The sequence below is a fragment of the Thermoanaerobaculum aquaticum genome, from assembly GCF_000687145.1.
GTDB lineage: Bacteria > Acidobacteriota > Thermoanaerobaculia > Thermoanaerobaculales > Thermoanaerobaculaceae > Thermoanaerobaculum > Thermoanaerobaculum aquaticum.
In genome coordinates this window covers 56716-113864 of sequence record NZ_JMFG01000015.1, presented here as the reverse complement: position 1 = coordinate 113864, position 57149 = coordinate 56716, and the positions used below count along the sequence as shown (strand labels likewise).

The window sequence follows — 57149 nt, the reverse complement described above, 5'->3', positions numbered from 1 at the left end:
CCCTGGGGTTTTTGACCGAGCATCCGGCGGAACGCGTCTGGCAGCTTGTGGACGATCTGCTGGCCGGCAACGTGCAGTGTGAAAAGCGCGACCGCCTGCTGTGCCGGGTGGAAGGCGACGATTCTCCCCAGGAGTTCCTGGTGCTCAACGACGTGGTGATCGCCAAGGCCACCCTCGCCCGCATTCTGACCATCGATGTGGAGGTGGAAGGGGAGTTCCTTTCGCGCTACCGCGCCGATGGCTTAATCCTTGCCAGCCCTACCGGCTCCACCGCCTACAACCTTTCGGCGGGGGGACCCATCGTCCACCCTGAGCTTTCCGCGCTGATCATTACCCCCATCTGCTCCCATACCCTTTCCAACCGGCCCCTGGTGGTGCCGTTGAACTTCCAGGTGGCGGTGCGGGTGCACCCCGGGGACGAGGACGTGTACTTGACCTTGGATGGGCAGTACGGGCTTCCCTTAACCGATCGCCACGTCGTTCGTGTGCTTCCGGAAGGCGACCCGCTCTTGGTTGTGCGTCCACCCAACGCGAGCTTCTTTGCCATTCTCCACGATAAGCTCAAATGGGGTGACTGGGGGAGCTAGCGTGGCTGGGCGGTGGTGGCGTCGGGCCAAAATTGGCGCGGCGGCGGTGGCGATTTTGCTGCTCGCCCTGCAGGCTTTGGTGCTGTGGCTGGAAAGCGCCAAAGGCCGGGCAGCGCTGGCTCGCCTGGTGGCCGAAAAGCTGGCCAATAGCTTGCGTCAGCCGGTGGCGGTGGGGGATGTTCGCCTGCAGCTTTTGCCCTTGCAGCTTTCGGTGCAGAACTTGCGCGTGGGGCCGGAGTCGCATCCCGCGGTGGAGATCGCTGGGGCTCAGGTCAACCTTGGAAGCTTCCAGCTGGCAGACCGGGAAATTGGGCTGAACCTTGTCCAAGTCAAAGGGTTGCGGGTCCGTTCCCAGGCCGCTTTTGGGGTTTCCTCCGGCGGCGGTGGAACCCCACTGCGGGTGAGCGTGCGGCAGCTGGTGGTGCAAGACGCGAGCTTAGACCAGCTACAGCTCGCCCCGGGTTTTCTGCTTTCGGTGAGCGATTTTCAGCTGATGGTCAGCGGCCGGCCGGAGCGGGGCTTCCAGGGAGCTTTCTTACGGGCCGGAGCCTTCAAGCTGGAAGGCACCGGTGGGCAGCCGCTTTCGGGAAGCCTTGAAGCCTGGGGCAGGGTTTTTCCGGGAAAGATCGAGTTGCGGCGCTTGATTTTGCAGGCTTCCGGGGTGAACGCGAACGTGAGCGGCGAGGTTGCCTGGACGCCGGCGGTGGCCGTTCGGCTGGCGGGGCTGGTGATGGGTGACCTGGCCCAGGTGGACGAGTTTTTCGGCATCGGCATCGGGCTTGCCGGGCAGGTCCAGGCCCACAGCACCATCACGGTGAGCGGTGACGGTTTTGCGGTGGATGCCGAGGTGGCAAGCCAAGCGGTGCGGGTGGTGGGCTTTGAGGTCAACGAGCTAGCGGGCAGAGTTCACGTTTCCCCGGATGGGGTGGAAGCCACGCTGGATTCCGGGCGCTTTGCCGGTGGGCAGGTGGAGGGCTCCTACCAGCTTGCGGATTTCGGTCCCACCTTTAACCACCGGGTTGCTTTACGCGGTCACGGGGTGGGTATTGACGATTTCTTGAGCTTTTTGGGGATTGGGCGAGGGGGCCTTGCGGCTAGGGCCAGCGTCAACGCCGAGCTGGCGTGGGAAGGCTCTCAAATTGGGCAGGGGAAGGGTGTAGCCGTGGTACGGCTTTCCCCGGCGGGGGATGGGGTGCCGGCGGAAGGGCAGCTGGTGGTGGCCTTGCGGGGCGACGACGCCCTGCACTTCGAGGCCAGGAACCTGGCCTTGAGCGGCGGCTCCGTTTCCTGGCAGGGAACTTTGGCGCTGGGCAGCTGGATTCCCCAGTGGTCGGTGGCAAGCCCCGGCGTTCCGCTGGAAGCCGTTTCGAGTTTGCTTGCAGGATGGGTGGGGCAACCGCTCCTGCCGGAAAGCTTGTCGGGTACTGCGGTCTTTGACCTTACGATTTCCGGTCCTTTTACGGATTTGACGGTAGCAGGGCCGGTGGCCCTTTCTCCGGTTTGTCTCGGGCCCATAGAAGCTGATGCCCTGGAGGGGGAAATCAACCTCAGCCAGGGGGCGTTGCGCTTTTCCCATGGCAAGCTGGCTTTGGGCAGCGGCACCATTCGCTTTTCGGGCGAGCTGGATCTCAAGCAGGCATCGCCGGGTTTGAGGCTTGACTACGCCGGGCGTTCGCTGCCGCTTTCGCGGTTTGCCCGGTGGGCCGGGTTGAAGTTTCCCCTGGAAGGGACCGGTGCGGTTACCGGCGTGCTCTCGGGCAACCTGGACCGGCCGGAGCTGGACGCCCAGCTGAAGTTCGAGGGGGTGAGCGTGGTGGGGCTGCCCTTGGGGCAAGGGGAGGCTCACGCCACCCTGCAGCATCAGGTGCTGCGCGTGGAGCCGCTCACGCTGGGTGGCGTTTCCGGCTCTCTGGAGGTGGACTTTGCCACCCACAGGGTTTCCGTGATCACCAGGGTGCGGGGTCTGGGGCTTGAGCCGCTGTCGCCGGTGCTGGCCCGGCTCCTGGGTGGCCAGGTGGAAGCGGAGTTCGTGGGCGATTTTCCCTGGGAGGAACCGGCGGGCCGCTTTACCCTTGAGTCAGCCCAGGGGGTGGCGGGGGAGGTGACGCTGGGGTCCCAGGGGCTGGTGGCCTCCCTGCGGCGGCCCAATCGCTGGAGCTTTTCCGCCGAAGTCAAGCAAGAAAAGCGGTCCTACAGCGGTTCGGCAACGCTGCAGGTGGATTCCCTTTCGCTTTTGCTCAAGGACCTTTTGGGCAGCGAGGTGCCGGTGGAAGGGGAGCTGGAAGCGCAGATGAGGTTGGCCCTGGGTCCTTCGGGCCCACCTTCGCTTTTTGGCACCATCACCAAAGCGGTGCTGGTGGCGGAAGGGGAGAAGGTGTCACTCACGAACCCAGCTCCCTTTACCCTCCAGGGCCTGCACTTTGAGCTTCCGGGCTTGGATCTTTCCGGGCCTTCAGCGCAGCTTTTCCTGCGCGGTTCGCGCCAGCTGGATGGGAGCCTTTCGGGGAACATCTCCGCCAGCGTTCCGGCATCGCTGGTGGGAATTCTGTGGCGGGAAGCCGCCCCCCGGGGCCGCCTGGAGGTTGTGGGGGAAATTTCAGGCACGGAGGCAGCCCCCCGCGTGGAGGGCGTCTTGCGCTTGGAAGGGGGAAGCCTGCGCATCCCCGGCTTGCCGGCGCCGGTGACCGGCATTGACGGGGTGGCGGAGTTGGCCGGGGACGTCATGAGCCTCAGAAAGGTGCGCTTTGCCTTTCAAGGGGGAACCGGCACCTGTTCCGGGCAGCTGCGTCTGTGGCCGGCCCTGGAGCTGGACCTGGCCCTAAACGTTTCGGGGGTGCGCTGGCCGCTGACCCAGGGTTTTGAACCCAGCCTGGACGGTGAGCTGCGTTTAGGCGGTGATTTATCGAGCTTGCAGCTTTCCGGCCAGCTCTCGCTTCGCCGGTCGGTGTACCGCCGGGATGTGAGCCTCCAGCGCCTGGTTTTGGAAGAGCTGGCGGCCCCCGAACGGGCGGCCGCGGGCGAGCGCGGGCTGGTGGGCTTTGATGTGCGCATTGCCATTCCTGGCACGCTGGAGGTTCACACCCCCTTGGCGCGGGTGGTGGCGCAAGGGGAGCTGCGTTTGGTGGGAGATTCGTCCCAGCCGGGGCTTTTGGGGCAGGTGGAGCTGCTTCCCGGTGGCGAACTGGAGCTCGCCGGTGTCACCTACGAGGTGGAGAGGGCCTCCATCCGCTTTGTGGACGCCAACCGCATCCGCCCGGTGGTTGACCTGCAGGCCCGGGGGCTGGTGCAGAACTTCACGGTCACGGTGGGCCTTTCGGGTACGCTGGACCGGCTGGTCCCCACGCTTTCCTCGGACCCTCCGCTGCCGGAAAGCGACATCCTGGCGCTGGTGGCATTAGGGGTTTCGCCCACCTCCACCGGAACCGGTGCCGCGTCGGCCTCTGCCATGGCTTCCTCGTTTATCACCGAGCAACTCACCGGCGCGGTGACCAGCCGCACCCGCACGCTTTTAGCCCTGGATCAGCTGCGCATTGATCCTTTCGTGACCACCGAGGCGGGCACCCCCACCGCCCGGGTGACCATGGTGAAGCAGCTTTCCCCTGATTGGTCGGTGACGGTTTCCTCAAACCTCTCGTCCAACCGCGAGGAGGTCATTCAAAGCCGATGGCGGGTGGGTAAGGACCTGTTCCTGGAGGCCACCCGCGATACCGACGGCTCTTACTCCCTGGAGGTCAAGTGGCGCCGGCGGTACTAGTGCTCTTGGCGGCCATCCCCTGGGGGCAAGCGCCGGTCACCGCGGTGCGGGTGGTGGCTCCCGGAGCCCGCGATCCCGCCCGCTTGACCCGCATTTTTGGTGTGCAACCCGGCGACGTCTTGAACCGGCAAGCGCTTCGCCAGGGTGTGCAGGCCCTTCTGGCCTCGCGGGAGGTGGAAGACGCCCAGGTGGAGCTGACCCCCGAGGGCGACGGGCTGGCCCTGGTGATCCACGCCCAGGTGGCTTCCCGGGTTTCCCGCCTGGAGTTTTCCGGGCTTCCCGCCCGCCACAAGGAGCTGGTGGCACAACAGCTGGAAATTAAGGTAGGGGCTCCCCTTCACGTGGCGCACCTGGAGCAAGCCCTGGCGCGGGCCTCCGAGGCACTGAAAGCTGACGGCTACCCTAATGCCAGCCTGGAGCCGGAGCTGGACTTCGATGTGAAACGGGGCACGGTGGACGTTCGCATCGTCGGCCAGCTGGGTCCGCCGCTGGTGCTTTGCCAGCTGGAAGCCACCGGTTTGCCCTGGGAGCAAGCCAAACTCTGGCAGGCCTGCGATGTCAAGCCGGGGCGCCGGCTTACCCTGGGCACCCGGGAGGGCATGCGGCGCAAGCTTCTAAGCGCCTTGCGTCGGGCGGGGTACTGGCAAGCGGAAGCTGAAGGCCCTTTTCTGGAGCCAAAAAGCTGCGGGACGCTGGCGCGCTTTGAGGTCCGCCCGGGGGATCACTTTACCCTGGCCTTAACCGGTGACCCGATTCCCAAAGACGCGTTGTCCGAGGCGCTGCCTTTCGTTTCCGGGGAGGACGGCTTCGGTGAGGGCTCCGAAGAATGGCTGGCAGGTCGCCTGCGCCTGGCGCTTCAGCATCGTGGCTTCCTGTTGGCGCAGGTGAGCGTGACCCAGGAGGTGGCCCCTTCCGGGCGTCGGCTAGTGGTGGGGGTGAAGCGGGGAGGGAAGCTGCCTATTGTGGCCGTGCGTTTCCCCGGCCTCCCCGAGGATGAGAGATTGGCGGCCACGTTGCGGGAACACGTGGCCGCCGCCCCCGGGCAGCTGCGCAGGCTCGCCGGCCACACCGTGGACGAAGACACCTTAGCCGCCGACCGCGACGCCATCCGCCAGGCGCTGCAGGCCCTGGGCTACGCCCAAGCGCGGGTGGACGGGCCGCGGCTGGTACCCGAAGGGCGGGGCGTGATGCTGGAGTTTCCAGTAGAGCTGGGGCCACGTTTCGTGCTTGGAACCGTGAACGTTACGGGATGGCCGGAAGGGGTGCCTTTGCCGCCTCTGCCTTTAGCCACCGGGCAGCCGTGGAGCCAGGGGGCTGAAGGCGATGGCCAGTCCCTGCTGGCCGATCACCTGATCAACGCCGGCTACCCCAACGCTTCGGTGAAAGCCTCCCACCAGTGCCGGGAGAGCACCTGCGATGTCACCTTCGAGGTGCAGCCGGGACCGCGGGTCAACATCGCCCGGGTGGTGGTGGCTGCCCTGGGGCGCACCGACCCGGCGGTGGTGGAGCGGGTGGTGGGTTTGCAGGCGGGGGAGCCGTTTGCTCCCGACAACGTCCTGCAGGCCCAAAGGCGGCTTTTGAGCTTGGGGGTTTTTGAGAAAGTGACGGTTCGGGAAATCTCCGGCCAGGACTTTGGCCTCCAACGGGGGCTGGTGGTGGAGCCGGTGGAAGCCCCCTCGCGTTCGTTGAGCGCCGGCATCGGCTGGGACACCGAGGAGAAGCTGCGGCTTTCCGGAAGCTGGTCCGAGCTCAACCTCTGGGGCAAAGCGCGGACTCTTTCCTTTGAGGGGCGTTTTTCCGCCCGCACCAAGCGCTTTCAAATCAACTACCGGGAGCCTGCCCGCTTAGGCCTTTTGGGCCAGCCCACCTGGGTGGCCATTTACCGCACCCAGGAAACCTTTCCCACCTACTCCTTGCTGCGGCGGGGGATGTGGGTGGAGCTGGGAGATCACCTGGTACGACCCCGGCGTTTTCTGCTGCGGTACGACTACCAGATCATTGCTCCGGATGCACCGGAGGAAGTGCTTTCAAGCCTGGAGCGCGCCAAGCAAAAGCTCCGCATGGCGTCACTTACGCCAATCTTCGAATGGGACACCCGCGATGATGTCCTTTCGCCCACCCGCGGGCTGCTGCTCTCATTGCAGTTGCAACGGGCGTTTCCGGTGTTTTTGGCGGATGCATCGTTTACCAAGCTCACCGCCGGCTTTTCCTGGCTTAAGCCCGCAGGGGACAGCGTGGTAGCGGTGGGGCTTCGCGCCGGCGTGGTCAAGCCGTACCAGGGAAGCGCGGCCACCCCCGACAACCTGCGGGTCCCCATTGCCGTGCGGTTCTTTGCCGGCGGGCGGGTTTCCCACCGGGCCTTTGCCACCGACCGCCTGGGCGTTCCCGGGCAAACCCTCCTCTGCCCCCCCAGCAAGCCCAACTGCACCACTGGCGAGCTGGAGCCAGTGGGGGGAGCCGCGCAGCTTCTGGCGAACCTGGAGTGGAGGGTGCCGCTTTCGGGATCGCTGGGCGCCACGGTTTTCGTGGACTCCGGCAACACCTGGGCTGGGGTATCCCAGGTAGCCCTGGGGGACCTCCGCTGGGGGGCCGGCCTGGGTTTGCGTTTTGAGACGCCCGTGGGGCCGCTGCGGCTGGAGTACGGTTGGAAGCTGGACCGCTTGCCCGGCGAGTCCAAGGGTGAGCTTTTCCTGGCCTTTGGCAATCCGTTTTAAGCGGGTGCGTCGGGAGCGCCAAAAAGGTGTATGATGCTGCCGCCCCGCCGGCAGCGCGGGGCGAGATGAGGAGAACATATCCGATGAGCAAGCGTTTGTTGGTCACACTTTTGGTGGTAGGTCTGGGTGTCTGCGGGTTGCAGGCCGAGACCCTCCCGTTGGTAAAAGACATCCTTAAGAGCCCCACGGGCTACCTCTTCACCAAGGACGAGAAAAAGGCCCTGGAAAAGCTCGGCAGCGAGCCAGAGGTCAACAAGTTCATGGAGTTGTTCTGGGCCAAGAGGGATCCTGACCTTAACACCCAGGTGAACGAGTTCAAAGCTGATTTTGAGGCCCGGGTCAAGGCTGCGGACAAGATGTTTGCCGTGGGTTCCACCCCGGGAAGCCTCACCGATCGCGGAAAGGTGCTTATCCTGCTGGGCCGTCCCACCCGCGCTTCCAACCTCCCGGCAGGAGCGGCGGTGCAGGGTGCCCAGCGGGATACGGGTCCCTACGAAGATCGGGGGGCCACGGAAATCTGGGTTTACACCAAGGACCGCTTGCCCCAGGGGCTGGTGAAGGCCGAGGAAGTGTGGGCGGTGTTTATCGAAACTCGGGTGGGCAGCAACGAGTTCATCCTGGACCGCACTGACCCGCGAAACGTGGCGGTGATGAAGGTTCTGGCGGACATGCCCGAAGCGCTGGTGAAAAACCCAAAGCTTACGGAAGTGCCCCGCCTGGGTCTCTTACCGGGCTCCAAAGCGGCCAAACCTGAAGATCTGGCTTTGCTCGACAAGGGCGAGGTCTGGCCCGAGGGAGCTTTGAGCTTTGTGGCCGAGGGTGTGGTTTCCACCAGCTTGAACCCGGTTTGGCTGTACCTCCAGCTTCCCGATGCGGTAGGTCCGGCCGCCTCTGTGGTAGGGCGCGTGAGCAAGGCAGAAGGTGGCGAGGTGGGTACCTTTGTGAAGGACATCACCCCTTTATCGGTAAGCGGCGGCCGCGGGTACGAGTTCAGCATCCCCTTGGATGCGGGTAACTACCAGCTGCGAATTGCCCTCCTGGATGCTGCTAAAAACCTCCTGGTGGCCAAAACCTTCAGCTTCGAGCTCTCGGGGGTGCCGGAAACCGGCACGGTGATTTCGCCCTTTTACTGGGGCGTGGATGTGCGCCAGGAAGCCACGGCGCACCTGGGGGATCCCTTTAACATCGGCGGCTGGCACGTCATTCCCCGCGCCAGCAACGCCTACACGTCCAAGGAGAACCTGGCCTACTTCTGCTACATCCTGCATCCGACCATGGACGAGAACGGCAAGGCCGACTATCGCGTGAGCCTGGCGGTTTACAAGGACGACAAGAAGCTCAACGAAAACGCCGATCAGCCGGTGAACCTCTCGCAGGTGGCTCCCGACCTTTGGATGTTTGGCAACGGCCTGCCGCTTTCGGTGTTCCGCAAGAGCGGTGACTATGTTTTGGAGGTCCGTTTGCGGGATGCTCGCGCCAACGTCGAGCGCACAGCTCGCATCCCGCTTTCGATCACGGTGCAGTGAGCCGCCAACCCGCAACCGACGTTTTTGCCACGGTGGAAGAGGCCGCGGAGGAGTTCCGCCGCGGCCGCTTCGTCATCATCGTGGATGACGAGGAGAGGGAAAACGAAGGCGATTTAGCCATTGCCGCGGAAAAGGTGACGCCGGAAGCCATCAACTTCATGGCCACCCACGCCCGGGGGCTCATTTGCGTGAGCCTCACCGAGGAACGGTGCAACGAGCTGGACCTCCCGCTCATGGTGGAGCGCAACACCTCCCCTCACGGCACCGCCTTTTGCGTTTCGGTGGAAGCCCGCGGGAAGGTAACCACCGGCATTTCCGCTGCCGATCGCGCAGCCACCGTGCAGGCCCTCATTGACCCCAAGACCAAACCCGAGGACCTCATTCGCCCAGGGCACATGTTCCCGCTGCGGGCCAAACCGGGAGGGGTGTTAAAGCGCGCCGGCCACACCGAAGCTTCGGTGGACCTGGCCCGCATTGCTGGCCTTTATCCGGCGGCGGTTATTTGCGAAATCATGGACGAAGACGGCAGCATGGCGCGGCTTCCCCGCCTGGTCGAGCTGGCCCGAGAGCACGGCCTCAAGATCCTCACCGTTCGCGACCTCATTGCCTACCGCTTGCGTTCCGAAAGGCTGGTGGAGCTGGTGGCTTCTCCCCAGCTTCCCACGCGTTTTGGGGAATTCCGGGTTTACGGTTTTCGCAGCACGGTCACCAACGAGGAGCACCTGGCTTTGGTGATGGGGGAGATCTCGCCGGAAGAGCCGGTGCTGGTACGCGTGCACTCCCAGTGCCTCACCGGCGACGTTTTTGGGTCGGCCCGCTGCGACTGCGGGGCCCAGCTGGAGGCGGCCATGGCCAGAATTGCCGCCGAAGGCAAGGGGGTGCTCCTGTACCTCCTGCAGGAGGGCCGTGGCATTGGGCTTTTCAACAAGCTCAAAGCCTACCAGCTCCAGGATGAAGGTCTGGACACGGTGGAAGCCAACCACCGCCTGGGCTTTGGAGCCGACCAGCGGGACTACGGGGTGGGTGCGCAAATCCTCCGGGAGCTGGGGGTCCGCAGGATGCGGCTCATGACCAACAACCCGTCCAAGTACGTGGCGCTTTCCGGGTATGGCCTGGAAATCGTGGAACGCATCCCGCTGGAAGTGCCGCCCACACCCCATTCCCGCAAGTACCTGCGGGCTAAAAAAGAAAAGCTCGGCCACATTTTGAAGATGGTTTAAGGCTTTTTGGCATCGGGAACAACCGAGGGACGGCGGGAAGGGGGTGAGCTTACGGTTTTCCCCACAGCTTCGGCAGCCCCCTGGCGAACGCGGAACAGGTAAACCCGGCCGAAGTTGCCTGAAGGTTCCACCAACCCTGGGTTTCGCCGGACAAAGGTTTGAGCCTCATCGTTTAAAAGCGCCATGAAAGCCGGCAGACCCAGCAGGTCGCTTTGGCCAAACACCTCGCTCAGCTCCCGGGACGTTATCAAGTCGTGCCGCACGATGGCGCGGGAGCTGTAAAAGTAAAACGCCCCGGAAAGCTGGCTGGCGAAAAGCAGGGATTTTTCCGGGGTTTCGCGGCAAACCCACTGCACCCCTTCGCGGTAGATGGCTTCGTCCTTGGTGAGGGCTAAAACCCGGAGCTTATTCAACCAAAAGAGGTTGGCTCCGAGAGCCAGCAGCACGAAAAGAGTGGGAAGAACAAAAACCCGGCGCAAACGAAGCCTTTCCTTCACATACCGGGAAAGCTCGGGAAAGGCAGCGACGCCGGCCAAAACCAAAGCGGGAAAGGCCGGCAAGACGAAGCGCAGGTACCACCAGGTGTCGTTGGTGTACTTGTAAAAGGCGTAAAAGCCAAAAAACGGTACCCACCAGAGGGCAAGCAGGAGGTGGCGAGTTTCCCGGCGGCGGAGGGCCAGGAGGTGGCTTAAAAAAGGCAACAAAACCAGGGGGGAGAAAAAGCGGGCAAGCCAGAGGCCGTAATGTCGCACCGTGGGGAGAAAGTAGCGCAGCTTGAACTCCCGGGCCATGGAGCCGTAGCCGGTTCGCCAAAAGGCCCCGTATTGAACGTGGTTGTACCAGAAAAACGCGGCCAGAAGCGGAGCTGCACCCAGCACAAAAGCCTTTTGTGCCTTGGGTCGCCGCCATAGGGCGTAAACGATGGCAGGGAGGAGCAAAGCGTTTGTGGGTCTGGTGGCCACACCCAGGGCAAAGAAAAAGCCACCCAGTGCGGCAAAGCTCGGCTTCTTCTGCGCCCGCAACGCGAAATAGACGGCAGCCACCGCCCAGGTAGCGGCGGGCCCGTCGCTCATGTTCCAGGTGAAAAACCGCAGAGAAACCGGGTTTACCGCCAAAATCAGAGCGGCAATCCCGGCTGCCGTGCGGCTCAAAGCCAAAAGCCGCGCCAGGCGGTAGCAAAGCCAGAGGAAGAGGACCCCACAAAACACGTTGACCGCTGCCGCACCCTTCTCCACCGACCCCAAAAACCACGCCCAAACCGCTTGTTGCAGCGGGAGTCCGGGGGGATACACCGGAACCAAACTTTTCCCCGCAGCATCCGGCTGAAAACCCAGCGGTGTAAAAAGCCAGGGGCGCAACTGCCCGGCGGAAAATCCTTCAGGCACTCGCAGCTCATCCCGGATCTTCCCGGCCAGAAAAAGCCGCGCCAGGTTCATGTACCCGCTGTTGTCCGCCCCCGAAGCCACCGCCGGGCCCTGTTGGGCGATCATCCACCCGTAGGTGAGAAGAACGGCGCTACCGATAGCGGCTGCCAGCCCCCGCATGAGAGCATGCTACTGCAGCAGGCGCAAAAAAGAAGGAGCGCACAATCATGCGCTCCTCAAAAGCCGGGAAACCTTCAGGGTTTACAACGCCAAGCAGTCCCTTAGTGACGCCAGCGGTTTTAAGTAGTCTTCTTTCCGGCCTTGGACTGCTCCCCAGGCATGCCGTTGAGGTACTTTTCAGGCTCCGCCTTAAAAGGCTTTTCGCAGGCGGGGCAGCAGAACTTCACGGTGCGGCCCTTGTAGTGGATCACCGAAGGCTCGCCGTGCTCCCCCAGCTCTTCTCCGGAAACCGGGCAGGCCTTTTGGATATTTTCCAGCTCAATGCCTTCCTTTTCGAACTGGGCAAAGTACTTCTCCGGGTCCTTGCGGAACTTGTCGGGGCAGGCGTTGCAGCAGAAATAAACCCGCTGGCCCTGGTAGTCCACGTAGACCTCTTTGTTAATGGGTTTGCCGGAAACCGGACAGGCCGTTTGCGGCTTTCCTGGCTGCTTTTCGGCTGCCTGCGCCAAAACCAAACCAAAAAACCCAACCGCAACCAAACTCAAGACCTTTTTCATGATGCCTCCTTTCATTGTGGGTCCTCCTATCATTTACTTTGCCAGTTGAGGCAACCAGGCTACTCGCCCTCGGTATTCCCGCTTTCACAGTGCGGTCCTTTGCAACCGCAAGGCGTTGCCCACCACCGAAAGCGAGGAAAAGCTCATGGCGGCGGCGGCAATCACCGGGCTCAGAGCCAAGCCAAAAACCGGGTACAGGACGCCGGCCGCAATGGGAACGCCCAGAGTGTTGTAAATGAAAGCCCAAAAGAGGTTTTGCTTGATGTTGGCCATGGTTTTCTTCGCCAGCCTGCGGGCGCGGAGGATGGCGGTGAGATCGCCCTTCACCAGGGTGACCGGTGCGGTTTCCATGGCCACATCGGTGCCGGTCCCCATGGCGATGCCCACGTGAGCGGCGGCAAGGCTGGGGGCATCGTTGATGCCGTCCCCGGCCATGGCCACGATCTTCCCCTCGGCTTTGAGCTTTTCCACCAGTTCGACCTTGCCCTGGGGCGAAACCTCCGCGTAAACCCGGGAAATTCCCAGCTCCCAGGCCACCCGCTGGGCGATTTCCCGACGGTCGCCGGTGGCCATGACCACCGTCACGCCTTCCCTTTGGAGCTCGGCAATGGCTTTGACGGCCGTGGGTTTGATGGGATCGGCGTAGCTGAAGCTTGCCAGGAAAACGCCATTGGCCGCCAAAAACACCGAAGCATCCCCGCTTTTGGCCGCTTCCGGCAGCAAAACGCCGTGTTTTTCCAAAAATGCAGCGGAACCCACCAGGACCTTTTGGCCGTGGACGGTGGCTTCAATGCCCTGGCCGGGGTGGGCCTGGAAACCCTCGCAAGGGAGCAGCTCAAGTCCCCGTTTTTGCGCTTCCGCCACTAGCGCGGAAGCCAGCGGGTGCTCGGAGGGCTTTTCCGCGGACGCCACCAACTGCAACGCTTGTTCCTCACTTACGCCAGGGGAGAAGTGGGAGGCTTTCAAGCTGGGTTTGCCTTCGGTGAGGGTGCCGGTTTTGTCCACCACCAGGGTATCCACCTTGGCCAAAAGCTCGATGGCTTCGGCGTTACGGAACAAAACTCCGGCGCGCGCCCCACGCCCCATGGCCACCATCACGCTCATGGGGGTAGCAAGGCCAAGAGCGCAGGGGCAGGCAATGATGAGCACCGCCACGGCGTTTACCAAAGCGTGGGCGAGGCGTGGTTCCGGGCCTACCCATGCCCAGATCACGAAGGTCACCGCGGCCACCGCTAAGACCACCGGCACAAAAACCGCTGCCACCTTGTCCGCCAGCCGCTGCACCGGCGCCCGGGACCTTTGGGCTTCCGCCACCAGCTGCACGATGTGGGCCAGGAGCGTGTCAGAACCAACCTTCTCCGCGCGGATGACCAGCGCCCCGTGGCTGTTTACGGTACCGGCGAAGACCCGGTCTCCCGCCTTTTTTGGCACCGGCACGCTTTCGCCGGTCATCATGCTTTCGTCCACCTGCGACTGGCCGGAAATCACCACACCGTCCACCGGCACCCGGTCTCCGGGGCGGACCTGCAGGTGGTCGCCTACCTTCACCTCACCCAAAGGGATTTCTTCCAGCGAGCCGTCTTCCTTGAGGCGCCGGGCCGTGGGTGGGGCAAGCTTCAGGAGCGAACGGATAGCCTGGCTGGTCCGGCCGCGAGCCAGAAGCTCCAGAACCTGGCCCAGAAGCACCAGGGTGACGATGCCAGCGGCGGCTTCGAAGTAAACCGGTAGGGATCCGTCCGGCAGGCGTAGAGAAGCAGGAAAAACGCCAGGAAAAACGGTGGCGGCAAGGCTAAAAGCATAGGCCGCCACCACGCCCACGCCAATGAGCGTGAACATGTTGAGGGCCCGCAAAAGGATGGACTGCCAAGCCCGTTGCAGCAGCGGCCAGCCGGCCCACAGCACCACCGGAGTGGCCAGCAGGGCCTGGAGCCAGGTGAGGGCCTCCGGGCTCACCGGCAAATGCCACCCCCAGTGGGAGGGACCCATGGCCAAGGCGAAGAGGGGAAGGGAGCAGGCCAGGGCCACCCAAAAGCGCCGCTTGAAGTCGGCCAGCTCAGGGTTTTCCGGCTCTTCGGCGGCAACTTCTAGAGGCTCCAGGGCCATGCCGCAAAGGGGGCAGCTCCCGGGGCCAGGCTTTCGCACCTCCGGGTGCATGGGGCAGGTGTACATGGCGTGGGCGGCCGCAGGGGCCTGGGGAGCAGGAGCGGCGTGGGTATGAGCTGCCCCCGGGGCGGGGGCAGCCTGTAAGTAAGCATCGGGATTTGCAGAGAACCTGGCGAGGCAGTGCTCACAGCAGAAAAAGTAGGTAACGCCCTTGTACGCAAAACGGTGGGGCGTTTTTTCCGGGTCCACAGTCATCTCGCAAACGGGATCGCGGACGCCAGCTTGGGCGGTGGGAAGCATCATCTTTGGCTGGTGGTGTTTGTCCATGCTTACCTCCCTGTCACAAACGCGCGAAGCTCGGTGCGCCGCTTCCAAAGCTTGTAAATGGCAGGGTAAACCATGAGCTCCAAGAGGAACGAGGTCACCAGCCCTCCGATCATGGGTGCAGCAATGCGCTTCATGACGTCGGCTCCAGCGGAGGTGGACCACATAATCGGCAAAAGACCGGAGAAGGCGGCCACCACCGTCATGAGCTTAGGACGCAGCCGTTTCACCGCCCCGTGCACGATGGCTTCGTCGGCGCCGGCTTCGTCGGTAATGAGGCCCTTGCGCTTGTACTCGTCCCAGGAAAGGTCCAAAAACAGCAGCATGAAAACCCCGGTTTCCGCGTCTAGGCCCAAGAGCGCAATCATCCCTACCCAGGCGGCAATGGATACGTTGTAGTCCAAAAGGTAGAAAAGCCAAATGGCGCCAATGGCGGAAAACGGCACCGCCAGCATCACCAGCGTAGCTTTGAACGCTGACCGGGTGTTGGCGTAAAGCAGCAGGAAGATCAACGCCAGGGTAACCGGCACCACCAGCCTGAGGCGCTCTTTGACCCGCAGCATGTTTTCGTACTGCCCGGACCACTGGAGCACGTAGCCGGGCTTGAGGGCCAGCTTCTCCCTCACGACCTTCTTGGCCTCGTCCACGTAAGAACCCACGTCTCGGCCGGCAATGTCCACGTAGACGTAGCCGGCCAGAAAGCCGTTTTCATCGCGGATCATGCTGGGGCCCTGCACCAGCTCAATACTGGCCAGCTGACCCAGCGGAATTTGGGACCCGGAAGGGGTGGGGACCAGCACCCGCCGGAGGCGATCCAGGTCATCCCGCAACTCCCGAGGGTAACGCAGGTTCACGGGGAAGCGCTGCCGGCCTTCCACAGTGGTGGTGATGTTTTCCCCACCGATGGCCGACATGATCACCATTTGCACGTCCTCGATGGTGAGCCCGTAGCGGGCAAGGAGCTGGCGGTCGGGAACGAAGTCCACAAAGTAACCGCCGGTGACCCGCTCGGCGTACACGCTGCGGGTTCCGGGAATCTGGCGCAGCAGCGTTTCCAGCTCGGTGCCAATGCGTTCGATTTCCTTCAAGTCGGCGCCAAAAACCTTGATGCCCACAGGGGTGCGCACGCCGGTGGAAAGCATGTCAATGCGGGCTTTAATGGGCATGGTCCAGGCGTTGGTCACGCCGGCAAAGCGAAGGGCGCGGTCCATTTCGTCAACAAGCTCGTCGTAACTGATGTGATCCGGCCAAAGGGGACGGAAAAAGGAGGCAAGCCATTCGGGGGCCCAGGAGGAGTACCAGCGGGGTTTCTTCCGCCACTGGCTTTCCGGCTTGAGGATCACGGTGGTTTCCATCATGGAAAAGGGGGCCGGATCGGTGGAGGTTTCGGCGCGTCCAGCCTTGCCAAAAACCCTCTCCACCTCCGGGAAGGATTTGAGGATGCGGTCTTGGGCTTCCAAAAGCCTTTGCGCCTCGGTGACCGAAATGCCCGGGAGGGTGGTGGGCATGTAAAGGATGGTGCCTTCGGCCAGGGGCGGCATGAACTCCCGGCCTAACCGGAAGTAAATGGGCAAGCTGCCCAGCACGAGGGCCAACGCGAAGGCAATGATTGTCTTCGGGTGCCGTAACACGAAGCGGCAAACCGGCTCATAAATCTTCAAAAGCACGCGGCTGATGGGGTGCTTTTCCTCGGCGTAGTAAGTCCCCACAAAGGCGCTGGTGGCAAGCTTGGCCAAAAACCGCGGGCGGAAGGAAAAGGGCTCAATGCGGGCAAACAGCATGCGCATGGCCGGATCCAGGGTGATGGCCAAAAGGGAGGCCAGAGCCATGGCCAGGTTCTTGGAGTAGGCCAGGGGTTTGAAGAGCCGCCCCTCCTGTTCCACCAGCGCAAAAATGGGGATGAAAGAAACCGCAATGACCAGCAGCGAGAAGAACACCGAGGGCCCAACTTCCTGCAACGCTGAAAGCCGGACCTGGTGAAAGTCCCCCGGTCGTCCTTCCTCCATCCAGCGGTGGATTTTGTTGTAGGCGTTTTCCACCTCCACGATGGCCCCATCCACAAGCACACCAATGGAAATCGCGATGCCCGCCAGCGACATGATGTTCACGGTGACACCCATCCAGTAGAGCGGGATGAACGCCAAGAGCACAGAAATGGGAATGGTGAAAATGGGGACCAGAGCCGAGGGGATATGCCAGAGGAAAATTAAGATCACCGCGGCCACGATGATCATTTCCACGGTGAGCTCGTGGGTAAGGGTTTTAATGGCCCGCTGGATGAGGTCGGAGCGGTCATACGTCGTGACCACCTCTACCCCTTCCGGCAGGGAGGGCTTGAGCTCTTCCAGCTTGGCCTTCACCAGCTTGATGACGTTTAGGGCGTTTTCCCCGTGGCGCATGACCACAATGCCACCCACGTGGTCGCCCAGTCCATCGAGATCGGCCACCCCGCGACGGATTTCCGGTCCCAGCTCCACCCGCCCCACGTCGGAAAGGCGCACCGGCACCCCCTGGGGTGTGGTCTTGAGCACGATGCTTTCAAAATCGGCAATGCTGCGGGCGTAGCCCTTTCCCCGCACCATGTACTCGGCGCCGGCAAACTCCAGCAAGCGCCCACCCACTTCGTTGTTGGCTTTGCGAATAGCTTCCACCACGTCCCGTAAGGGCAGATTGAAGGCTGCCAAGCGGTTGGGATCCACGGTAATTTGGTACTGCTTGACGAACCCGCCAATGGAAGCCACCTCCGCCACACCGGGAACCGATTGCAGGGCGTAACGCAAGGTCCAGTCCTGGAACGCCCGCAGCTCTTCCAGGCTGTGCTTGCCCGAGCGGTCCACCAAGGCGTACTGGAAAACCCACCCTACGCCGGTGGCGTCGGGCCCCAGCTCGGTGCGAACCCCCTGGGGGAGCTGGGGCTGGATTTTGGAGAGGTACTCCAGCACCCGGGACCGGGCCCAGTAAAGGTCGGTGCCGTCCTGGAAGATCACGTACACGTAGGAAAAGCCAAAGTCCGAGTAGCCGCGGATGGCTTTAACCTTGGGAGCTCCCAAAAGCGCGGTGATGATGGGGTAGGTGACCTGGTCCTCGATGATGTCGGGGGAGCGGTCCCAGCGCGAGTAAATGATGACCTGGGTGTCGGACAGGTCCGGGAGGGCGTCCAGGCGGATGCGGTGGAGGGTCTGCCAGGCAAAAACGCACAGGGCCGCCACCCCAAGCAGCACCAGGATGCGGTTTTCTGCGGAGAACTTAATGATGCGCTTGATCATTGGTGCCTCCCTGGGGCGCAGCGAGGGCCGCGCGTAGCCGCGATTCGGAATCCAACAGGAACGTGCCCTTCACCACCACCCTTTCACCAGCGGTAAGCCCCTGGGTAACCAGCGCCTTTCCGGCTGCCCGCCGCACCACGGTGACCTCCCGCGGCACGAAAAAGCCTGGTTTTTCCTCCACAAAGGCAATTTGTCTGGTGCCGGTATCCATCACCGCCGAATCGGGGATGACCACGCCGGGAACCTCTGCCGGCATGACCTCCACGTTGGCGTACATGTCGGGTTTGAGTTCGCCCTTGGGGTTGGGAAGCTCCACCCTCACCCGCACCGTGCGGCTTTCCGGGTTCACCCAGGGGTAGATGTAGGTGATGGGCCCGGTGAAAACGGCCCCGGGGCGGTAGGGGAGCGTGACCTGGGTGGGCATCCCCAGCTTGAGGAGCGCCGCTTCCTGTTCGTAAAAGTCCGCCTCCACCCATACCCGCGACAGATCAGCCACCATGTAGAGCTCCATGCCCGGTTCCACCTGCTTGCCGGCGAAGATGTCCTTGGCCAGCACGTAACCGGCGGTAGGGGCGCGAAGCATGACGGTGCGCGATGGGGTACCCGTGGCGTCCAGGTGGGCCATGAAGTCCTGGGGTACATCAAAGAGCAGGAGCCGCTTGGCGGCTGCCTCCGCAAGCTCTTCGGCGGCCTTTTTGGCTTCTGCAGAGGCGGAGCTGGCCAGGCGCTGGGCTAACGCCTTGGCCCGCAGGTACTCCTCTTGGCTCGCCAGAAGCTCCGGGGAGTAGATTTCCAAAAGCGGCTCGCCCTTTTTCACGTACTGACCGGTGAAGTTCACATAAAGCTTTTCAATCCAACCGGAAACCTTGGTGTGCACGTGGGTGAGCAAGCGCTCGTCGGGAACCACCGTGCCCACCGCGCGGATAGCTTGCCCCAGGCTTCCCGCCTCGGCGACCACCGTTTGAATACCAGAGCGGGCGAGGCCTTCCGGCTCCAAAGACACTGGGGCGTAGCCGGTTACCGCGCGTTCTTTGGAAGCTTCCAGCTCATCGGCGTACACCGGCACGTAATCCATGCCCATGCTGTCCTTCATGGGCACCGGCGAGGTGACGGTGGGGTCCATGGGGTTGCGGTAGTAGAGGATCTTTCGCTCACCGCTCGGGGTACCGCTGGTGGCGGGAGCTGGCTGTTCCGTTTCGGTCTTGGGCACCAGCTTCATGCCGCACTTGGGGCAGCGGTCGGGCTTATCCGATACCACTTCCGGGTGCATGGGGCAAACGTACGCGGGTACCGTGGTGGGTGCGGTTTTTTCCTCGATGGGCACCAAGCGCATGCCGCAAATAGGGCAGTCGCCGGGTTTGTCAGAAACGTAGGTGGGGTGCATGGGGCAGTGGTAGCGGGCCCCCGCGGTTTCCTTTCCTCCACAGGCAAGAAAGAGCAGCAACCCGACAAAGACGAGGGCCAGGGCGGCCCGGGCTAAAGCTTTCATGACTCACCTCCCGAATCTCCCAAAAGCAAAGAAATGCGCGCCCAAGCGGCAAAAGCTTGGGCTTGACGCTGGGCAAAACCCACTTCGGCTTCAAGCCACAGGTTAAAGTCCTCGATGACCGTGGAAAAATCCACCTGGCCGGTTAAAAAGGTGGCGCGGGCTGCCTCCAGGGCGGCCATGGCCAAGGGGAGGATCTCCTGCTGGTAACGGGTTTGCTGCTCCTGGGCGTTGCGCCAGGCCGCTTGGGTCTTTTCGATTTCTTCCCGAACTGCTGCTCGCACCGCTTCCAGCCGCGCCTGCGCAGCCTTCAAGCGCAGTTGCGCCGCTTCCAATTCCGGTTTTTGTTTTCGTTCCCGCCAAAAGGGCCACTCCAAACCGAAGCCCAAGGTGGCCACCGCACCAAAGGAGCCACGGGTGCCGAGGCCGGCGGTGGCAAAGAGGTTGGGCTTGAGCTCGGCTTTAGCAACCTCCACCTCCCGGGCGGCGGCCGCCACTTCGGCTTGCATGACCTTAACCTCCGGTGCCTGCTCGAGGGCCAGATCCTGCCAGTTTTGCGGAAGCGGCGGGTATGGAGGCAAGCCCCGCACCGGGCCCAAAGGGCTGTTCAAGGGCCGGTTGCAAAGGCGGTTGAGCATCGCCACCAACTCCGCCCGCTGGCGAGCCAGGTCAGCTTTTCGTTCCTGAAGTCGGGTTTTGATCAGTACCGCCTTTACCGCCGCTTCCTGGCTGGTGAAGCCGGCGGCGTAGCGGGCCTGGGCGGTTTCCTTGAGCACCTGGAGGAGATCCAAAGCCTCCTCCACCTTCTCCAGCTCCACATCCAGGGCGTAAAGCTCGGCGTAGGTCTCCCGGATGGCCGCCACTACCTCGGCCTTAAGGCGCGCCAGCTCCAGTTCGCGCACGCCGGTTTCCGCTTGCGCCTGCTTTTCTCTCGATGAAAGCTTTCCCGGGTACCGCAAGTCCTGCCTAACCGTTACACCCAGCATGGACATTTCTTCTTTGCCCACGGTAAAGCGGGGAAACCGGGCATCGGTGAGCATGAAGTCCACCATGGGGTCCGGCAAAGTGCCCGCCGGAACCTCGTTCACTCGGGCTTCAGCCAACCGCAGGCGCAGTTCTTCCACGCTCGGGTTGACCTTGAGCGCTTCCTTAACCAGCTCATCCACAGTGGGAGCCGACTGGGCCCACAGCGGCCAGGGCACCAACAGGACAAGCACCTGCAATGCTTTGCGCATATCACCTCCAAAGACAAATCACAGCAAAGTAAAGCTCAAAGGGGGAGCAGTTGCAAGAAAGGCGGGAGGTGCTGCTAGCAGCGGAAGGTGCAGGTTAAAAGAAACACGCCAACGGCTGGCCGGGAAAAGAGGGGAAGGGGCTCCACCAGGATCGGCTCGGGGGCCACGGCCTCCGCCACCTCCACCTGCGCCTCCGCCTGGGGCGCCGGTGCTTCCACGGTAACGTGGGTGGGCTCGGCGGGTTTTGGCTCCTGGGGACCGGCGGTGCAGGGACAGGCCGGCCGATCCCCACAGCAACAGGCCGCCCGCTGGCAGCTTGGGAACGCCGCTTGCGCTGGCGGATGGGGAACCGCCAGCATCAGCAGCAGCCCGAAAATCGTCAGTACCCGCACGCCCGTTACTTTGCCATAATGCGACTTGAGGTTACAACTCCCGCTTTTGACGCTGATTTTCCCAGCGACAACGACGGGGACAAGGAAAAGCGCCGGCAATTCTGGGGAGCTTACAATCGAAATCCAACCGGTCGTTCCGGTCCGGCGAGAGGGAGAGGCGCGAACATGAAGGAGGAAAAATCGCGGGACGTAAATGCGTGGGTCCGTTTTCGGACGCCGGTAGGGTGGCTGGAGGTGCGGGCCAGCGAGGAAGGGGTTGTGGCCGTGGAGTTTGGCGCTCGGGAAGAGGAGGGTGAAGGGGGCAGCGGTCAAGCGCTGGCTTGGGCCCGCCAGGCAAGAGAAGAGCTGGAAGCGTACTTTTCCGGAAGGCAGCGAGGGTTTTCGGTGCCGCTGTTGCTCAACGGGACGCCCTTTCAGCAAGCGGTTTGGCGGAAGCTCTTGGAAATCCCCTATGGCCAGACCGCCACGTACGGAGCTTTGGCACGTGAATTGGGCAGGGCTGGGGCGGCCCGAGCGGTGGGGGCGGCCTGTGCCGTGAACCCAATTCCCATCCTCGTTCCCTGCCATAGGGTGCTGGGGAGTGGAGGAGCCCTTACGGGTTTTGCCGGTGGCCTGTCCGTGAAAGCCAGGCTTTTGGCTCTGGAAAGGCAGCACCGCTAACAGGCAACCGGCATCCGCCAAAAGATTTCCGTTGGGTGCGCTCCTGTAGGAAAACTGAGTCTTTGGTAGAACTTGACAAGGCCAGCGGCCTGGCGGAACCTACTGGTGAGAACTCGGAGTGAGGAGGCGCCTATGCGGGCATATCTCATCTTTACCGGTTCCGGGCCAATCCTCGTGCTGACCACCTTCCCCTCGGTAACCGACCCCCGCTTTGTGGAAAAGCTCAAAGCCAAAGGCATTAAGAAGTTTCTGGCGTACGAAGTGCCGCTGGAGCGGACCAAACAGCTTTACGGCGCCCCCTTTGAGGTGGTGGCAGCCGATTTGGTGGGAAGAGAGGATGTGCGGGTGCTGGATTTCAACGGCCACCATATTTTTGCCAACTTCAGCTTGAAGGAGCTGGGTGAGGCTATTCACTACGAGGAAGAAGAAGCAAGCGTGAGCCGGAAAAGCTAACCTCGAGCCCAACCTGGGAAAAGAGCTGCGGGAGGCGGGCCAACGGCAGGCCCACCACCGCCTGCACGTTCCCCTCCACCCGTTCCACAAAAACCGCCGCTTGACCCTGCAGCGCGTAAGCACCGGCTTTGTCCTGCCATTCGCTGCCGGCCAGGTACCAATCCAGAAGCACGAGAGGAAAAGCGTTAAAGGTTACCCTGACCACATCGAGGGCGCTTGCGCTTTTGCCAGCATAGGAAATCGCCGAGGCGGTGGCCACCAGATGCGAACGGCCGCGCAACGTCAAAAGCATCTCCCTGGCATCCCCGGCGTCCCTGGGTTTTCCCAGAATGCGGCCGTCGCAGACCACCACCGTGTCTCCGGCCAAAACCGGGAAGCTGGGAAATCGCTCTTGCGCGGCCGCAGCCTTCAGTTGCGCCAGGCGCAGGGGCACGGTGAGCGGCGGTTCCCCCGGCAGGGGCGATTCGTCTACATCCACCGGGGCGGGAACTACCTCCAATCCCAAACGACCCAAAAGCTCCCGTCGCCGGGGGGAAGCCGAAGCCAGAACCAGGGGAAGACCGTTGCTCACTGCAGCGGGCTTACTTTCCTCACCACAACCACGGACCTCTGGCAGTCCACCACTTCCACCTCGCTGCCCGCCGGTATGGTTTCTTCGGCTTCGCTTTGCGCCGCCAAAACCATAGACGAGCCCCCGGCTTCCACGCGCACCTGGCCGTAGCCTCCCGGAGGGATCTCCCGAACCACAGTGGCCTTCTGCTGGAGGATGGAAGGGGCGCAGGGGAGCCGCAAAAGCCAGCGGCAAACGACCCAGCAGAAAAGGGCCACCGCCAGGGCTGAAACCATAACGCCCTTCCACGAGTACCGACCCCAGGATACCAAGATCAAACCGGCACCGCCAAAGCCAGCTAACGCCACACCCAAGCGGGCAATGTGAACCTGTCTCCGGTGGCGGACGAGCTCAGCGCGGGGCAGCGCCACATGGCTTTTAGGGAGGCTTTCCAGAATTCCAAAGATTGCCGCCAGGACCAGACCCACCAGGAAAAAGGCGAGGAAGAAGAAGCCCCAGGTCACAAGGCCAGTGTAGCAAAGGTCCGGTCAAGAGGTCTCTCGGGTCTCCGGAGGGGGGCTGTCGCCGGTCACTCTGGGGATGGGCGTGGGGACGCCATAACGGTCCACGTTCACGTAGGTAATGACCGCCTCGGTGACCCGTCTGCCTTCGCCAGGAGCGCCGAGCGGCGCGGCTTCCACCGTCACCTTCACCGTAATGGACGTCCTGCCGATGCGGACCAGCTCGCCATAGAAGGAAACCAGGTCGCCTACGTATACTGGAGCGTGGAACACCACCTTATCCATGGCCACGGTCACCACCCGTGCTGCCCCGTGTTGATGGGCCACCACCGCGCCAGCCTGGTCAATGTACGCGAGGATGACCCCGCCAAAGATCGTGCCGTGGGGGTTGGTGTCCCGGGGAAGCAACGTCACGCGAATGGCAGGTTCTCGCTCACCCATGCCCGAGACTTTAGCAGCATTCGGGCCTGTGGTAGCGTTGATGGGGGAAAACTAGGGGGTGCTATGAAACGCCTGGCATCGCTTCTTTGCGTTTGGCTTGCCACCCCGCTGTGGGCGCAGTCGGGGGATACGGTGCTTTTGGATGTGTTTCGCACCCAGCTGGAGCTGGAAAAGCGCTTGATTTCCGCGGAGCTTTCGCAGTTGGAGAAAGGCCAGGAGGATCTGCGTCTGGCCTGCGATCGCATGCTCCGTTTGGCCGACGACCTGCTGCGGACCCAGCGGGACGGCGAGGACTCGGCGACCCTCACCTCCCGATCCGGCGACCTGCGCCGGGCGGAGGCGGAGGTGGCGGCGCTCATTGCCGGCTCCCAGCAGCTGCGGGCAACGATTGTGGCCAGGCGGGCGGTCATCGAGCAGCTCACCGCCGAGGTGAAGCGCCTGGAGGAAACCCTGCAAACCACCGGCGACGACCTTTCCGGAAGGTGGCAGGTGGCCATCGAACCCGGTGGCCTCAAAGGAACCTTTGATTTGCGGCTTTTTGGGACGTTGGTTTCCGGGGTGTACGAGTTGGCCGGCGGATGGAAGGGCTCGTTGCGCGGTACGCTAGTGGGCAACACCGTGCGGCTGGAGCGCATTGACTCGCAGCTGGGGTTTGTGGCGGTTTATACTGGCCGCCTGGAGGTCCGGGGCGGCGAGCGCCGGATCGAAGGGACGTGGCAGGCCACAAACCTGGCGGCCGGTTTGCCCAGCGCGGGCACCTGGCTGGCCCAGCGGGAAGCTAAAAAGTAGCGGTTCAACGTAAGAGGACCTGGGGGAAGGCATGGACATGCAACTGATTAAGGGAGCCTTGGCGGGGTTGCTGGTGGGCTTTTTTGCGGGCTACATGGTTGGGGAGCGGCAGGCAAGGCCGGCGCTTTCCGATCCCCACGCCGGGGTACCGGGGGCCCCGCCGCTTTCCGGACAGCCCCAGCAACCGCCGGAAGGGGGCCGTACCACGGGTACCGGTAATCCGCAACTGATGGAGCAGCTGCGGGCGGTGGAAAAGCTCCTGGAAAAGGATCCCAACAACTACGAGCACCTGGTGCAAGCTGGTAATATTCTTTACGACCTCAACAACTTCCTGCGGGCCATTGATTACTACGAAAAGGCCCGGGCCATCCGCGACGATTCTCCGGACGTGCTCACCGATCTGGGGGTCTGTTACCGGGAAACCGGGAACTACCAGAAGGCTTTGGAGCTCTTCGATAAGGCCGCAGACCTCAAACCCGGGCACTGGCAATCCCGCTACAACGCGGTGGTGGTGCGGCTTTTTGACCTCAACGATGCGGCCGGGGCCAAGGTGGAGCTGGAGAAGCTCAAGGCCTTGAACAACCCGCAGGTGCCCGACCTTTCAGGCTTGGAAGGGGAGATCGCACGACGTCTGGGCTCAAAGTCCAACTAGGGCTTCTCCTGCTTTTGTACCTGGTGTGGCGGGTCGCCAACGCCCTTGGCCGTCGCCACCAGAGGGAGCACGATCGGCTGCTTCACCGTCTTTCCGGTGCTGTGGGCGTGTGCCAGCGCTGCGGGAAACAACGGCCTGCGGAGGAGCTAGCCGTCAAGGGCTTTGGGCCCTGGGTGAAGATCGTGTGCCGGGACGGCTGCGAGGGAGAGGGGAAGTGAACCGGGAAACCAGGCTGCGGGCTGAGCTGGTGGCCGTGGGCGAGCGGCTTTACCGCGCGGGGTTGGTGCGGGCGGGGGAGGGGAACTTTTCGGCTCGCCTGGACGAGGCCAGCTTTTTGCTTACCCCCCGGGGCTGTACCAAAGGCTTTCTGCACGCCTGGCAGCTGGTACGGGCACCGCTGGTGGGCGAGTTACCGGAGCAAGCTTCCTCCGAGGGGCTTTTGCACCAAGCCATCCTGCGGGCTCATCCCACGGTGGCCGCGGTTCTGCACGCCCATCCGCCTTTGGTCTTGCGGGCGCTTTTTGCGGGCCAGACCCTGCAGCCCTCGGTGCTTAAGGAAGCGGAAACCTTGCGGTTAGAGGTGCTCCCGGATTTGCCTCCGGGCTCCCAGGCCCTGGCCCAGGCCGCTGCCGCTGCGGTGGCACGTGGCAACGTTTTGCTGCTGCCCGGGCATGGGGTGGTGGCGGTGGGCTCGTCGGTAACCGAGGCCCTGTGGCGTCTGGAAACCACCGAGCTTTTAGCGGCCGTTTGCCGGGGAGCTTGGCCCCATGCCTGAGGGCACGCTGTTTCCGGAAGAGCCCAGCTTTGCTCCCGGCACCCCGTTGGCCGAGAGGATGCGGCCCAAAAGCCTGGACGAGGTGGTGGGGCAGGATGAGGTGGTGGCGGTTTTGAAGGGCTTTCTGGCCCGAGGTGAGCTTCCTTCGCTGGTGCTTTGGGGGCCTCCCGGCTGCGGCAAGACCACCATTGCGCGGTTGCTGTCCGCCCACCTCAACGCCCAGTTTGTGAGCTTTTCCGCGGTTTTGTCCGGGGTGAAGGAAGCCAAAACCGTCATGGATGAGGCCAAGCGCTTGCGCCAGGCCACCGGCCGCAAGACCGTGCTGTTCGTGGACGAGGTGCACCGCTTTAACAAGGCCCAGCAGGACGCTTTCCTGCCGTTCTTGGAAACCGGCGACATCGTGCTGGTGGGGGCCACCACCGAAAACCCCTCCTTTGAGCTGAACCGCGCGCTGCTCTCCCGGGTGAAGGTGTACGTGCTGAAGCCCCTTTCGCCCGAGGTCATGGAGGGTCTGCTGCGCAAAGCGCTCACCGACCGCCAGCGGGGCCTGGGGTCTATGGAGCTTTCGGTGGACGCGCGGGCGCTGGCCCGCATCGTTTCCCTGGCGGCCGGCGATGCCCGGGTGGCCTACACGCTTTTGGAGCTGGCCGCGGAGCTTGCCGGGCCCAAGGGGGTGGTGAACCCGGAGCTGGTGGAGCGCGTGGCGCAGCGGCGCTTGGCCCTTTACGACAAAGAAGGGGAGGAGCACTACAACCTCATTTCGGCTCTGCACAAGTCCATCCGCAACTCCGACCCCGACGCCGCCCTTTACTGGCTGGCCAGAATGCTGGAAGGGGGTGCCGATCCCCGCTTCATTGCCCGCCGCTTGCTGCGGGTGGCCAGCGAGGATGTGGGCCTGGCCGATCCCCGGGCTTTGGAGCAAGCGGCGGCAGCGGCTCTGGCGGTGGAGCACGTGGGTTTGCCGGAGTGCGATTTGGCCTTGGCGCAAGCGGCGGTGTACCTGGCGTTGGCTCCCAAGTCCAACGCGCTCTATGCGGGCTATGGCAAGGCGCGGGAGGTGGTGCAGCAAAAAGAGCCGTACCCGGTTCCCCTGCATTTGCGAAACCCGGTCACACCACTCATGGCTCGCCTGGGCTACGGTCAGGGCTACGTGTACGCCCACGACACCGAGGAAAAGGTGGCAGCCATGGAGTGCCTGCCGGAAGAACTGGCGGGGGAAAGGTTCTACCAGCCCAGCGGGGAGGGCTTTGAGCAGCGGATCCGGGAAAGGCTTGCGGACATTGCCCGACGAAAGGCCAAGCATGGCGGAACGAAAAACAGCGGCTCCTAGCGCGCGTTTTGCGGCCCTGGATCGGCAGCTGCTGGAAAGCTACCGCCGGGCCTGGGAAAGCGGTGCCGCTGCCGCCGGCCCTTACCTGGCTTGCCGCATAGGCTGCACCGAGTGCTGCATCGGGGTCTTTGAGATTTCCGGCCTGGATGCCTGGCGCTTGCGCCAGGGTTTGTCCGCGCTGGCCTTGCGGGAACCGCAGCTGGCGGCTCAGGTAAAAAAGCGGGCTTACGAGCAGTGGCGCCTGTTGCAGGCGGATTTCCCCGGGGACAGGACCACCGGCGCGTTGGCTGCCGATGAGCAAGCACGGGAGGCTTTCTTTCAGAAGTTTGCGGACTTACCTTGTCCGGCTTTGGACCTTTCCTCCGGCCGCTGCTTGCTTTACGAGGCCCGGCCGCTTTCCTGCCGTAGCTTTGGCTTGCCCTGCCGCTGGGGTGCGGAGGTCTTACCCCCTTGTCGCTTAAACTTCCAGGGAGCGGATCCAACCATCGTTGCGGCGGCCACCATCGAGTGCGATCCGCAGGATCTTGAAGGCGACATATTGCAGGCCTTGGGAAACCCGCCCGATACCGTGGTGGCAGCAGCCTTAGCCGTGGGTTCCAGGGCTCCCGGGGAGCGGGAATAGGAGATTTGCCTTTTTGGGTTTTTGAGTACAGACTTGCAGTTTCGGAGGGTGAGGGGGAGTGATCAACGAGGAAATGCTCTTGGAAAGGCTGATACAGGCTCTCAAGGCCCACGGCCATTCCATCACGTCGCAGCGGGTGATGATCTTCCGGGCGCTGGCCCGCCACCGCGACCATCCCACCGCTGAAGCGCTCTACGAAGAGCTGCAGCGGGAGCATGCCCCGGACCTGTCGCTGGCCACCGTTTACAAAAACCTGCACGTGTTCGAGGAAATCGGCCTGGCGCGGGCGGTGGCAAGCCCTGATGGCCGGGCCCGTTTTGACGTGCCGCTGGCGCCCCACCACCACCTCTTCTGCACCCGCTGCGGGGCCATGGTGGACATCGAGGACGGCGTGCATGTGGAAATTGGGCCGCACCTGGAGGAAGAAACCGGCTTCCGGGTGACCGGGCTGGAGCTGGTGCTGCAGGGGGTGTGCCCAACCTGTCAAGGGAAGCAGAACAAGCCCCGTCTCTGGCGGCAAACTTCCCGCGCTGCCAAAGGCTCAGCGTAAGCTAGCCGCCACCTTCTTGGCTTCGGCAATACAGGCGTTGACCGCTACGCCACGGTAAGCGTTACCGGTGAGGTAAAGCCCACGAAAGCGAGAGGCGGTCTCGTCCAGCACCGCAAGGCGCTTGGGGTGGCCCAGGGTGTACTGGGGGATGCCCTCGGGGTGGCGGAAAACCCGGACCAGATCGGGATCCGAATCGCCTCCCAGGATGGCGTGGAGCTCCCGGCGCACCAGCCGCAGCAGCTCCTCGTCACTAAAGGCAATGACTTCCGGCTGCCGCGCACCCCCCAGGATCGTGCGCAGAAGCACGGTTCCCGCCGGAGCCTGGTTGGGAAAGATGGAGTGGCAAAACAGCGTGCCCAGGATCTGCCGCGGCTCCCGGGAAGGCACCAAAAAGCCAAAGCCCGAAAGGGGATGGGCAAAAGGCTGTGGCGATTTATACGCGGTCATCACCACCACCACCGGCGGCATGGGGATTTCCCCAAGGGCCTCCAGGGCTTTCGGCGGGAAGAGGTGGGAAAAGAGCGCCGAAACCTTTGGGGGTGGCACGGTGACCACCACGTTGCGGGCGGAAAGCTCTTCTCCATTGGCGAGCTTAACCACCCAGGGGCTGGCGGTGCTTTCCCGGTACTGCACCGCCGCGACCGGGCTTTGCAAACGGAGGTCAGGTCCCAAGGCCGCCACCAGGCGGTCGGTGAGCTCCTGCATTCCAGAAACAAAGGTGGTGAGCGTGCCTCCTGGACCTGCAGGTCCGCCACCGCCTTTTTTCCGCAAGGCCAGCATAGCCCGGGTGAGCGAACCGTAGGTGCGTTCCATCATCGCCATCTTGGGGAAGGTGGCGGGCAGCGAAAGCTCCGCCGCTCGACCGGCAAACACGCCGGTGACCATGGCGTCCACCAACACCTCCGCCGCTTCCCGGCCAATGCGCCGCCGGGCAAAGTCCAGCACTGACTCGTCCTCGGCGCGCCCCCGGGGCATGAACGGCTCTGCCAATACCCGCAGCTTTCCCGGGAGGGAAACCACATCCGAAACCAGAAACGCCGGTGGCGACAGGGGCACCTTGCGCAGCTTGCCGTTGCGGAGGATAAAGCGATCAGCGGCGGCCTGACCTGCCTTCACCAGGCGGTTTTCCAGGCCCAAAAGGCGCACCAGCTCCAGGGTTTCGGGCACGTTGTCCAGAAACCCCTGGGGCCCCCATTCGCAGCAAAACCCATCCTGCCAATCGGTGCGGATTTTGCCTCCGGCCTGGGTGCTTTCCTCGAGGACCAGCACGGATGTTCCGTTTTGGCGGGCAAAAAAACCCACCGCCAGTCCGGAAATGCCGCCCCCAATGACGATGACATCCAGCGATGCCGCGTTGGTGCTCATACGGTTCGCGAGTAAATGGGCTTGCCGGTTTCCCGGCGCAGGTAGGTGTCAAAGGGCATGCAGATGTTGCGGATGAAGACCCGGCCCTGGGGGAGCACGGTGATGCCCCAGCTCGAGATTTGCAACAGGCCGTCCTCCACGAAGGGGGAAAGCTCGGAAAGCTCCCGGGCAAAGGTCACCTCGGGGTCCACGGAAAAGCGCTCCCGCACCCAGGAAAAAGGTAAAGAGAAGGTGCAGATGAGCTTGCGGATGACCGCCCCGCGCAGCTCATCCTCGGCGCTTCGCCAAATGCCCCGCTCCACCGCAAACTCGCCACCCTTCACGGTGCGCTGGTAGCGGGCGAGGATCTTTTCGTTTTGCACGTACGCACCGGCCACATCGCCAATGGAGGTCAGCCCAACGCCGATAAGGTCGGAAGCGGGGAGCACGGTGTAGCCCATGAAGTTGCGGTGGAGCGTGCCGGAATCTAAAGCCCGGGAAAGCTCGTCGTTGGGCTTGGCAAAGTGGTCCATGCCGATGAAGCGGTAGCCGGCCTGGAGGAAAACCTGGGCGGCAGCAGCAAAAATGGCAAACTTGGCGAAGCCCCGCGGCAAGGGCATGGCCTCCAGAGCCTTCTGGTGGGGCTTAATCCAGGGCACGTGGGCGTAAGAGAAGATGGCCACCCGGTCGGGGGAAAGCTCCTCCACCACTTGTTGCGCGGTGATGGCAAAGCTTTCCGGTGTCTGGTAGGGAAGGCCGTACATGAGGTCAATGTTCACGGAGGAAAAGCCCAGCTCCCGGGCTTTGTCCACCATGGCTTTGGTGAGCTCCAGGCTCTGAATTCGCCGTACCGCCTGCTGTACCTGGGGGTTGGTGTCCTGCAGCCCCATGGAAATGCGGTTAAAGCCCAGGCTGCGCAGCACCCGCAGGTGCTCAAAGGTGGTGACGCAGGGGTCCACCTCCAGGGCCACTTCGGCGGAGGGCAGAAAGGTAAAACGCTGGGCCACGGCCTCGAAGAGACGCGCGCACTGGGAGGGCGTGAGGTACGTAGGGGTGCCACCGCCCCAGTGCATTTGCGAAAGGGCCCGCCTTTTCCCCAAAGCTTGAGCTAACAGCTCCAGCTCGGCGGTAACTGCGTCCAGATAGGCTTCTTCCGGGCCGCGATGGGGCGAAATCACAATGTTGCAGCCGCAGTAGGTGCAGCGAGCCTCGCAGAAGGGCACGTGCACGTAAAGGGAAAGCGGCTCGTTTTCCCGCTGGGCCGCCAGGCTCAAAGCCTTGCGGTAGTCCTGGGCGGTGAAGCTGGTGGAAAACTGCGGGGCGGTGGGGTAGGAGGTGTAGCGGGGGCCAGGGCGGTCGTACTTGGCGATGAGCTCGGGAGTGATGGCCGAAAAGTCCACCTCGTTTTGCAGGTGAGAGGGCACGGTAGCCGCGAAAGACTTCGCTGTCATGGCTTCTCCTGGATGGCGGCGAGAAAAGCCTCCACGCCGGCCATGGGGGTGTCCGGCCAAATGCCGTGGCCGAGGTTGGCGATGTAGCCCACTTCCGGGGCACGCTGGAGCATGGCCTGGGTTTGGCGCCTGACCTCGCTTGTTTCGGCAAACAGCACCGCCGGGTCCAGGTTGCCCTGCACGGCCTTGCCGGTGCGCTCTGCCGCTATTTGCAAATCGGTGCGCCAATCCACGCTCACCACCTCCACCGGCAGGGAGGCCACCGCCGGCAACAAATGGGAACCGTGGCCCAGGTAAAGGATGCGGGGGACATCCAGGCCGTCAAGGGTGTGGAAAAGCGCTTCCAGAGCCGGGACGACGAACGCCTGGTAGCGCTCCAGCGGCAGGACCCCGGCCCAGGAATCAAAAACCTGCACCGCTTGCGCCCCCGCCCGAACCTGGAAGGCCAGGTAGCTCCCCATGGCTTGGCCAAGGCTCAAGAGCAGCGCCTTCAGCTCCGAAGGAAAGCGATAGATGGCCTTTCTTACGTTGGTCCAATCGCTGCTCCCCTGGCCTTCGATCAGGTAACAGGCGAGTGTCCAAGGGGCACCGCAAAAACCCAAAAGCGCCACCTCGGGGGTGAGGGCTTGCCGCACCAGCCCAATGGCCTCGGCCACCGGCGCCATGCTTTCCCAGCTTGCCGGCAGCTGGAGCTGGGCCCACGCTTGCGGGTTGTCCCAAGCTTTTGTAAGCCGCGGGCCGCCGTTTTCGGAAAAGGAAAAGCTCACCCCCAGGGCCTGCAGCGGCAAGAGGATGTCGGAGAAGATAATGGCGGCATCCAGGGGGAAACGCCGCAAGGGCTGAAGGGTAGCTTCCGCGGCTAATTCCGGGGTAGTGCATAAAGCCAGGAAAGACCCGGCCTTTTCCCGCAGCTCGCGGTACTCGGGGAGGTAGCGGCCGGCCTGCCGCATGATCCAAACCGGCGGGCGGTCCACCCTCTGCTTTCGGCAGGCAGCCAGGAAGCGGTTCACCAGTAAACCTCCGCCAGGGCCTGCTGCAGGGCTTGGGCGGTGAAGGCCAGGTCATCGCTGGTGTGGGCCAGCGACAGGAACCCCACTTCGTAAGCCGAAGGTGCCAGGTACACGCCCCGCTCCAGAAGGGCCCGGTGCAGCGCCCTGTAACGCTCGGCGGCGTGGGGGGCAATGGCGTCAAAGCGCCGGGGCGCCGGCGAGGCAGTATCCAGGTAAAGCCAAAAAATGGAACCCAACCGCACCAGCTGGCCACGCCCGGAAAGGATGGGAAGCAACGCTAGTTCGAGCTCCTGGCCCAGCCTTTCGAGCTTTTCCCACCCGGCCTCCCGCTCCAGGACCTGCAGGGTGGCGAGGCCCGCCGCCATGGCCACCGGGTTTCCCGAAAGCGTCCCCGCCTGGTAAACGGAGCCCAGGGGGGCTACCTGCTCCATGATGTCCCGCCGTCCGCCAAAGGCCCCCACCGGCATGCCACCGCCGATGACCTTGCCAAAGGTGGCCAGGTCCGGGGTAATGCCGAAAACCTGCGCGGCGCCACCCCGGGCGACCCGGAAGCCGGAAATGACCTCGTCAAAGATCAAAAGCGCCCCGGACGCGCGGCAGAGATCCGCAAGCCTGGCGAGAAACTCCCGCCGCTGCAAAAGCAAACCGGCATTGGCGGGGATTGGCTCAATGATGGCGCAGGCCAGCTCGGACCCGTAGCGGGCAAAGGCTTCCTCCAGTGCCTGCTCATCGTCCAGAGGCACCACTACGGTGAGCTCGGCCAGGGCCGCCGGGACGCCGCCGGAGGAGGGAGTCCCAAAGGTGGCCAGCCCGGAGCCGGCTTTGACCAAAAGCGAATCGGAGTGGCCGTGGTAGCAACCTTCGAACTTCAAAATCCGCGGGCGGCCGGTAAAACCCCGGGCCACGCGAATGGCCGCCATGACCGCTTCGGTGCCGGAGGACACGAAGCGCACCAGCTCGCACCCTGGGTAGGAGGCAACCACCTTTTCGGCCAGCGCCACCTCCGCCTCGCAGGGGGCACCAAAGGAAAGCCCCCGTTCGGCTGCTTTTTTCACGGCTTCCACCACCTCCGGGTGGGCGTGACCCAAAATCAGCGGTCCCCAGGACATCACGTAGTCCACGAAGGTGTTGCCGTCCACGTCGGTAAAGCGGCTGCCCTGGCCTTGCCGGTAAAAGATGGGGGTACCGCCCACCGCCCGAAAGGCCCGCACCGGGGAGTTCACGCCTGCCGGCATGAGCTGGCAGGCTCGCCGGTAAAGTGCTTCGGATGTGGCAATCCGCATGGTGTCCCTCACAACCAACCGTTGGCCAAAACCTCGCGGGCGTGGTAGGTGATGATGATGTCGGCGCCAGCGCGCCGGAAGGCGTGCAGGTTTTCCATGATCACCGCCCGCTCGTCAATCCAGCCCCTTTGGGCTGCCGCTTTCACCATGGAGTACTCGCCGGAAACGTTGTACACCGCCACCGGCTGCACGAAGTTCTCCTTCAAATCGCGCAGCACGTCCAAATAGGCAAGCCCCGGCTTCACCATGAGGATGTCGGCCCCTTCCGCCACGTCCAGCTCGGCTTCCAGCAGCGCTTCCCGGCGGTTGCGGGCGTCCATCTGGTAGGACTTGCGGTCCCCGAACTGCGGTGCGGAATGAGCGGCCTCCCGGAAGGGTCCGTAGTAGCCGGAGGCGTACTTCACCGAGTAGCTCATGATGGGGGTGTCCACAAAGCCCTCTTCGTCCAAAAGCTCGCGGATGGCGGCCACCCGCCCGTCCATCATGTCCGAAGGGGCCACCACGTCGGCGCCCGCCCGGGCGTGGGCCAGGGCCATGCGGGCCAGGTGCTCCAGGGTGGGGTCGTTGGCCACCTTGCCGTTTTTGATCACCCCGCAGTGGCCGTGATCGGTGTAGGCGCAAAGGCAAACGTCGGTGATGACCAGAAGGTCGGAGCCAAAGCGCTTTTTGAGGGCAGCCACGGCCTGGGGGATCAAGGCGTTTTCGTCGTAAGCACCGCGTCCGTCGGGGTGTTTGGGCTCGTCGTCGCCCGGCACACCGAACAGCAGCACCGAGCGAATACCGAGCTTTAAGTCGCTTTCCACGGTTTTGAGCAGAGGCTCGATGCCCTGGCGCTGGATCCCGGGCATAGCGGCAATGTCCTCCACCCGTTGGGGATCCCGCAAGACGAAGTGCGGCATCACGAACAGCCTGGGATCCAAGCGGGCTTCCGCCACCAAATCCCGCAGCACCGGGTTAAAACGCAAACGACGGGGACGGTTTACAAGATCCGACATAACGCCTCCTTCAAGCCTTTGGGGTTTGGCTGGGGCAAGACCTCAAAGGCAAGCCCCAGCTTTTGCAGCTCTTGGGCGGTGGTCGCTCCCCACGCCAAATGGGGCACCGCGGAAAACTGCCCCTGGGTAAGCTGCCAGTAGTGGCTCGCGGCCCGGGGTGAGGTGAGCACCACCGCCCGGGGGGAACCCGGGGGCAGGGGTGGAAGCTGCGAGGGGTTCGCAGGTTCCATGGCATAAACCGGCAGGGGAAACACCTCAAAACCCGCCGCATGCAGGCGGCTCACCAGCTCCTCCCGGTGCTCCCGGCCACAGGGGAAAACCACAGCGGAAGGAACGGTAAACCGCTGGCTTATGGTTTCGGCCAGCGCTGCGCCCCCTTGGCTGCCCACCAACGCCACAGAAAGCCCCACCTCCCGGCACGCCGCTGCGGTGGCCTCTCCCACAGCAGCCACCGGCAGCTGCGTCAAAGCTGCGTCCAGCCCCCGACGTTGGGCTTGGGCCAGGAAGGGACGGGGGGCGTGACGGCTGGTACAGGCAATCACGGCAAGCTCTGCCAGGTGCCGTGCCAGGCGCTCCCAGGCCGCCGGCTCCTCCCAGGGTACCTGCCGCAACACCGGAAAAGCCACCAGCTCCAGCTCCTCCGGAACCCAAGGTTGAAGCTCCGGCAGCTCCTGGGCTTCCCGGGTAATGAGAACCCAACCCTTCACGACAACGCCTTCCCCAGTAAAACCTGCAACACCTGGGCCGCTGCCTCCTGCGGGGTCGCCGCACGTGCTTCACTGCGAACTAACGAAACCAGCGACAGGTCCGGGCGCAGGGTGCCCAGGGCAGCGCGCAGGAAAAACGAGCCGTTTTGCGCCTGGCAGTAAGCCCCTAAGGGGATGTGGCAGCCCCCTCCCAAGCCCACCAGCACCTGACGTTCAGCCTCCACCTCTTGCGCCAGGAGCGGTTCGTGAAGACAGGCGACCAAATTGCGGGTCGCGGTGTCGTCGGCGCGCACCTCCACCCCCAGGGCCCCCTGGGCCGGGGCGGGGAGCAGGACCTCCAGCGGCAGCTTGCGGGCGACAAGGTCAGAGAGGTCCAGCCCCAAGCGGTGGACCCCGGCGTAGGCCAGCACGATGGCGTCGTACTCCCCTTCGCGGAGCTTACGAACCCGGGTTGGCACGTTGCCGCGCAGCGCCTTGACCTGCAGGTCCGCCTGCAAGGCTAAAAGCTGCGCGGTACGCCGCAGCGACGAGGTCCCCACCACGGCGTTGGGTTTGAGTCCCAAAGGCCCGTCACCGAGGGCAGCCGGCCGCGCCAGCAAAAGCTCAGCGGGATCTTCCCGCACACACACCGCACCCAACGTTAAGCCTTCCGGCTCCTGGGTAGGCAGGTCTTTGAGGGAGTGCACCACCAGGTCCACTTCCCGCTGGAGCAGGGCTTGCTGCAGCTCCTTGGTAAAAAACCCGCTGCCGCCCACCTCGTGCAGGGCCCGGCTGCGGTCGCGATCCCCGGAGGTGTGGATGATGACCAGCTGGCAGTCCGCCCCGGCCCTTTGAGAGAGGAGCTCGGCCACCTTCCGGGCCTGCCAGAGGGCGAGGTCGGAACCTCGGGTGCCAATGCGCAACGGCTTAGGCATGCTCGCCGCTCACCGCGGAGAGGAAGGTGTCCAGCGCTTGCAGGGAGTGGGTGAAGGCCACCTCGCGTAAGCCCTTCATGGGGGTGCGCACCAGCCTTTGGGCCAAACGCTCCGCCAGCTCGTCCAAAAACTCCTGGGGGAGCGTGCCGTGGCCGTTGGAAAAGGCCTGCTGCAGCTCCCAGCGGGCGGACTGGTAGAAAACCTGCCGCAACGCCTTGGCCACCGGCGCCAGGTTGTGCTCCAAAAGCTCTTGCCCGAGTTCTTCAAGCTGCTCGCGGATGATGGCCTCGGCCTTGGCCACTTCGGCCGCCCGCGCCTGGCGGTTGGCTTCCGACTCGGCGTGGAGGGTGGTTTGGTTGACCAGCGTGATCCCTGGGACCGCGGCGCATTCGGGAGCGGCGTTGGCGGGCAGGCCCAGGTCCACGATGAGCGCCGGGGCCAGCCGCGCCGCCACCGCCGGGCTCAAAACCGGCTCTTCGCTGGCCACCGCCAGCACCACCACGGAAAAGCCATTGCTGGCTTCAAACAGGTTGGACAACAGCTGAAAGCTGGCGCCGAGCTGTTGCGCCAGTGCTTGGCCCCGCTCCTGGGAGCGGTTGAAAATCACAATGTCGCGGGTGCCATCGAGCTTCCTCACCAAGCTTCCAGCGGCAGCGGCCATTTCGCCGGCCCCCACGATGGCCACCGGGCGGCTGTCCTGACTCAGGCGTTCCCGGATGATGTTTCGCGCCAGGGAAACCAGAGAGGTGGCGCCCTGGGAAAGCCTGGTTTCCGTGCGCACCCTCTTGGCCGCCCGAAAAGCCTGGCCGAAGAGCGTGTGCAGCTTAGCCTTGGCGAGGCCCGCTTGCGCCGATTGCCGGAACGCTTCCTTCACCTGACCGAGGATTTGGCTTTCCCCCAGCATCAGCGAGTCCAAAGCCGCGCTGACCCGAAAGAGATGTTGGGCCACCGAGGCTCCTTGTAGCAAGAGGCAGCGGGACGATTCGGGAAGCGAAGCTACACCGCCGGTGAGCTCCGCTAATGCTTGCCGCAGCGCTTGGGTGAGGCGGCCGGGGCAGAGATCGCCCTCGTGAACCACGTAAAACTCGGTGCGATGGCAGGTGGCCAGGTACACCAGCTCGCTGGCGTTGAGCCTTTGGGCTATGGTGTGAAGGGCGTCTGGCAGCAGGTGTTCGGGGATTCTGGCCTGAGCGACCTCTTCCGGCGTGGCCAGGCGGTGGTTGGTGCCCAGGGCGAAGAGGGTATTCATAGGTCCTCCTCCGGCAAGTATCATCGGCTCCGCACCGTCACCTGTAAAGGGCTTGTGGTAAAAGTAACGTGTACAAAGTGCCACAATTTTGCAATCTCAAAACCGAATCGCAAATTGCTTTGCGCGCTATCTCGAAAAGTCCGGCCGTGCCACAATCTTGCCCGTGGAACTGACCTGTGTGGCCACCTGCTCCCGGGGGCTGGAAGAAGTTTTGCTGCAGGAACTCCAGCTCCTTGGTGTGCGCGGGCAAGCACGACCGGGAGCGGTGGAGTTTGCAGCCACCTGGGAACAGGTGGCGCGGGCCAATTTGTGGCTGCGAACCGCCATTCGCGTGCTGGTTTTTCTCGCCTCCGGCCCCTGCTCGGGGAGGGAAGAGCTTTACCAGCTCGCTTTTTCCGTTCGCTGGGAGGAGCTTCTGTGGAGAGAAGCCACGGTGGCGGTGCAGGTGGCGGGGCGGCATGCAGCGTTTGCCAACACCCACTTTGCCGCTATGGTTGTGAAGGATGCGCTGGTGGATCGCATGCGAGAGCACCGAGGCTTTCGCCCTTCGGTGGACGTAAAAAACCCGGACCTCCGGGTGGTATTGCACCTGGAGCGGGGAGCTTGCGCGCTCTACCTGGACACCTCCGGGGAACCTTTAAGCCACCGCGGGTACCGGCCAAGGCAAGCCCAAGCCCCGCTTTCTGAGTGCCTGGCCGCTGGGCTTTTGCTGTTGGCCGGCTACGATGGCCGACAGCCAGTTTTAGACCCCATGTGTGGCTCGGGGACCATCGTCGTGGAAGCAGCGCTTTTAGCGTCCCGCACCCCTCCAGGATGGAAGCGCTCCTTTGCCTTCGAGCGCTGGCCCTTTGCCAGCACCCATCACCTGAAAGAAGCAAGAGCTGAGGCCTTGGCGGGACGGCGAAAGCCTGCGGCTCCCATTGTTGGCCGGGATTTGGCGCAGCAAGCCCTGAACCTGGCCCGCAAGGCCGCTAAAGCCGCCGGGGTGGACGCTCTGGTGCGCTGGGAAAGGGGAGATGTGCGGGAGCTTCCCAGGGTGCCAGCCGGGACGTTAATCATCACCAACCCCCCTTACGGGGTGCGTTTGGGGGAGGAAGCGGAGCTGGTGGCCCTGTACCGCCAGCTGGGGGATGCGGTGAAAAGGCAAGCGGCGGGTTCTACGCTCTGGCTTTTGTTGGGCAACCCACGTCTCGCTCGCCAGGTGGGGCTTAAAGCGTGCAAGAAAATCCAGCTTTTTAACGGCCCGCTGAAATGTCAGTTTTGCGCCTATCCGGTGGTGGAAGGCGAGTTCAAAAAGGGCGGGGCTTAAGCCCGGCTGCTAATCTATGGCCATGGTGTCGGAGATCGCAGCCCTCATCCCGGCGTTCAACTGCAGCGCCACCGTAGGAGCCGTGGTGGCTGGTGTTTTGCAGCATGTTCCCCTGGTGCTGGTAGTGGACGACGGCTCTTCCGACGACACCGCATGGCAGGCGCGGCAGGCCGGCGCCCACGTTTTGCGGCTGGAGGAAAACCGCGGCAAAGGGGAAGCGGTGCGCACCGGCTTGCCCTGGCTTTTGGCTGGCCCCTGGACGCACATCCTCATGCTGGATGCCGATGGGCAACACGACCCCAACGATATTCCCGGCTTTCTGGCTTTAGCTCACGAGTACGACCTCATTGTGGGCAATCGCCTCCATACCCCCCAGGCCATTCCCGGCAAGCGCTTCTGGACCAACTACATTGGCACCCGGGCCCTGAGCTTGATGACCGGCTTTCCCCTGGAGGATTCCCAGTGCGGTTTTCGCTTGGTTCGCGCTGCGGTTTTGCGGCGCATGGAGCTCATCGGCCGGCGCTACTCGGTGGATACCGAGATCCTGGTGCGGGCGGGACGCATGCGGGTGCCCTTTGCCCATGTCCCGGTGCGGGTCATCTACAACGGCCAGGTTTCCCACTTCCGTCCGCTGGCCGATACCGTACACATCGTTTTTTCCGCGGTCCCCTTCAAGGTGGATGAGCGGGTTCGCCGCTGGGATCCGGGGCCTGAGTTCTTTCGGCCTCTGGCGCAAGCGCTGCCGGTCTTGCCGCCGGTGAGCGGCGGGTCAACTGGCTAAAAGCGGCATCTCGATTCCGGTGCCTTCACGGGCGCAACTTGAGCCATGCTCGAAGAACGGCTAGCATGGCCTCCCGTGGGTGATGGGTCCTGGGCGGCAGAGGAAGGGCATGGTCTCAGGGTGGTGGTCTCGGGTGGGTCCCGGGGCATCGGCCGGGCCATCGTTTTGGCCCTGGTCCAGGCAGGCTACGAGGTTGACTTTCTATACCGGCAAAACCAAAACGCCGCCCAGGAGGTGGAAATCCAAGCGCGGGAGCTGGGTGGAAGCGCCCGGGGCTTCCGCTGCGACGTTTCGGTCCGGGAGGATGTGGAAAGCTTCCTAGCGCAGCTGGCCGAGCCGGTTTACGCGGTGGTCAACAACGCCGCCATCATTGCCGACGGCACCTTGCTGCTCATGGATGAAGAGCGCTGGCGGCGGGTGGTGGACACCGCGCTCACCGGAGCCTACCGGCTCACCCGTGGGTGCTTGCGCTCCATGCTTCACTCCGGGCGGGGGAGGGTGGTGAACATCGGCTCGCTTTCCGGGCTTTTGGGGCAACACGGTCAAACCAACTACTCCGCCGCCAAGGGAGGGTTGGTGGCCTTTACCAAGGCCCTGGCCCGGGAGGTGGGGCGGTACGGCATTACCGCCAACTGCGTGGTTCCGGGCTGGATTGAAACCGACCTTACGGCAGGCTTGCCCGAAAGCCGAAAAAAGCGGGCCCGGGAGTCGGTGCCCATGGGACGCTTTGGAAAGCCGGAGGAGGTGGCCTCGGTGGTGCGCTTTTTGCTTTCCCCCCAAGCCGGCTACATCACCGGCGCGGTGATCCGCGTGGACGGGGGCGTGGGAGCTTAAAACGGTCTTGAGTCCGTAGCGGCGGTTTGCTCTCCGGTAAAGAGCTTTTGAAAGTGGTAAGCCAGGCGCAACGTGATGGGCCCGGGTTTTCCACCACCCACTAGTTGTCCATCTAAACGCACCACCGGCATGATAAGGGTGGTCGTGGAGGCAATGAAAACCTCGTCGGCACCTTTCAGGTCGGAAAGGGAAACCCAGCGGCGGTGGAAGGGAAGGCCAAGTTCCGCGCAAAGCTCGCTTACCGCCTTAAGCGTTACCCCTTCCAAAAGCCGCTCCCCAGGGGGTGGGCTGGCCACCACACCGCTGCGCACCACGCACACGTTGCTGGAGGCACCCTCGTTGACGTAGCCGTCCTGGCCGACGAAGATCGCCTCCTGGGCGCCTTTTTGCCGCGCCTGCTGCTTGGCCAGTACAGCGGGGAGCAGCATAGTGGTTTTGATGTCCCGCCGCTGCCAGCGCATCTCCGGGACGGTTACAGCGGCAATGCCCTGGGCGATGAGGCTAGGGGCGGGAAATGTAAAAGGCCGCAAGTACGCGAAAAAAAGCGGTTTTTTGCGTTGGCCGGGCAGGTGCTCCCGGGCGGCGGTGCCGCCGGTGAGCTGGGCGTAAAGGATGGCGCTGTCAAAACGCTCCCGTGCCCAAAGGTCGGCCACCACGTGCTGCCACCGGGCCAGCGGCGGCACACCTTCCTGAAGCCCCAGCTCCCGCGCCCCCTGCAGCATTCGCTCCACGTGGTCGGCAAGGCGAAAGGGCTTGCCGTTAATCACCGCCACCACCTCGTAAAGCGACTCGGAAAACTCCAAACCGCGGTCCTCTAAAGGCACCGCAGCACTGGCGAACGGCACGAAAACGCCGTCCACGTAGGCCCAGCGCGGGTTCTCCGTGCTTCCAGTCACAAACGCATTATACGTTTGCTGCAAAAAAAGGCTTGCCGACCGCTAGGAGCAACGACCCCTTGGCGGGCCAGCTCCGGGCGGATAAACTGCCGCGCGGAGGTGCTCAGCATGGCAGGGATCTTCAAGGCTTACGACGTGCGCGGCGTGGTTCCCGAGGAGCTGAACGAAGAACACGCTTACGCCATTGGTTATTTTTTCCCGCAGATTCTCGAAGCCGAAGATACGGCCAAGGTGAAGGCCGTGGTGTTGAGCCGGGATATGCGGCAAACCTCACCGGGCTTAGCGTCCGCTTGCGAAAAGGGCTTGCGTACCGCCGGTTTTGCCGTTTGGGACATCGGCCTCGCCACCACCCCCATGAACTACTTTGCCGTGGGCTTTTTAGGGGCCAGCGGCGGCATTCAAGTAACCGCCTCCCACAACCCTGCCCGCTACAACGGGTTTAAGTTTTCCCGGCGGGAGGCTATTCCCGTCAGCTCGGAAACCGGCATTGGCAAGCTGGAGGAGCTGGTTCGCACGCAAAAACCCCCGGAACCAAACCCCCAGGGGCCGTACCAAATCCGCGAGATCTGGCAGGCCTATGAAGCCCATGTGTTGCGGTTTTTGCGGGTTCGCGAGCCCCGCCTCAAGGTGGCCGTGGACGTGGCCAACGGCATGGCCACGCTTTACGAACCCCTGTTTTCCCAGCTCAACATTGAGCTGGTGCCGCTGTTTTTTGGCCTGGACGGCACCTTCCCAAACCACGAGGCCAACCCCTTGAAGGAGGAGAACCTCCGCTTCCTCCAGGAAGCGGTGGTGGCCCAGGGGTGCGACTTGGGTGTGGCCTTTGACGGCGATGCCGACCGGGCCATGATGGTGGACGAGAAGGGAAAGGTGGTGGGCGCTGATCTTTTAACAGCGCTTTTAGCAAAAGCCATCCTTGCGCGCTTTCCGGGCGCCAGCATCGTGTACGACGTGCGGTCATCCTGGGCTACCCGCGAGGCCATTGAAGCGGCCGGGGGAGTCCCGGTGCGGGAGAGGGTTGGGCACTCCTTCATGAAGGCCACCATGCGCAAACTGCAAAGCCCCTTCGGTGGCGAGCTGGCGGGGCACTTTTACTACCGCGAAAACTTTTACGCCGACTCGGCCATCATCACCATGATTGAGGTTTTGAACTTGCTCCGGCAGGAGGGAAAGCCCCTTTCGGAGCTGGTGAAACCCCTGGACCGCTATGCCCGCACCGGTGAGGTGAACTTCCACGTGGCCAACAAGGAGGAGGTCATTACTGCTCTTGCCGAAAAGTTCGGGCACGGCCAGGTGGACTTTTTGGACGGGATTACCGTGGAGTTCGCCGACTGGTGGTTCAACGTGAGGCCTTCCAACACCGAGCCCCTGCTGCGGCTGGTGATGGAAGCGAGAGATCCGGGGCTTCTTTCGGAGCGGCGGAAGGACGTGGAGGCGGTGATCCGCCAGGTGGGCCGGGAAAACTAGCCAGCAGCCACCGGCGTTTCGCCTGAGTCTTCGGTCAACGAGCGGTAAAAACCGGAAGAGTCCTTGCTGTAAAGCGGCTGCCCGCGGGCCTCTCGTTGCACCACCTCAATGAGTGCTTCCACCACCACCGGGTCGAACTGCTTTCCGGCTTCCGCCCGCAGCTCGGCAATGGCATCCTCCAGAGCCCGCGCCTGGGAGTAGGGGCGCACCTGGGTCATGGCGTCAAAGGCGTCCACCGCGAGGATGATGCGGGCCTCCAACGGGATTTGATCCCCTTTCAAACCGCGGGGATAGCCGCTGCCATCGAAGTGCTCATGGCAGGCGCGGATGATCTCCGCCGCGCGCTCCAGCTTGCCCATGCGCTCCACGATGTTGCCCCCCACCTCGGGATGGGAGAGGATCTCCTGGCGCTCGCTTCCCGACAGCGGACCCGGCTTGTTCAGGATGTCGTTGCCAATGGCAATCTTCCCCACATCGTGGAGGATGGCAGCCACCGAAAGGATGAACTTCTGATGCGAAGACCAGCGGGCCCACCCCCGTTCTTCCAGGACCTGAGCGGTGGCCATGGCCAGGCGCTCCACCCTTTCAATGTGCTCGCGGGTGTAGTGGGATTTGGCTTCCACCACCTCGGCCAGCGTGGAAATCACGCCAAGGTAGGTGGTGCGGATTTCGTCGGCCATTCGGTTGAACTCCCGGGTGAGCGCCCCCAGCTCGTCGTGGCGGTGAACGACCAGGTGCNNCACCGTAAGGTGTCCGCGAGCCATGGCGGCCGTGCCCTCCAACAGGTCCCCTAAGGGGGCAAGGAGGCGGCGCGCAAAGGAGTGACCCAAAAGCAACGCCAAGGTCAGGGAGACCAAGGTCACCAAGGCGCCCCCGCGCAGGCTGGGACCCAGGGCTTGTTCCAGGAAAACGCTGGGGGCCGTGAGCTCCACGCCCAAGGTGGTGTCGTCGTCCAGTCGCAAAATGCTTTGTTGCATCCGGAGGGGACGCAAAAAGCCGTTGCGGCTTTGATCATCTTCGGTGGGAGGCCAGGTAAGGGCCCGCTGTCCTCTCACCAGGAGCGTGCCGGTAACCCCTGGAGGCAACGCCGCAGCCAACCACGAGGGGCGCAAAGCCAGCGTCACCACCACGTATGTCGCTGCTCCTCCACCAGTAACCACCCGGCGCGCGGTTTTCACGCTGGGTTCTCCCCCCTCCGGCCATTGCACCCAGCTTACGGGCTTGCCGTCCTGCAGCAACGCCGCCACCTGCGGGTGACCCGGCAGCCACTGCGTCCGCAAGCTGGGGCTTCCGCCGGGCAGGAGGGCGTACGCTTCGGCCACCGGCGCCAACTCCGCGAAAACCTCGATGCGGTCCACGTCGGCATAACTTAAAGCTTGGTGCAGCCACAGCCGATCTTCGATGCTTCCGGTGATACGCCTTTGCGCGAGAGCTCGAGCCAGATCGTTGCGGGCGTCCTCCAGTCGCCGAAGCTCGGCCATGACCTGCTCGGACGCCAAGGCTGCGGCGCTGTCCAAAAGCCGCTGCTCGGTGGTGCGGGCCCTGGCCCAAACCACCGCTACCAGGATGGTTCCCAAGCTCAGAGAGAGCACCAACGCTACCAGCGCGTGGGAAAACGTGAGTTGGTGGAGCAACGAAGAGCCCAAACGCCTCATGGCGTAACCCCTGCTTTAGCGGTTTGGACTTTGGTTTGTTCTTCGGTGAGGTGTCCCAGGGCCAGCTCCCACTGTTGCCAGGCTGGGCTGGCTTCATCCAAAGTGACCACTGTGGCCGTATCCAGGGCCCTTTGAAAACCGAAAAGCGACGGGCTTTGCGCCAGGATTTTGCTTTCCTCACCCCGTCCCACCACTGGCAGGGTGTTCATGGCCGCATTAAGCCTTACGTTGCGATCGGGTAAGGTGAGCTCCAGGGCGAGCTTTTGCGCCAAATCCGGAAAGGGGCAGAGGCTGTTCACCACCACCGCGGTCACCTGCGCCCAGGGCTTGGGCGCCTGACACCCCTCGCACAGAGGGGGAATGGGGACCACCAGGTAGGGCGCTTTGACCTTTTCCATGAGGGCCGCGGCCCGCGGTCCCCCTACGAAAGCCGCCAGTTTTCCCTCTACAAAAAGCTGGGCTTGAGCGCTTTCCGCAAAAGGCACCGTCCACAGGTGAAGGCTTAGCGGTGCGGCCGAACCCATGTTCGCCATGAGCCCCTTGAGCGCTTGGATGGCCGCAGTCACATCGGGGTTTGTGGGCGTGCCGTTGCCGCTGCTCAACAGCGGAAAAACCTGGCTTGGGCTGCGCAGGTCGAGGCCTAGCGGAAGGACACCCGGGGGCAAAGGGCTCGCAACCAAGGCCATCAGGGAGGTGGGCACCTGGGGAAAAAACCGGGGGTTCACAAAAAGGGCAGGTACATCCACGGAAAGCGGGTACCCAAGGGTTTTGCCCTGCGCGCTGGCCGCTAACAGCGCCAAAGGGCTCACCGCTTGCGAGAGCTTCTGCACCTGGTGAACCGGGACCTCCAGGATGGCTTGCCTTTTTTCAAGCCTTGCCAGCCACGTGGTGGGAACCACCGCCAGGTCCCAACCCCCGCCCTCGGTATGAGGGGTGAAGACCTCCACCGCTTCCTCGAACACCCTTGGGGGAACGGAACGGACCTTCACGCGCGCCGTTCCCGAGGGTCCGGTCAAAGAGTGCAGCTCCTTTTGCAGGGCTTCCACATCGGAAGGGGAGAGGGAGGTCAAAAGGGAAAGGGAAGGCGAGCTTTCGGGAGTATGGCACGCCAGCGTGGAAGCCAGGAAAAGCACCGCCACCCCGCCTTGTAAACGGGTGCGGAAAGGTTCGCCCCACGCTCGCCAGGGACTCCCCATCACGGTCCTCAAAGAGAGTCTAGCAAAGCACCGGTGGCTGGACGATACTATTGCTTGGGGGTTACGTTGCCCGAGCTGTGGCGAGCCAAGGATTTGAGCGAGCTGGACGATGAGCTGGAAATTGTGCGCGCACTCCGCTCGCCCTACTGCACCGGGGCCTTCGTCGAAGCCGTAGCCGGCAGCGCCTGGGCCACCAGCCGTCGCAGGGTGATGGTGGCGCTGGTGCGCCACCCCCGCTGCCCCCGCGCCTTTGCTTGGCGGGCGCTGCCGCTTCTGGGATGGCACGACCTGTTAGAGGTTTTGGGCGATCCCCGGACGCCCATGCCGGTGAGACAACAGGCCCAGGGCAAGCTCGTGGAACGGCTGCCGACGCTTACCGTTGGTGAAAAGGTTTCCCTTGCCCGCCAGGCTCCGCCTCCGGTTTTGATTCACCTCCTCGGCGAGGAGGACACCCGGGTCATCGCGGCTCTGCTCGATAACCCAAAGTTTGCCCAAAACCACTGCGTGCGTTTGACAGCAGAAACCGGTTCATCGCGGGTTTTGGCGCAAATCCTGCGACACCACCGTTGGGGGCAGGTGGCGTCCGTGCGCAAGGCGGCTTTGGCCAACCCAGCGATGCCGGTGGCGCTGGCCGTGGCGGTGCTGGTGAGTTTGTCCGATGACGAGCTCTTATCCTTTTCCAATTCCCGGGAATTCCCAGCGCGAGTCCGCAACTTGGCGCAGCAAGCCCTGTGGGTGCGGCGCTTGCGCACGCCAGGTGAGGAGCAATACTTGCACTAACGACAAATAGCCGTAAACTTTCTCTGCCATGAAAGACTTGCGCGCCCAAGGGCCTGAGGAGTTTGGGCGGGAGCTCAAAGCTTTACGTGAAGCTCATGACGTTTCCCTGGAAGCCATTGCCGCCAAAACGAAAATCTCTATTCACACGTTGCAGGCGCTGGAGGCCGGGGCTTTTTCGCGTTTGCCGGGGGCAGTTTTTACGCGCATGTTTTTGCGGCAGTACCTGGGCTTTCTCGGGGAGGAGCCCAGTTCCTGGTTAGCCACCTTTGACGTTTTGTGGCAAAAATGGGAATCCTCCAGTCAGCCTCTTCCCGTGGTGACCGTAGAGGAGGTAAAGCCCAAGACCTGGACCCGCTGGGTTCTTGGCTTCTTTTTGGTTTGCCTTGCGGCGGCGGTGGTTTTTTGGTTGGAAAAGAGCAACAACTCCGAAATGGCGGAAATCGGGCCCACCCCCCGAGCCCTCCTCCAGCAGTTGGCCCCCACCCCTCCTCCCACCCCAACGCCTGCTGAACCCAGCGAGCAGCCGCAAGCGCCAGCCAACGGCCTGGTTTTGGCAACCCGCCGTGACTGCTGGGTGGAGTGGCTGGTAGCGGGCAAGCCGTTGGTGCGCCAACTCCTGCCGGCCGGGCAGCAGCTCACCCTGGAGGTGCCGGAGACCGGGGGCGAGCTTCTCTTGGGTGATGCTGGCGCAGTTTCCCTGCGTTTTCGGGATCTTGAGCTTTCACCGCCGGGCCGGGATGGCCAGGTCCTGCGCTTGGCCGTCCCATGGACCACCCAAGGGGAGGCGAAAAAGCCGTGAGCGGCTTTGCCACTCCCCAGGAGCTGGTGCGCGGCATCCGCCAGGGGATGGTGAGCCGGGCGGTGCGGGTTTTTGCCGCCCAGGGCTTGCTGCCGGTGCCCCGGGAAGAGCTCCTGCGGATTTTGGTGTTTTTGGCTTCCGACTCCGATCAGGAAATTGCCGAGGCGGCCCGGGAGTCGTTGTCTTCCTTTACTGCCGAACACGCCCGGGATACCTTGGCCCTTCCCGATCTCGACCCTCTCGAAATTGACCTTATCGCCAAGTGGTTCCGCGACGAGGGCTTGTGGCAGGAAATCATCCGCGACCCACGCACCGCCGATGAAACCCTGCGCTGGCTGGCGCGGGTCGCCCCTCCCGCTACCCAGGACGCCCTGGTGACCAACCAAGTGCGTTTGCTGGGGTGCCTGGAGATCATTGAGGATTTGCGCGCCAATCCCCAGGTAACTCCCGATATCTTGCGTCGCTTGCGGGAGTTTGAAGAGGAGTTTTTGGAAAAGGCCACGGTCTGGGCGTCGGCCACCGACCAAGAAGCGCCGCCAGAGCCCGTTCATGGCCCTTCCATTGGAGAAGCGCTGGAAGAGCTCAAAGCTGTGGGGATCGTGCCGCCCGGTCCCGAGGTGGAGCCGGTAAAAGCCCCCGAACCGGAAGCCGGGGCTCCCAAAGAAATTCAGGACGCTTTTGTGCGCATTGCGCTGATGAATACTTACCAGCGCATCATGCAGGCCTTGAAGGGGACCCGGGAGGAACGCTTGATTCTGGTGCGCGACCGGAGCTCGCTGGTGGTCCGGGCCGTTTTGGCCAGCCCCAAGCTTTCCGAAGGCGAGGTGGAACAAATTGCTGGCATGCGGGCGGTGAACGAAGAGGCCCTCCGCATCATCGCCAGCCGCCAGCGGTTCTTGCGCCGCTACGGCGTGGTGCGCAACTTGGTGTTCAACCCGAGAACGCCGCCGGCCATTGCCATCCAGTTGATGTCGCGTTTAAGCGACCGGGATTTGCGGCTTCTCGCTCGCGATCGCAACGTTTCCGAGCCGGTGCGGCGGGTGGCTCGGGAAAGGGTAGCGTTGAGGGAGTGATTTGGTCTAAGCTTGAAGTAAGGGGAGCGACATGGCCAGGGAGCCAAACTTTTATGAGGTACTTGGCGTAAGGCGGGAGGCCAGCACTGAGGAAATCCGTGCAGCCTTTCGTCGCTTGGCACGGGAGCTCCATCCGGACCGCTTTCAGGGTCCTGAAAAAAAACAGGCGGAAGAGCGCTTTCAGAGGATCACCCAGGCCTTTAACGTGCTCTCCAACCCCGAAACGCGAGCCCGGTACGATAGGACTTTGGAGACAGCCACCCCCATCGGGCCGGTGGATCCCAAGGAGCTGGCCAAGGCCCTCCTGGCAAAAGCGGTGTCCCTCGCCAAACAAGGCGATATAGGGCAAGCCCACGACTACTTTCAGCAAGCTGAGGCCCACGACCCCAGCAGCGCACGGATTCAGCACCAGTTCGGTTTGTTCCTGGCGCAAACCGGCAAGCTTGACCAGGCGCTGCGCAAGCTGGAAAAGGCGTGCACCCTTGACCCGCTCAACGGCAACTACTTTTTAGATTGCGCTCGTCTTTTTTTGCGGGCCGGGATGGTGCTGCGGGCCAGCAGGTTTGCCGAGCAAGCAGCCCAGCTTTTACCCGATGAACCGAGTGTGCAGACGCTTCTGGGGGAAATTAGAATGATGCGTGGACAAAAGGCTTAAGGGGGGCGAAGCTCTTGCGCGTGGAATCTTACGGCATTACCGATCGCGGCTTACGGCGAGCGCAAAACGAGGACGCCTTTTTGGTGAGGGACGATTTGGGCCTTTACTTGGTTGCCGACGGGATGGGGGGGCATGCCGCAGGAGAGGTGGCCGCTGCCATTGCTGTTCGGGAAATCGAAGCCACCGTGGAAGCAACCCGCGAGCACGAGGACAAGACCTGGCCCGAGAACTGGGAAGTAAGGTTGTCTTTAAACGCCAACCGCCTGGTGCAAGCCATCCTCGCTGCCCATCGCAAGGTCATGGCCACCGTAGAGTCGGCGGTCGAGTTCAAGGGCATGGGGGCCACAGTGGTGGCTGCCCTTTTGGACCTCAAGCAAGACACCGCCACCGTGGCCCACGTGGGGGATAGCCGGGCCTACCTCTTGCGGGGAGGGGAGCTCAAGCTTCTGACCTCCGATCATTCCTGGGTGCACGAGCAGGTGGTGGCGGGCCTCTTGAGCGAAGAAGCGGCGCGCAACCACCCTTTGAAAAACGTAGTGACCCGCGCCCTAGGCGGGATGCAGGAGCCAGCCGTAGACTTTATGGAGCTTAAGCTCAACGATGGGGATACCCTGCTGTTGTGCTCCGACGGGCTTAACACCATGCTGGAGGACGGGGACATCCGCAACATCCTTGTCACCTCTCCGGCTTTGGGTCAAGCCGCCAACCGCCTGGTGGCGGCCGCCAACGAGCGGGGTGGGCTGGACAACATCACCGTGGTTTTGGTCAGGGCTCGCGCTTGACGGGCCCTGGGCGGGAGGGGTAGCCTTATAGCATGAAGCGAGCGCTCGCCATTGCCTTTCTGATTGCAACAGTTGCCGTTGCCAATGCCGCTCTTCCCGTAGCCGGCAGGAGCGGGGCCGTCTTCGAGATCCAGGCGGGGCCTCAGCTTTTAGTTCAGTTTTCCCACGCCGAACAGGCTTTGGAGCTGTTAGCGGAAAGAGGCTGGAACGTTCGCGACTTGCGGGTCCGCTTGGCGCAAGATCCTTACGACGCCACGCTTGCTCCGGTGGATGTGCTGCTGCCGTCCTCGCTGCCTTTGGAAGACCAGTTTTTCGTGCTGGTGCAGGGGGTTGTGCGCAAGAACCTGGGTGAAAGCCAACTCGCAGCGGAGCTTTCGGATTTGGTGGCGGCGCACATGGCACCCCCCTCCAGCCGGCTCCGCCAGCGGTGGGAAGCCGGTTTTCAAGCGGCGTTGTGGGCAGGGGACATCGAGCGCACCGCCCTTTTGGAGCTTTTGTGGCGGAACTTCAAGGAGGACGGCGTCAGGGCGGCCAAAAGCCTGGACGATGTCTGGCGCATGGTGGAAAGCAAGTCCAACCTCGAGGGGGTGGCTTCCGCCCTTTGGGATGTGACGTTGGCTGCTCTGCTTGCCCCCCAGAAGCTGGGCTGGAGCGTGGGACCTTGGGCGGGGGCTTCCGCACCAGCTTTGGCCGGGGATGCGGCCTTCCGCTTCGTGGTCCCGCAAGTGAAGTTTGTGGCGCTACTGCCAGAAGGTGACGGGGTGGCGGTTCTCCCGGGGCGGCTTGTGCGCAGTGCCGCTCGACTGGTGCTGTTTTACGAAGACGGGCGCTTCGACACCCTCGAACTGGAGCCTGGTCAAGAAGGCAAGGCCTCCTTTTGGGGCGTGAAAGCGGTGCTTTTGGGTGTTTTGAGCCTCCCCGGCGAAGCCCAAGCCAGCTTTGCCGTGCGGGAGCTGCGCGATTACCCGGTGCGGTTGGGGGCGGTGGATTTGGTGGCGGAGGGCGACAGCTGGCAGCTTTCCTGGGAAGTGGAAAGCCAGGAAGAGGTGGACGCCTACGTGGTGGAGGTGTGGGCGGTGGCTGAGGATGGGGGAAAGATCGTGGACCGCCAGCTCATCCCCACCGCCGGCGTGGGACCTGCCCTCTTAGCCTGGAGCGCCGAAGCTCGACCCCAGCCCAGCCAGCTGCGGGTTTACGCCCTCACCCAACAGGGCGTGTTGGCGAGGCTTTTCACCACCCCGGTTTTGGATTTCTCAGGCGAAAAGCAGGCGCCCTACACCCCAGAGCAGTAGTCCCGCCAGCAGCAAGGGCAAAGCCAGCGCAAAAAGCAGAGGCAAGCCCAAGGCCAAAAGCAGGAGCGTCCCCACCACCACCAGCACCAGCTTGACGAGGATGAATGCAAGCTTTACGGGCAAAAACACAAGCTTCACCACCAGCACAAGGACTTTCCAGGTAACGTAGAGAGCAGCAAGCAGCAGGAAAAAGCCAACCAGCTCGAGCATTGGTTCACCTCCGACCGGATAAACGCAGCCCGGGCGGCAAAGGTTCGCCTCCTCTAAAATGGGGACGTGCCGCTTACCAGGCGAACCCGGATTGTGCTCCGCTGGCTTGTGCTCCTGTGCCTGCTTGCGGTGGCCAGCGGGCTTTTAATCCTGGGCTGGGGTTTGGCCCTGGTGGGGGCAGGGATGGAGCGGGCGCTGGCAGCGGCAGGAAGCCCCAGGGTTTTTGCCAGCCCAGGGGTTCTCCGGGCGGGTGAGGCGTGGACTTCCGAGGAACTGCAGTTCTTCTTCGCAGCCCACGGTCTTCCCCCCAAGCCCTGCTCCCGGCCTCGACCCTACGAGGTATGCCACACCGGAAACAGCTTCCTGTTAGGCCCGGGCTTGGCTTCCGGCCAGACGCCGGTGGTTGTGAGGGTCTCCGGTTCCGGGCTGGAACTTTCCCAAACGAACGCCGGCGCCCTTAGAGAAATCACTCTCCCACCCCGCCTGGTGGCGTTGTTGCCGGAAAAGGACACCGTGCAGTGGCCGGTGGCTCTGGAGCAGGTATCCCCAGGCCTCATCAACTCGGTGGTGGATCTGGAGGACCGCGGCTTCCTCAGCCATCCCGGCCTTTCCCTGCGTGGTGTGCTTCGGGCCACCGTGGCGAACCTCACCAGCGGCGGGGTGAAGCAGGGGGGCAGCACCATCACCCAGCAGGTGGTCAAGCTCCTGCTCCTGCGCCCCGAGCGGCGCATGAGCCGCAAGGTCCTGGAAGCGTTTCTGGCCAGCTTGCTGGAGTACCGTTACAGCAAGCGGCAGATCCTCAACGCCTATCTCAACCACGTGTACTTCGGGCAGGACGGTGGCGTTTCCGTGGTGGGCGTGGAGGCCGCCTCCCGCTTTTACTTTGGAAAACCCGCACGGTTTTTAAGCCTCCATGAGGCGGCGCTTTTGGCCGGCATGATTGCTGCCCCCAACCGCTTCAACCCCTTCGTCCACCCGCAGGCAGCCAAGGCCAGGAGGGCCCAAGCGCTTTCGGCGTTACAGAGGGAGGGGCACGTAAGCGGCGAGGAAGCCACGGAAGCCCAGCTGGGTCCGTTGCCCACGGCCCCATGGCCGCTGCGGTGGGAGGCAGCGGCCCACTTCTTGGACCTGGTGAAGGGGAAAGAGGTGATCACCACCCTCGACCCGGTGGTGCAGGAAGCGGTGCGGGCAGGGGTGGGAGCCAGCTTGGCCCGGCTTTTTGCGCAAAAGCCGGCGCTGGGCGAAGGAAGCGGCGACCCGTTGCAGGTGGCGGTGGTGGTGGTGGGTGCTGACGGACGCATACTGGCATTACAGGGAAGCAAGCAGCCCAAGCCCGGTGAGCTGAACCGTGCCCTTTCGGCCAAAAGGCCCATTGGCTCGTTGGTCAAGCCCTTTCTGGTGGCCAGGGCTTTGGAAGAAGGCTGGAATCTGGAGGCCACGCTTTTGGATGAACCGCTTGCGGTTCCAGTGGGAACGCAGCTCTGGACCCCCCAAAACCACGACGGCCGCTTCCGCGGTGCCATTTCGGTGAAGGAAGCGCTGGTGCATTCGGTCAACGTGCCCATGGTTCGCTTGGGCTTGAGCCTGGGCCTGAGCCAGGTGACCAACACCTTGCGGGAGCTGGGCCTGTCGCCCCCGGGGACCCCTGCCGAGCTGCTGGGGGCGGTGGAGGCCAGCCCGCTGGAGGTGGCAAGGGCTTTTACCACGCTTCTCGCCGGTGGCCGGCTCCTGGAGCCCTGGGCGGTGGAACCAGGCCGGCACCACCGCCAGGTGTTTGCCCCGGAAGCCGTGGGCCAGGTGCGGGGGGCTTTGGAGGAAGTGGTGGAAAGCGGCACGGCGGCCGGTTTTGCCAGCCGCTGCGGTCGTCCTTTAGCGGGGAAAACCGGCACCACTGACAACCGCCGGGACTCCTGGTTTGTGGCCTTGCGCCCAAAGTTTTTGGTGGTGGTCTGGGTGGGAACCGACCGCAACCGCGAAACCGGCCTCTACGGTGCCAGCGGGGCCGGTGTGGTGTGGCAGGAGATAGACCGGCGGCTTCCCAGGGTGTACAAGGAGGGGCCGTGGCCTTAAGGCGCGTGACCATCGTCGTTCCCAACCCCAAAGCCCCCTCCTACCGCTTGCGGCTGGCTAGCCTCGAACCTTTTGCGGGGGCGGCGGGCTTGCAGCTGTCCACGGTGGTGCTGCCCCGGCGGCCGGAATGGCTGCGGGTGCTGCGGCTTGCGGCTACCTTTCGCTCATCGGAGCTGGTGCTGTTTTCCAAGCTCAAGCTGCTTTTGGGGGAAGACCTGCTGGTGCGCCGCTGGTGCCCGCTGTGGGTGCTGGATGTGGACGACGCGGTGATGTACGGCAAGCCCAAAAGGCACGGCGAGCCACCGGATCAGGCGTGGTGGCGGCGTCGCCGCTTTGCCCGCATGGTGCGCAACTGCGCTTTGACGGTGGTGGGCTCCCATGAGCTCGCGCGGCAGGTGGCCCCGCTGGGAGCATCTACGGTGGTTTACCCCACGCCGGTGGATTTGCGGCGCTACCCGCTGGCCAAACCAGACGCCCACGGGGAGGTGATTCTGGGCTGGATCGGGCTGGGCAAGAACCTCCGGTACCTGCAGGACCTGGAGGGCGTGCTGCAGGCCTTGAGCCGTCGTTTTCCCTTTCGCCTCAAGGTCATTTCCGATCGCCTCCCTGCGCTTTCGGGGGTTCCGGTGGAGCTGGAGCCCTGGAGCGAGGCCACCGAAGGGGAAAGCCTGGCCCGCTGTCACGTGGGCCTGGCGCCCCTGAGTGACGACCTCTGGACCCAGGGGAAGGGCGGGTACCGCTGCATCCAGTACGCCGCCGCCGGGCTTCCCTGCGTAGCCTCGCCGGTGGGCGCCAACCGCGAGGTGGTGGTCCACGGGGAGACCGGCTTTTGGGCGAAAACCCCCGAAGAGTGGTTAGAGGCTCTTACGCGCCTTTTGGAAAACCCGTCGCTGCGCGCGGCCATGGGGCAAAAAGCCCGGGCCCGAGCGGAAAGCCTCTACGACCTTTCGCTTCTAGCCCCCCGCTACGTGGGCTGGCTACGGTCCTTGCTGCTCCTTCCCGGTTTCCAGAGCTTGTCGCGGGTAGACCAGCAGAAGCGCCGAGCGGCGGTACGGGAAGCTCTCAATTTGGAGAGCTTCGAGGTTTAGCGTCGGGCTTACCTTTTGCCAGTCCTTTTGGGTGATCACCACCGCTCCACCGCTTTGCAGCGCTTCCGCCAGGGCCTCGGGGCTTTCCAGCCGGGAAAAGGGTCTTTCGCCGTAAACCGGCAGGCCCGAAAGGGTTTCCCGGTACACCAGCCCGGGTGCCTGTGGACCCACCAAAGCCGCCAAGCGGCGGGCGATGGGACGAACGCTTAAGCGGGCGTCCAGGGCATCGGTGGCCACCGGGAGAACCGCCAGGGTAAAGAAAAGGCCGGCAGCCACCAAAACGTGAAAGGCCTGGCGCAACTGACCGCGGAAAGCCAAAAGCGCAGCGAAAGCCGAAAGCGCTGCAAAAATTCCGCCTAAAAGCAGCGATAAAGCCGGGGACAGGGGCAGCTCGTTTCGCCAGTAGGGGAGGGTGGCCAGCGCCAGCCCCAGAACCACACCCACCAGCGCCACCAAGGAAACCGCCCACAAAATCCACCGGCTCTGGCGCCTGAGCGCCAGCACGCTGAGCACTGCAGCCACCGGGACCAGCGGCAGGAGGTAAACCACGAGCTTTCCGGAAATCGCGGAGAAGAACAGCAATATAGCCAGAAACGCCGAAGCCCAAAAGCGCAGTGCGGGCTCTTCTTTTCGTCGCCAAAAGGCCAAGGCAGCGCCCAGGGCCAAAAGCGATGCGGGGAACCCCGTCACTGGCCAGGTGAGCAAGTGAAAGTAAAAGGGCTCCCGGTGGGCAAAGCTCTTCACCATGCGGCCAGCGGATTGCCGGACAAGGATCTCCTCAACCCAGGCCCGTCCCTGGCTCAAAGCTGCCGGCACAAACCACGCCAACAGCAGGCCCAAAGCGGCCACCCACGCCCCACCGGCAAAAAGCCGGCGCCAGGGCAGGGGCTCACGGTTCACCGCTGCCAGCAGCACCAAGGTGAGCGCCAAAAGCGCCAGGGTTACCGGGCCTTTGCTCATCACCCCGGCCGCCACCGAAAGCCAGAAAAACCACCGCCAACGCGGGGAATCGCTTTCACCAAAGAGCAAGCTCCAGGCAGCGGCCAGTGCCACGCTCAACGCCAGAGCCAGCAGCATGTCCATGCGTGCCGCCAAGGCCATGGTGGCAAAAAGCGGGCAAGCCACCAGCGTGGCGGCGGCCAGGTAGCTTTCCTCGGCATTCAGGCCCCACCGCCGGCCCAGGCCGGGAAAGAGCAGCAAAAGCGCCGCCGCGGCAGCAAAGGAGGGCAACACGCCGGCCACGGTCCAGGGGAGCCCCAGGCCCCGCAACGCGGCCACCAGCCAGAGGTACAGCGGCGGCTTGTGGGTGTACGGTCGCCCTTCCAGGTGCGGCACCAGCCATTGCCCCTCCTGAAGCATCCCTTGGGCCACCAAGGCGTACCGGCTTTCGTCGGGCTCGAAAAGGCCGCGGAAAGGTACCGTGGTGAAAAAAGCTACGGCCAAAGCGAAGCAAGCAAAGACGTAGAGGGCTTTTGCCCGCACCGGCACCTCCTTCGCCCTACAATGGGGCTATGGTAGGGCGGCGGCATTATGGCAGATGGGCGGTCTTGGGCCTGTTCGCTGCTGTTGCCCTGGTTTTGGTTTTCTTTTTTGTGCTTTCGCCGCTGCCCGACCTGACGCCCTGGCGCTCCGGCCCACCCAGGAAGCCCTGGGCCGCCGCGGCCCGACAGATGGAAGTATGGGAAAAAGCGGGCATCAAACGAAGCTTGCGTTTTTCCTACGTGCCTTTAGAGCAGGTCTCTGACCATCTTTTGGTCGCTATCCTCGTGGGGGAAGACATCAACTTCTTTCACCACAATGGCGTTGACTTCAGCGCTTGGCCTGAGGCTTTTCAGCAGTGGATTGAGGGAAGGAGGCTCCGGGGGGCCTCCACCATTACCCAGCAACTGGCCAAAAACCTCTTCCTTTCGCGAGAGCGCAGCCTCACGCGCAAGCTCGCCGAGGTGCGGCTGGCGTGGCATTTGGAGAAGCAGCTGGGGAAGAGGCGAATACTGGAGCTTTACGTGAACATCGCCGAGTTTGGCCCGGGGATTTTCGGGGCGGAAGCGGCTTCCCAGGCCTACTTTGGCTGTGCCGCCAGGGACCTCACCCCCGCCCAGGCCGCCGCCCTGGCGGCCACCATCCCGGCCCCTACCCGGGACAACCCGAAAACCAACAGCGCCCGCTTTCGCGCCCGCAGACAGGTCATTGCCGAACGGGCCGCGCACGCTTCCTGGCTTTACACCTTGGTCCGGGAAGCTCAGCGCCGGTAACCCAAAAAAGCTTTTCCACCTGCTGTAAAGCCCCGGCAGCGCTTGTCAATTGGGCGGCGAGGCGATACCCTCATGGCCATGGGGAGCTTGCCGGTACCGCCGTTTTTAGCCCGTGTGGAGGAACTGCGCGCTCGCTTGGCCGAGCTGGAATCCCTGGGGACCACCCAGGCCCGGGAGGAAGCGGTTGCGGTGAAGGAGGCGCTGGAGGAGGAGGTGCGCCGGGTTACCGCCAACCTCACCCCATGGCAGAAGTGCCTCCTTGCCCGTCACCCCGAGCGCCCGTACACGCTGGACTATATCCGGGGGCTTTTTACCGACTGGGTGGAGCTCCATGGGGATCGCCGATTTGCCGATGATCCCGCCATCGTGGCCGGTTTTGCCCGCCTGGATGGGGAATCGGTGGCCATCGTGGGGCACCAAAAGGGGCGCGACACCAAGGAGCGTCTTTACCGCAACTTCGGCCAGCCCAAGCCCGAGGGGTACCGCAAAGCCCTGCGGGTGATGGAGCTGGCGGCCAAGTTCGGGCGGCCCATCGTGTGCTTCGTGGATACCCCTGGCGCTTACCCGGGGATTGATGCCGAAGAACGTGGGCAAGCTGAGGCCATCGCCTACAACCTGCGGGCCATGGCCATGCTGGAGGTGCCCATCGTGGTGGTGATCACCGGGGAAGGTGGCTCCGGGGGAGCGTTGGCTATTGCCGTGGGCAACCGGGTGCTGATGATGGAGCACGCCATTTACTCGGTGATCTCCCCGGAAGGCTGCGCCGCCATCCTGTGGAAGGACCAATCGGCGGTGCAGCAAGCTGCCGAAGCCTTGAAGCTCACCGCCACGGATTTGCTGCGCTTCCGGGTGGTGGATGAGGTGGTGCCGGAACCTCTGGGGGGCGCCCACATGGCCCCGCAGCTGGCCATCCGCACCGTGGGTCAAGCCATCCGCAAGCACCTGCACGAGCTTTCCCGCTTAAAGCCCAAAGAGCTGATCCAGCGGCGATACCAGCGGTTCCGGG

51 protein-coding genes and 1 pseudogene (2 of these 52 only partly in view) are annotated in these 57149 nt (G+C 63.5%); 28 read left to right on the top strand and 24 right to left on the bottom strand.

The genetic code is table 11. From position 1 onward, the window contains the following. The 5 genes from EG19_RS06175 to EG19_RS06155 form a co-directional block, all read left to right on the top strand. Positions 1–587: the 3' portion of an NAD(+)/NADH kinase gene (locus EG19_RS06175; RefSeq protein ID WP_152543950.1), read on the top strand. It extends 295 nt beyond the left edge of the window; the window shows 587 of its 882 coding nt (coding positions 296–882); its start codon lies beyond the left edge, outside the window; it ends in the stop codon at positions 585–587. 1 nt (position 588) lies between these two features. Continuing rightward, on the top strand, positions 589–4341 hold the full coding sequence (locus EG19_RS06170) for a translocation/assembly module TamB domain-containing protein (protein ID WP_038048648.1): 3753 nt from the start codon (positions 589–591) through the stop codon (positions 4339–4341). After that, a complete protein-coding gene (locus tag EG19_RS13900; RefSeq protein WP_152543949.1) occupies positions 4323–7055 on the top strand; it encodes a BamA/OMP85 family outer membrane protein in 2733 nt (910 codons plus the stop codon). The genes EG19_RS06170 and EG19_RS13900 overlap by 19 nt, the downstream gene beginning before the upstream one ends. 83 nt (positions 7056–7138) lie before the next feature. Continuing rightward, positions 7139–8581, top strand: coding sequence for a GWxTD domain-containing protein (locus EG19_RS06160; protein ID WP_038048644.1), 1443 nt, complete (start codon positions 7139–7141; stop codon positions 8579–8581). Further along, on the top strand, positions 8578–9801 hold the full coding sequence (locus tag EG19_RS06155) for a bifunctional 3,4-dihydroxy-2-butanone-4-phosphate synthase/GTP cyclohydrolase II (RefSeq protein ID WP_038048642.1): 1224 nt from the start codon (positions 8578–8580) through the stop codon (positions 9799–9801). Before EG19_RS06160 ends, EG19_RS06155 begins: the two co-directional genes overlap by 4 nt. On the opposite strand, the gene EG19_RS06150 is transcribed toward EG19_RS06155, so the two are convergent. The 7 genes from EG19_RS06150 to EG19_RS06120 all read right to left on the bottom strand — a co-directional run bounded on the left by EG19_RS06150 (position 9798) and on the right by EG19_RS06120 (position 20708). Beyond that, positions 9798–11345: an ArnT family glycosyltransferase gene (locus EG19_RS06150; RefSeq protein WP_081799975.1), complete on the bottom strand. Its 1548-nt coding sequence runs from the start codon at positions 11343–11345 to the stop codon at positions 9798–9800. The two genes, EG19_RS06155 and EG19_RS06150, sit on opposite strands and share 4 nt — an antisense overlap. A 119-nt stretch (positions 11346–11464) precedes the next feature. Then, on the bottom strand, positions 11465–11902 hold the full coding sequence (locus tag EG19_RS13660) for a YHS domain-containing protein (protein ID WP_161685448.1): 438 nt from the start codon (positions 11900–11902) through the stop codon (positions 11465–11467). Between the two features lie 84 nt (positions 11903–11986). Continuing rightward, entirely contained in the window at positions 11987–14332 is a 2346-nt protein-coding gene (locus EG19_RS06140) for a heavy metal translocating P-type ATPase (protein WP_053334986.1), read from the bottom strand. A gap of 2 nt (positions 14333–14334) precedes the next feature. Continuing rightward, the gene (locus EG19_RS06135) at positions 14335–17595 is read right to left on the bottom strand and encodes an efflux RND transporter permease subunit (protein WP_038048638.1); all 3261 of its coding nucleotides are present in this window, start codon (positions 17593–17595) and stop codon (positions 14335–14337) included. Beyond that, entirely contained in the window at positions 17576–19084 is a 1509-nt protein-coding gene (locus EG19_RS06130; protein ID WP_053334985.1) for an efflux RND transporter periplasmic adaptor subunit, read from the bottom strand. The genes EG19_RS06135 and EG19_RS06130 overlap by 20 nt, the downstream gene beginning before the upstream one ends. Continuing rightward, positions 19081–20316 (bottom strand): TolC family protein, encoded by a 1236-nt coding sequence (locus EG19_RS06125; RefSeq protein WP_038048636.1) that lies wholly within the window; start codon positions 20314–20316, stop codon positions 19081–19083. The genes EG19_RS06130 and EG19_RS06125 overlap by 4 nt, the downstream gene beginning before the upstream one ends. A 74-nt stretch (positions 20317–20390) precedes the next feature. Next, the gene (locus EG19_RS06120) at positions 20391–20708 is read right to left on the bottom strand and encodes a hypothetical protein (protein WP_038048634.1); all 318 of its coding nucleotides are present in this window, start codon (positions 20706–20708) and stop codon (positions 20391–20393) included. Positions 20709–20873: 165 nt separating this feature from the next. On the opposite strand from EG19_RS06120, the gene EG19_RS06115 reads away from it, so the two are divergent. Then, the gene (locus EG19_RS06115) at positions 20874–21368 is read left to right on the top strand and encodes a methylated-DNA--[protein]-cysteine S-methyltransferase (RefSeq protein WP_038048633.1); all 495 of its coding nucleotides are present in this window, start codon (positions 20874–20876) and stop codon (positions 21366–21368) included. A gap of 132 nt (positions 21369–21500) precedes the next feature. After that, on the top strand, positions 21501–21821 hold the full coding sequence (locus EG19_RS06110; protein WP_038048632.1) for a hypothetical protein: 321 nt from the start codon (positions 21501–21503) through the stop codon (positions 21819–21821). On the opposite strand, the gene EG19_RS06105 is transcribed toward EG19_RS06110, so the two are convergent. Genes EG19_RS06105 through EG19_RS06095 form a run of 3 tightly spaced genes read right to left on the bottom strand, consistent with a single transcriptional unit; the run spans position 21775 to position 23333 of the window. Then, positions 21775–22392, bottom strand: coding sequence for a Maf family protein (locus EG19_RS06105; RefSeq protein WP_038048631.1), 618 nt, complete (start codon positions 22390–22392; stop codon positions 21775–21777). The two genes, EG19_RS06110 and EG19_RS06105, sit on opposite strands and share 47 nt — an antisense overlap. Then, the gene (locus tag EG19_RS06100) at positions 22389–22895 is read right to left on the bottom strand and encodes an NfeD family protein (protein ID WP_038048630.1); all 507 of its coding nucleotides are present in this window, start codon (positions 22893–22895) and stop codon (positions 22389–22391) included. Before EG19_RS06100 ends, EG19_RS06105 begins: the two co-directional genes overlap by 4 nt. A gap of 24 nt (positions 22896–22919) precedes the next feature. Further along, a complete protein-coding gene (locus EG19_RS06095; protein WP_053334984.1) occupies positions 22920–23333 on the bottom strand; it encodes an acyl-CoA thioesterase in 414 nt (137 codons plus the stop codon). A gap of 63 nt (positions 23334–23396) precedes the next feature. Between EG19_RS06095 and EG19_RS06090 the strand changes: the two genes are divergently transcribed. The 7 genes from EG19_RS06090 to EG19_RS06065 are packed head-to-tail and all read left to right on the top strand — an operon-like array spanning position 23397 to position 28051. Further along, the gene (locus EG19_RS06090) at positions 23397–24122 is read left to right on the top strand and encodes a hypothetical protein (RefSeq protein ID WP_038048626.1); all 726 of its coding nucleotides are present in this window, start codon (positions 23397–23399) and stop codon (positions 24120–24122) included. A 31-nt stretch (positions 24123–24153) separates the two neighbouring features. Further along, a complete protein-coding gene (locus EG19_RS12565) occupies positions 24154–24774 on the top strand; it encodes a tetratricopeptide repeat protein (protein ID WP_081799974.1) in 621 nt (206 codons plus the stop codon). 23 nt (positions 24775–24797) lie between these two features. Continuing rightward, positions 24798–24992, top strand: a complete 195-nt coding sequence (locus EG19_RS13655; protein ID WP_161685445.1) for a hypothetical protein — start codon at positions 24798–24800, stop codon at positions 24990–24992. Next, complete coding sequence (locus EG19_RS06080; RefSeq protein ID WP_038048624.1) at positions 24989–25549, top strand: class II aldolase/adducin family protein; 561 nt, start codon at positions 24989–24991, stop codon at positions 25547–25549. Before EG19_RS13655 ends, EG19_RS06080 begins: the two co-directional genes overlap by 4 nt. Beyond that, positions 25542–26879 (top strand): replication-associated recombination protein A, encoded by a 1338-nt coding sequence (locus EG19_RS06075; protein ID WP_038048622.1) that lies wholly within the window; start codon positions 25542–25544, stop codon positions 26877–26879. The genes EG19_RS06080 and EG19_RS06075 overlap by 8 nt, the downstream gene beginning before the upstream one ends. After that, on the top strand, positions 26851–27501 hold the full coding sequence (locus EG19_RS06070; RefSeq protein ID WP_053334982.1) for a YkgJ family cysteine cluster protein: 651 nt from the start codon (positions 26851–26853) through the stop codon (positions 27499–27501). The genes EG19_RS06075 and EG19_RS06070 overlap by 29 nt, the downstream gene beginning before the upstream one ends. 58 nt (positions 27502–27559) lie before the next feature. Continuing rightward, positions 27560–28051 (top strand): Fur family transcriptional regulator, encoded by a 492-nt coding sequence (locus EG19_RS06065; protein WP_053334981.1) that lies wholly within the window; start codon positions 27560–27562, stop codon positions 28049–28051. Here the strand turns inward: EG19_RS06065 and hemG are convergent. Genes hemG through hemA form a run of 8 tightly spaced genes read right to left on the bottom strand, consistent with a single transcriptional unit; the run spans position 28043 to position 37004 of the window. After that, a complete protein-coding gene (gene hemG / locus EG19_RS06060; RefSeq protein WP_038048620.1) occupies positions 28043–29416 on the bottom strand; it encodes a protoporphyrinogen oxidase in 1374 nt (457 codons plus the stop codon). The two genes, EG19_RS06065 and hemG, sit on opposite strands and share 9 nt — an antisense overlap. Beyond that, complete coding sequence (hemN, locus tag EG19_RS06055) at positions 29413–30846, bottom strand: oxygen-independent coproporphyrinogen III oxidase (RefSeq protein WP_053334980.1); 1434 nt, start codon at positions 30844–30846, stop codon at positions 29413–29415. The genes hemG and hemN overlap by 4 nt, the downstream gene beginning before the upstream one ends. Next, on the bottom strand, positions 30843–31856 hold the full coding sequence (gene hemE / locus EG19_RS06050) for a uroporphyrinogen decarboxylase (RefSeq protein ID WP_161685442.1): 1014 nt from the start codon (positions 31854–31856) through the stop codon (positions 30843–30845). The genes hemN and hemE overlap by 4 nt, the downstream gene beginning before the upstream one ends. Next, the gene (hemL, locus tag EG19_RS06045; RefSeq protein ID WP_038048617.1) at positions 31853–33139 is read right to left on the bottom strand and encodes a glutamate-1-semialdehyde 2,1-aminomutase; all 1287 of its coding nucleotides are present in this window, start codon (positions 33137–33139) and stop codon (positions 31853–31855) included. Before hemL ends, hemE begins: the two co-directional genes overlap by 4 nt. 8 nt (positions 33140–33147) lie before the next feature. Then, entirely contained in the window at positions 33148–34134 is a 987-nt protein-coding gene (gene hemB / locus EG19_RS06040; RefSeq protein ID WP_038048616.1) for a porphobilinogen synthase, read from the bottom strand. After that, positions 34119–34841, bottom strand: a complete 723-nt coding sequence (locus EG19_RS12560) for a uroporphyrinogen-III synthase (protein ID WP_053334979.1) — start codon at positions 34839–34841, stop codon at positions 34119–34121. The genes hemB and EG19_RS12560 overlap by 16 nt, the downstream gene beginning before the upstream one ends. Then, positions 34838–35755 (bottom strand): hydroxymethylbilane synthase, encoded by a 918-nt coding sequence (gene hemC, locus EG19_RS06030; protein WP_038048615.1) that lies wholly within the window; start codon positions 35753–35755, stop codon positions 34838–34840. The genes EG19_RS12560 and hemC overlap by 4 nt, the downstream gene beginning before the upstream one ends. Continuing rightward, positions 35748–37004, bottom strand: a complete 1257-nt coding sequence (gene hemA, locus EG19_RS06025) for a glutamyl-tRNA reductase (protein ID WP_038048614.1) — start codon at positions 37002–37004, stop codon at positions 35748–35750. Before hemA ends, hemC begins: the two co-directional genes overlap by 8 nt. Positions 37005–37167: 163 nt before the next feature. On the opposite strand from hemA, the gene EG19_RS06020 reads away from it, so the two are divergent. From EG19_RS06020 to EG19_RS06010, 3 genes are all read left to right on the top strand, one after another. Continuing rightward, positions 37168–38313 (top strand): THUMP domain-containing class I SAM-dependent RNA methyltransferase, encoded by a 1146-nt coding sequence (locus tag EG19_RS06020; RefSeq protein WP_152543948.1) that lies wholly within the window; start codon positions 37168–37170, stop codon positions 38311–38313. 22 nt (positions 38314–38335) lie between these two features. Then, on the top strand, positions 38336–39094 hold the full coding sequence (locus EG19_RS06015) for a glycosyltransferase family 2 protein (RefSeq protein WP_161685439.1): 759 nt from the start codon (positions 38336–38338) through the stop codon (positions 39092–39094). 75 nt (positions 39095–39169) lie between these two features. Further along, positions 39170–39928: an SDR family oxidoreductase gene (locus EG19_RS06010; RefSeq protein ID WP_161685437.1), complete on the top strand. Its 759-nt coding sequence runs from the start codon at positions 39170–39172 to the stop codon at positions 39926–39928. Here EG19_RS06010 and EG19_RS06005 read toward each other — a convergent pair. After that, positions 39925–40824, bottom strand: coding sequence for an aminotransferase class IV (locus EG19_RS06005; protein ID WP_038048611.1), 900 nt, complete (start codon positions 40822–40824; stop codon positions 39925–39927). The genes EG19_RS06010 and EG19_RS06005 overlap by 4 nt on opposite strands. A 108-nt stretch (positions 40825–40932) precedes the next feature. On the opposite strand from EG19_RS06005, the gene EG19_RS06000 reads away from it, so the two are divergent. Continuing rightward, positions 40933–42291 carry a phosphomannomutase/phosphoglucomutase gene (locus EG19_RS06000; RefSeq protein WP_038048609.1) on the top strand — a complete coding sequence of 453 codons (1359 nt, stop codon included), beginning with the start codon at positions 40933–40935 and terminating at the stop codon, positions 42289–42291. Here EG19_RS06000 and EG19_RS14430 read toward each other — a convergent pair. From EG19_RS14430 to EG19_RS05990, 3 genes and pseudogenes are all read right to left on the bottom strand, one after another. Beyond that, a pseudogene (locus tag EG19_RS14430) lies at positions 42288–43029 on the bottom strand (HD-GYP domain-containing protein); the annotation flags it as partial. The gene EG19_RS06000 and the pseudogene EG19_RS14430 sit on opposite strands and share 4 nt — an antisense overlap. A 2-nt stretch (positions 43030–43031) precedes the next feature. After that, positions 43032–43946, bottom strand: a 915-nt coding sequence (locus tag EG19_RS14075; protein ID WP_235208709.1) for a hypothetical protein, incomplete at its 3' end; no start/stop codon positions are given. Beyond that, entirely contained in the window at positions 43943–45142 is a 1200-nt protein-coding gene (locus tag EG19_RS05990) for an extracellular solute-binding protein (protein ID WP_038048607.1), read from the bottom strand. The genes EG19_RS05990 and EG19_RS14075, both read right to left, overlap by 4 nt. A 54-nt stretch (positions 45143–45196) precedes the next feature. On the opposite strand from EG19_RS05990, the gene EG19_RS05985 reads away from it, so the two are divergent. Genes EG19_RS05985 through EG19_RS05960 form a run of 6 tightly spaced genes read left to right on the top strand, consistent with a single transcriptional unit; the run spans position 45197 to position 50523 of the window. Continuing rightward, complete coding sequence (locus EG19_RS05985) at positions 45197–45922, top strand: hypothetical protein (protein WP_152543946.1); 726 nt, start codon at positions 45197–45199, stop codon at positions 45920–45922. Between the two features lie 28 nt (positions 45923–45950). Next, complete coding sequence (locus EG19_RS05980; RefSeq protein ID WP_081799968.1) at positions 45951–46721, top strand: helix-turn-helix domain-containing protein; 771 nt, start codon at positions 45951–45953, stop codon at positions 46719–46721. Beyond that, positions 46718–47794, top strand: coding sequence for a hypothetical protein (locus tag EG19_RS05975; protein ID WP_038048601.1), 1077 nt, complete (start codon positions 46718–46720; stop codon positions 47792–47794). The genes EG19_RS05980 and EG19_RS05975 overlap by 4 nt, the downstream gene beginning before the upstream one ends. Positions 47795–47825: 31 nt before the next feature. Beyond that, positions 47826–48449 carry a J domain-containing protein gene (locus tag EG19_RS05970; protein ID WP_038048599.1) on the top strand — a complete coding sequence of 208 codons (624 nt, stop codon included), beginning with the start codon at positions 47826–47828 and terminating at the stop codon, positions 48447–48449. Between the two features lie 20 nt (positions 48450–48469). Continuing rightward, positions 48470–49231, top strand: a complete 762-nt coding sequence (locus tag EG19_RS05965; RefSeq protein ID WP_053334974.1) for a Stp1/IreP family PP2C-type Ser/Thr phosphatase — start codon at positions 48470–48472, stop codon at positions 49229–49231. Positions 49232–49263: 32 nt separating this feature from the next. Next, positions 49264–50523 (top strand): hypothetical protein, encoded by a 1260-nt coding sequence (locus EG19_RS05960; protein WP_038048595.1) that lies wholly within the window; start codon positions 49264–49266, stop codon positions 50521–50523. On the opposite strand, the gene EG19_RS05955 is transcribed toward EG19_RS05960, so the two are convergent. Then, complete coding sequence (locus tag EG19_RS05955; protein WP_038048593.1) at positions 50485–50733, bottom strand: hypothetical protein; 249 nt, start codon at positions 50731–50733, stop codon at positions 50485–50487. The two genes, EG19_RS05960 and EG19_RS05955, sit on opposite strands and share 39 nt — an antisense overlap. A 66-nt stretch (positions 50734–50799) precedes the next feature. On the opposite strand from EG19_RS05955, the gene EG19_RS05950 reads away from it, so the two are divergent. Next, positions 50800–52803: a transglycosylase domain-containing protein gene (locus EG19_RS05950; protein WP_038048591.1), complete on the top strand. Its 2004-nt coding sequence runs from the start codon at positions 50800–50802 to the stop codon at positions 52801–52803. Further along, positions 52794–53891, top strand: a complete 1098-nt coding sequence (locus EG19_RS13085) for a glycosyltransferase (RefSeq protein ID WP_081799967.1) — start codon at positions 52794–52796, stop codon at positions 53889–53891. The genes EG19_RS05950 and EG19_RS13085 overlap by 10 nt, the downstream gene beginning before the upstream one ends. Here EG19_RS13085 and EG19_RS05940 read toward each other — a convergent pair. After that, positions 53781–55373: an ArnT family glycosyltransferase gene (locus EG19_RS05940; RefSeq protein WP_038048587.1), complete on the bottom strand. Its 1593-nt coding sequence runs from the start codon at positions 55371–55373 to the stop codon at positions 53781–53783. The two genes, EG19_RS13085 and EG19_RS05940, sit on opposite strands and share 111 nt — an antisense overlap. A gap of 29 nt (positions 55374–55402) precedes the next feature. Here EG19_RS05940 and mtgA point away from each other — a divergent pair, with 29 nt between their 5' ends. Together mtgA and EG19_RS05930 are read left to right on the top strand one after the other, a co-directional pair. Continuing rightward, complete coding sequence (mtgA, locus tag EG19_RS05935; RefSeq protein WP_081799966.1) at positions 55403–56143, top strand: monofunctional biosynthetic peptidoglycan transglycosylase; 741 nt, start codon at positions 55403–55405, stop codon at positions 56141–56143. 78 nt (positions 56144–56221) lie between these two features. Further along, positions 56222–57149: the 5' portion of an acetyl-CoA carboxylase carboxyltransferase subunit alpha gene (locus EG19_RS05930; RefSeq protein WP_053334989.1), read on the top strand. The gene runs 26 nt beyond the window's last position; the window shows 928 of its 954 coding nt (coding positions 1–928); the start codon lies at positions 56222–56224; its stop codon lies beyond the right edge, outside the window.

Coding starts and splice junctions, on each gene's coding strand:
- mtgA (WP_081799966.1), top strand. CDS start 55,403: ATGGTAGGGCGGCGGCATTATGGCAGATGGGCGGTCTTGGGCCTGTTC.
- EG19_RS06140 (WP_053334986.1), bottom strand. CDS start 14,332: ATGGACAAACACCACCAGCCAAAGATGATGCTTCCCACCGCCCAAGCT.
- EG19_RS05960 (WP_038048595.1), top strand. CDS start 49,264: ATGAAGCGAGCGCTCGCCATTGCCTTTCTGATTGCAACAGTTGCCGTT.
- EG19_RS06150 (WP_081799975.1), bottom strand. CDS start 11,345: ATGCGGGGGCTGGCAGCCGCTATCGGTAGCGCCGTTCTTCTCACCTAC.
- EG19_RS06095 (WP_053334984.1), bottom strand. CDS start 23,333: ATGGGTGAGCGAGAACCTGCCATTCGCGTGACGTTGCTTCCCCGGGAC.
- EG19_RS05990 (WP_038048607.1), bottom strand. CDS start 45,142: ATGGGGAGTCCCTGGCGAGCGTGGGGCGAACCTTTCCGCACCCGTTTA.
- hemA (WP_038048614.1), bottom strand. CDS start 37,004: ATGAATACCCTCTTCGCCCTGGGCACCAACCACCGCCTGGCCACGCCG.
- hemG (WP_038048620.1), bottom strand. CDS start 29,416: ATGAGCACCAACGCGGCATCGCTGGATGTCATCGTCATTGGGGGCGGC.
- EG19_RS06075 (WP_038048622.1), top strand. CDS start 25,542: ATGCCTGAGGGCACGCTGTTTCCGGAAGAGCCCAGCTTTGCTCCCGGC.
- EG19_RS06110 (WP_038048632.1), top strand. CDS start 21,501: ATGCGGGCATATCTCATCTTTACCGGTTCCGGGCCAATCCTCGTGCTG.
- EG19_RS06125 (WP_038048636.1), bottom strand. CDS start 20,316: ATGCGCAAAGCATTGCAGGTGCTTGTCCTGTTGGTGCCCTGGCCGCTG.
- EG19_RS05980 (WP_081799968.1), top strand. CDS start 45,951: ATGAAAGACTTGCGCGCCCAAGGGCCTGAGGAGTTTGGGCGGGAGCTC.
- EG19_RS06135 (WP_038048638.1), bottom strand. CDS start 17,595: ATGATCAAGCGCATCATTAAGTTCTCCGCAGAAAACCGCATCCTGGTG.
- EG19_RS12565 (WP_081799974.1), top strand. CDS start 24,154: ATGGACATGCAACTGATTAAGGGAGCCTTGGCGGGGTTGCTGGTGGGC.
- hemC (WP_038048615.1), bottom strand. CDS start 35,755: ATGCCTAAGCCGTTGCGCATTGGCACCCGAGGTTCCGACCTCGCCCTC.
- EG19_RS06070 (WP_053334982.1), top strand. CDS start 26,851: ATGGCGGAACGAAAAACAGCGGCTCCTAGCGCGCGTTTTGCGGCCCTG.
- EG19_RS05970 (WP_038048599.1), top strand. CDS start 47,826: ATGGCCAGGGAGCCAAACTTTTATGAGGTACTTGGCGTAAGGCGGGAG.
- hemB (WP_038048616.1), bottom strand. CDS start 34,134: ATGTCGGATCTTGTAAACCGTCCCCGTCGTTTGCGTTTTAACCCGGTG.
- EG19_RS06160 (WP_038048644.1), top strand. CDS start 7,139: ATGAGCAAGCGTTTGTTGGTCACACTTTTGGTGGTAGGTCTGGGTGTC.
- EG19_RS06115 (WP_038048633.1), top strand. CDS start 20,874: ATGAAGGAGGAAAAATCGCGGGACGTAAATGCGTGGGTCCGTTTTCGG.
- EG19_RS05955 (WP_038048593.1), bottom strand. CDS start 50,733: ATGCTCGAGCTGGTTGGCTTTTTCCTGCTGCTTGCTGCTCTCTACGTT.
- EG19_RS06015 (WP_161685439.1), top strand. CDS start 38,336: ATGGTGTCGGAGATCGCAGCCCTCATCCCGGCGTTCAACTGCAGCGCC.
- EG19_RS06130 (WP_053334985.1), bottom strand. CDS start 19,084: ATGAAAGCTTTAGCCCGGGCCGCCCTGGCCCTCGTCTTTGTCGGGTTG.
- EG19_RS06090 (WP_038048626.1), top strand. CDS start 23,397: ATGAAACGCCTGGCATCGCTTCTTTGCGTTTGGCTTGCCACCCCGCTG.
- hemL (WP_038048617.1), bottom strand. CDS start 33,139: ATGCGGATTGCCACATCCGAAGCACTTTACCGGCGAGCCTGCCAGCTC.
- EG19_RS06000 (WP_038048609.1), top strand. CDS start 40,933: ATGGCAGGGATCTTCAAGGCTTACGACGTGCGCGGCGTGGTTCCCGAG.
- hemN (WP_053334980.1), bottom strand. CDS start 30,846: ATGACAGCGAAGTCTTTCGCGGCTACCGTGCCCTCTCACCTGCAAAAC.
- EG19_RS13660 (WP_161685448.1), bottom strand. CDS start 11,902: ATGAAAAAGGTCTTGAGTTTGGTTGCGGTTGGGTTTTTTGGTTTGGTT.